This is a genomic window from Saccharopolyspora soli, assembly GCF_022678645.1.
Classification (GTDB): domain Bacteria; phylum Actinomycetota; class Actinomycetes; order Mycobacteriales; family Pseudonocardiaceae; genus Saccharopolyspora; species Saccharopolyspora soli.
On record NZ_JALBWV010000011.1, the window covers coordinates 114,635 to 170,565 of the forward strand.

The 55,931-nt window shown below is 68.8% G+C and carries 56 protein-coding genes (2 of these 56 running past the window's edge); 34 read left to right on the top strand and 22 right to left on the bottom strand.

The genetic code is table 11. The features are described 5' to 3' along the window. From MOQ72_RS10905 to MOQ72_RS10975, 15 genes are all read left to right on the top strand, one after another. Positions 1-381 carry the end of a LacI family DNA-binding transcriptional regulator gene (locus MOQ72_RS10905; protein ID WP_242182638.1) on the top strand. Its footprint begins 654 nt before the window's first position, so 381 of the gene's 1,035 nt are visible here — the last part of the coding sequence; the start codon falls outside the window, past its left edge; the stop codon is at positions 379-381. 285 nt (positions 382-666) lie between these two features. Continuing rightward, positions 667-1,428: an MHYT domain-containing protein gene (locus MOQ72_RS10910; protein WP_242182640.1), complete on the top strand. Its 762-nt coding sequence runs from the start codon at positions 667-669 to the stop codon at positions 1,426-1,428. 147 nt (positions 1,429-1,575) lie between these two features. Beyond that, on the top strand, positions 1,576-3,888 hold the full coding sequence (locus MOQ72_RS10915; protein ID WP_242182642.1) for a sensor histidine kinase: 2,313 nt from the start codon (positions 1,576-1,578) through the stop codon (positions 3,886-3,888). A 96-nt stretch (positions 3,889-3,984) separates the two neighbouring features. Continuing rightward, a complete protein-coding gene (locus MOQ72_RS10920; RefSeq protein ID WP_242182644.1) occupies positions 3,985-4,410 on the top strand; it encodes a roadblock/LC7 domain-containing protein in 426 nt (141 codons plus the stop codon). Positions 4,411-4,502: 92 nt separating this feature from the next. Continuing rightward, positions 4,503-4,877 (top strand): DUF742 domain-containing protein, encoded by a 375-nt coding sequence (locus tag MOQ72_RS10925; RefSeq protein ID WP_242182646.1) that lies wholly within the window; start codon positions 4,503-4,505, stop codon positions 4,875-4,877. Next, positions 4,858-5,463 (top strand): GTP-binding protein, encoded by a 606-nt coding sequence (locus MOQ72_RS10930; RefSeq protein ID WP_242182648.1) that lies wholly within the window; start codon positions 4,858-4,860, stop codon positions 5,461-5,463. The genes MOQ72_RS10925 and MOQ72_RS10930 overlap by 20 nt, the downstream gene beginning before the upstream one ends. 54 nt (positions 5,464-5,517) lie before the next feature. Further along, a complete protein-coding gene (locus MOQ72_RS10935) occupies positions 5,518-6,234 on the top strand; it encodes a GntR family transcriptional regulator (RefSeq protein WP_242182650.1) in 717 nt (238 codons plus the stop codon). Then, positions 6,231-7,229: an ADP-ribosylglycohydrolase family protein gene (locus MOQ72_RS10940; protein WP_242182652.1), complete on the top strand. Its 999-nt coding sequence runs from the start codon at positions 6,231-6,233 to the stop codon at positions 7,227-7,229. Before MOQ72_RS10935 ends, MOQ72_RS10940 begins: the two co-directional genes overlap by 4 nt. Before the next feature lie 25 nt (positions 7,230-7,254). Next, positions 7,255-8,697: a purine-cytosine permease family protein gene (locus MOQ72_RS10945; protein WP_242182654.1), complete on the top strand. Its 1,443-nt coding sequence runs from the start codon at positions 7,255-7,257 to the stop codon at positions 8,695-8,697. Beyond that, positions 8,694-9,617: a PfkB family carbohydrate kinase gene (locus MOQ72_RS10950; RefSeq protein ID WP_242182656.1), complete on the top strand. Its 924-nt coding sequence runs from the start codon at positions 8,694-8,696 to the stop codon at positions 9,615-9,617. Before MOQ72_RS10945 ends, MOQ72_RS10950 begins: the two co-directional genes overlap by 4 nt. A gap of 299 nt (positions 9,618-9,916) precedes the next feature. Continuing rightward, positions 9,917-11,446 carry a flavin monoamine oxidase family protein gene (locus MOQ72_RS10955; protein WP_242182658.1) on the top strand — a complete coding sequence of 510 codons (1,530 nt, stop codon included), beginning with the start codon at positions 9,917-9,919 and terminating at the stop codon, positions 11,444-11,446. A gap of 83 nt (positions 11,447-11,529) precedes the next feature. Then, positions 11,530-13,128: a sensor histidine kinase gene (locus tag MOQ72_RS10960; RefSeq protein ID WP_242182660.1), complete on the top strand. Its 1,599-nt coding sequence runs from the start codon at positions 11,530-11,532 to the stop codon at positions 13,126-13,128. 10 nt (positions 13,129-13,138) lie between these two features. After that, a complete protein-coding gene (locus MOQ72_RS10965) occupies positions 13,139-13,801 on the top strand; it encodes a response regulator (RefSeq protein WP_242182662.1) in 663 nt (220 codons plus the stop codon). Positions 13,802-13,879: 78 nt separating this feature from the next. Next, on the top strand, positions 13,880-15,106 hold the full coding sequence (locus MOQ72_RS10970) for an alpha/beta hydrolase family protein (protein WP_242182664.1): 1,227 nt from the start codon (positions 13,880-13,882) through the stop codon (positions 15,104-15,106). Positions 15,107-15,149: 43 nt separating this feature from the next. After that, the gene (locus MOQ72_RS10975; protein ID WP_242182666.1) at positions 15,150-15,797 is read left to right on the top strand and encodes a DedA family protein; all 648 of its coding nucleotides are present in this window, start codon (positions 15,150-15,152) and stop codon (positions 15,795-15,797) included. 81 nt (positions 15,798-15,878) lie between these two features. Here the strand turns inward: MOQ72_RS10975 and MOQ72_RS10980 are convergent, their stop codons facing one another. Beyond that, positions 15,879-16,826, bottom strand: a complete 948-nt coding sequence (locus MOQ72_RS10980) for a zinc-binding dehydrogenase (RefSeq protein WP_242182669.1) — start codon at positions 16,824-16,826, stop codon at positions 15,879-15,881. A gap of 196 nt (positions 16,827-17,022) precedes the next feature. Further along, positions 17,023-18,042 carry an MDR family NADP-dependent oxidoreductase gene (locus MOQ72_RS10985; RefSeq protein ID WP_242182670.1) on the bottom strand — a complete coding sequence of 340 codons (1,020 nt, stop codon included), beginning with the start codon at positions 18,040-18,042 and terminating at the stop codon, positions 17,023-17,025. A gap of 58 nt (positions 18,043-18,100) precedes the next feature. Here MOQ72_RS10985 and MOQ72_RS10990 point away from each other — a divergent pair, with 58 nt between their 5' ends. Continuing rightward, positions 18,101-18,457: a winged helix-turn-helix transcriptional regulator gene (locus MOQ72_RS10990; protein ID WP_242182672.1), complete on the top strand. Its 357-nt coding sequence runs from the start codon at positions 18,101-18,103 to the stop codon at positions 18,455-18,457. A gap of 222 nt (positions 18,458-18,679) precedes the next feature. On the opposite strand, the gene MOQ72_RS10995 is transcribed toward MOQ72_RS10990, so the two are convergent. Continuing rightward, on the bottom strand, positions 18,680-19,699 hold the full coding sequence (locus MOQ72_RS10995; protein ID WP_242182674.1) for a LacI family DNA-binding transcriptional regulator: 1,020 nt from the start codon (positions 19,697-19,699) through the stop codon (positions 18,680-18,682). 408 nt (positions 19,700-20,107) lie between these two features. Between MOQ72_RS10995 and MOQ72_RS11000 the strand changes: the two genes are divergently transcribed. Next, the gene (locus MOQ72_RS11000) at positions 20,108-21,061 is read left to right on the top strand and encodes an NAD(P)-dependent oxidoreductase (protein ID WP_242182676.1); all 954 of its coding nucleotides are present in this window, start codon (positions 20,108-20,110) and stop codon (positions 21,059-21,061) included. 55 nt (positions 21,062-21,116) lie between these two features. On the opposite strand, the gene MOQ72_RS11005 is transcribed toward MOQ72_RS11000, so the two are convergent. The 5 genes from MOQ72_RS11005 to MOQ72_RS11025 all read right to left on the bottom strand — a co-directional run bounded on the left by MOQ72_RS11005 (position 21,117) and on the right by MOQ72_RS11025 (position 26,271). Next, positions 21,117-23,207 (bottom strand): xanthine dehydrogenase family protein molybdopterin-binding subunit, encoded by a 2,091-nt coding sequence (locus tag MOQ72_RS11005; protein ID WP_242182678.1) that lies wholly within the window; start codon positions 23,205-23,207, stop codon positions 21,117-21,119. Continuing rightward, the gene (locus tag MOQ72_RS11010) at positions 23,204-23,671 is read right to left on the bottom strand and encodes a (2Fe-2S)-binding protein (protein ID WP_242182681.1); all 468 of its coding nucleotides are present in this window, start codon (positions 23,669-23,671) and stop codon (positions 23,204-23,206) included. Before MOQ72_RS11010 ends, MOQ72_RS11005 begins: the two co-directional genes overlap by 4 nt. A gap of 84 nt (positions 23,672-23,755) precedes the next feature. Then, positions 23,756-23,899: a hypothetical protein gene (locus MOQ72_RS11015; RefSeq protein ID WP_242182683.1), complete on the bottom strand. Its 144-nt coding sequence runs from the start codon at positions 23,897-23,899 to the stop codon at positions 23,756-23,758. 169 nt (positions 23,900-24,068) lie between these two features. Beyond that, the gene (locus MOQ72_RS11020; RefSeq protein WP_242182685.1) at positions 24,069-24,890 is read right to left on the bottom strand and encodes a lipase family protein; all 822 of its coding nucleotides are present in this window, start codon (positions 24,888-24,890) and stop codon (positions 24,069-24,071) included. 208 nt (positions 24,891-25,098) lie between these two features. Then, a complete protein-coding gene (locus MOQ72_RS11025) occupies positions 25,099-26,271 on the bottom strand; it encodes a M24 family metallopeptidase (RefSeq protein ID WP_242182687.1) in 1,173 nt (390 codons plus the stop codon). Positions 26,272-26,280: 9 nt separating this feature from the next. On the opposite strand from MOQ72_RS11025, the gene MOQ72_RS45145 reads away from it, so the two are divergent. The 5 genes from MOQ72_RS45145 to MOQ72_RS11050 all read left to right on the top strand — a co-directional run bounded on the left by MOQ72_RS45145 (position 26,281) and on the right by MOQ72_RS11050 (position 30,652). Then, positions 26,281-26,799: a winged helix-turn-helix domain-containing protein gene (locus MOQ72_RS45145; RefSeq protein WP_242182689.1), complete on the top strand. Its 519-nt coding sequence runs from the start codon at positions 26,281-26,283 to the stop codon at positions 26,797-26,799. A gap of 165 nt (positions 26,800-26,964) precedes the next feature. Further along, positions 26,965-27,363, top strand: coding sequence for a hypothetical protein (locus tag MOQ72_RS11035; RefSeq protein WP_242182691.1), 399 nt, complete (start codon positions 26,965-26,967; stop codon positions 27,361-27,363). 260 nt (positions 27,364-27,623) lie between these two features. Further along, positions 27,624-28,649 (top strand): GTP 3',8-cyclase MoaA, encoded by a 1,026-nt coding sequence (moaA, locus tag MOQ72_RS11040; RefSeq protein WP_242182693.1) that lies wholly within the window; start codon positions 27,624-27,626, stop codon positions 28,647-28,649. A gap of 404 nt (positions 28,650-29,053) precedes the next feature. Then, positions 29,054-29,533: an IclR family transcriptional regulator domain-containing protein gene (locus MOQ72_RS11045; protein ID WP_242182695.1), complete on the top strand. Its 480-nt coding sequence runs from the start codon at positions 29,054-29,056 to the stop codon at positions 29,531-29,533. Between the two features lie 84 nt (positions 29,534-29,617). After that, positions 29,618-30,652 (top strand): amidohydrolase family protein, encoded by a 1,035-nt coding sequence (locus MOQ72_RS11050; RefSeq protein WP_242182697.1) that lies wholly within the window; start codon positions 29,618-29,620, stop codon positions 30,650-30,652. A gap of 19 nt (positions 30,653-30,671) precedes the next feature. On the opposite strand, the gene MOQ72_RS11055 is transcribed toward MOQ72_RS11050, so the two are convergent. Continuing rightward, entirely contained in the window at positions 30,672-30,902 is a 231-nt protein-coding gene (locus MOQ72_RS11055) for a DUF397 domain-containing protein (RefSeq protein WP_242182698.1), read from the bottom strand. A gap of 139 nt (positions 30,903-31,041) precedes the next feature. On the opposite strand from MOQ72_RS11055, the gene MOQ72_RS11060 reads away from it, so the two are divergent. Next, positions 31,042-32,055, top strand: coding sequence for an adenosine deaminase (locus MOQ72_RS11060; protein ID WP_242182700.1), 1,014 nt, complete (start codon positions 31,042-31,044; stop codon positions 32,053-32,055). 6 nt (positions 32,056-32,061) lie between these two features. On the opposite strand, the gene MOQ72_RS11065 is transcribed toward MOQ72_RS11060, so the two are convergent. The 7 genes from MOQ72_RS11065 to MOQ72_RS11095 form a co-directional block, all read right to left on the bottom strand. After that, positions 32,062-32,814 carry an SDR family oxidoreductase gene (locus tag MOQ72_RS11065; protein ID WP_242182702.1) on the bottom strand — a complete coding sequence of 251 codons (753 nt, stop codon included), beginning with the start codon at positions 32,812-32,814 and terminating at the stop codon, positions 32,062-32,064. A gap of 68 nt (positions 32,815-32,882) precedes the next feature. Continuing rightward, complete coding sequence (locus MOQ72_RS11070; RefSeq protein ID WP_242182704.1) at positions 32,883-33,023, bottom strand: hypothetical protein; 141 nt, start codon at positions 33,021-33,023, stop codon at positions 32,883-32,885. Between the two features lie 120 nt (positions 33,024-33,143). Then, positions 33,144-34,094, bottom strand: a complete 951-nt coding sequence (locus MOQ72_RS11075) for a PDR/VanB family oxidoreductase (RefSeq protein ID WP_242182706.1) — start codon at positions 34,092-34,094, stop codon at positions 33,144-33,146. Positions 34,095-34,193: 99 nt separating this feature from the next. Further along, the gene (locus MOQ72_RS11080; RefSeq protein WP_242182708.1) at positions 34,194-34,421 is read right to left on the bottom strand and encodes a hypothetical protein; all 228 of its coding nucleotides are present in this window, start codon (positions 34,419-34,421) and stop codon (positions 34,194-34,196) included. Beyond that, the gene (locus tag MOQ72_RS11085) at positions 34,418-35,464 is read right to left on the bottom strand and encodes a Rieske 2Fe-2S domain-containing protein (protein ID WP_242182710.1); all 1,047 of its coding nucleotides are present in this window, start codon (positions 35,462-35,464) and stop codon (positions 34,418-34,420) included. The genes MOQ72_RS11080 and MOQ72_RS11085 overlap by 4 nt, the downstream gene beginning before the upstream one ends. Before the next feature lie 258 nt (positions 35,465-35,722). Then, complete coding sequence (locus tag MOQ72_RS11090; RefSeq protein WP_242182712.1) at positions 35,723-36,490, bottom strand: IclR family transcriptional regulator; 768 nt, start codon at positions 36,488-36,490, stop codon at positions 35,723-35,725. A 237-nt stretch (positions 36,491-36,727) separates the two neighbouring features. Continuing rightward, complete coding sequence (locus MOQ72_RS11095; protein ID WP_242182714.1) at positions 36,728-37,588, bottom strand: PaaX family transcriptional regulator; 861 nt, start codon at positions 37,586-37,588, stop codon at positions 36,728-36,730. 104 nt (positions 37,589-37,692) lie between these two features. On the opposite strand from MOQ72_RS11095, the gene MOQ72_RS11100 reads away from it, so the two are divergent. From MOQ72_RS11100 to MOQ72_RS11115, 4 genes are all read left to right on the top strand, one after another. Then, positions 37,693-38,604 (top strand): SDR family NAD(P)-dependent oxidoreductase, encoded by a 912-nt coding sequence (locus MOQ72_RS11100; RefSeq protein WP_242182716.1) that lies wholly within the window; start codon positions 37,693-37,695, stop codon positions 38,602-38,604. Positions 38,605-38,639: 35 nt separating this feature from the next. Next, positions 38,640-39,518: an amidohydrolase family protein gene (locus tag MOQ72_RS11105; RefSeq protein WP_242182718.1), complete on the top strand. Its 879-nt coding sequence runs from the start codon at positions 38,640-38,642 to the stop codon at positions 39,516-39,518. Between the two features lie 173 nt (positions 39,519-39,691). Next, positions 39,692-40,150, top strand: a complete 459-nt coding sequence (locus MOQ72_RS11110; RefSeq protein WP_242182720.1) for a MaoC family dehydratase — start codon at positions 39,692-39,694, stop codon at positions 40,148-40,150. A gap of 100 nt (positions 40,151-40,250) precedes the next feature. Then, a complete protein-coding gene (locus MOQ72_RS11115; protein ID WP_242182722.1) occupies positions 40,251-41,774 on the top strand; it encodes an acyl-CoA synthetase in 1,524 nt (507 codons plus the stop codon). Positions 41,775-41,788: 14 nt separating this feature from the next. On the opposite strand, the gene MOQ72_RS11120 is transcribed toward MOQ72_RS11115, so the two are convergent. Then, a complete protein-coding gene (locus MOQ72_RS11120; RefSeq protein ID WP_242182724.1) occupies positions 41,789-42,760 on the bottom strand; it encodes an Acg family FMN-binding oxidoreductase in 972 nt (323 codons plus the stop codon). 269 nt (positions 42,761-43,029) lie between these two features. Here MOQ72_RS11120 and MOQ72_RS11125 point away from each other — a divergent pair, with 269 nt between their 5' ends. From MOQ72_RS11125 to MOQ72_RS11140, 4 genes are all read left to right on the top strand, one after another. After that, a complete protein-coding gene (locus tag MOQ72_RS11125; RefSeq protein WP_242182765.1) occupies positions 43,030-43,224 on the top strand; it encodes an SHOCT domain-containing protein in 195 nt (64 codons plus the stop codon). A gap of 219 nt (positions 43,225-43,443) precedes the next feature. Continuing rightward, complete coding sequence (locus MOQ72_RS11130) at positions 43,444-44,574, top strand: lysylphosphatidylglycerol synthase transmembrane domain-containing protein (RefSeq protein WP_242182726.1); 1,131 nt, start codon at positions 43,444-43,446, stop codon at positions 44,572-44,574. A 155-nt stretch (positions 44,575-44,729) separates the two neighbouring features. Next, positions 44,730-44,996 (top strand): DUF3040 domain-containing protein, encoded by a 267-nt coding sequence (locus tag MOQ72_RS11135; protein ID WP_242182728.1) that lies wholly within the window; start codon positions 44,730-44,732, stop codon positions 44,994-44,996. Positions 44,997-45,165: 169 nt separating this feature from the next. After that, entirely contained in the window at positions 45,166-45,450 is a 285-nt protein-coding gene (locus MOQ72_RS11140; RefSeq protein WP_242182730.1) for a DUF1540 domain-containing protein, read from the top strand. A gap of 7 nt (positions 45,451-45,457) precedes the next feature. On the opposite strand, the gene MOQ72_RS11145 is transcribed toward MOQ72_RS11140, so the two are convergent. The 5 genes from MOQ72_RS11145 to MOQ72_RS11165 form a co-directional block, all read right to left on the bottom strand. Further along, positions 45,458-47,869 (bottom strand): glycoside hydrolase family 65 protein, encoded by a 2,412-nt coding sequence (locus MOQ72_RS11145; RefSeq protein ID WP_242182732.1) that lies wholly within the window; start codon positions 47,867-47,869, stop codon positions 45,458-45,460. Beyond that, the gene (gene otsB / locus MOQ72_RS11150) at positions 47,866-49,431 is read right to left on the bottom strand and encodes a trehalose-phosphatase (RefSeq protein WP_242182734.1); all 1,566 of its coding nucleotides are present in this window, start codon (positions 49,429-49,431) and stop codon (positions 47,866-47,868) included. Before otsB ends, MOQ72_RS11145 begins: the two co-directional genes overlap by 4 nt. 74 nt (positions 49,432-49,505) lie before the next feature. Then, positions 49,506-51,560 carry an NAD(+) synthase gene (locus MOQ72_RS11155; RefSeq protein ID WP_242182736.1) on the bottom strand — a complete coding sequence of 685 codons (2,055 nt, stop codon included), beginning with the start codon at positions 51,558-51,560 and terminating at the stop codon, positions 49,506-49,508. A 405-nt stretch (positions 51,561-51,965) separates the two neighbouring features. Next, positions 51,966-52,373 (bottom strand): Hsp20/alpha crystallin family protein, encoded by a 408-nt coding sequence (locus MOQ72_RS11160; RefSeq protein ID WP_242182738.1) that lies wholly within the window; start codon positions 52,371-52,373, stop codon positions 51,966-51,968. Between the two features lie 123 nt (positions 52,374-52,496). Then, the gene (locus MOQ72_RS11165) at positions 52,497-53,702 is read right to left on the bottom strand and encodes a site-2 protease family protein (protein ID WP_242182740.1); all 1,206 of its coding nucleotides are present in this window, start codon (positions 53,700-53,702) and stop codon (positions 52,497-52,499) included. Between the two features lie 202 nt (positions 53,703-53,904). On the opposite strand from MOQ72_RS11165, the gene MOQ72_RS11170 reads away from it, so the two are divergent. The 3 genes from MOQ72_RS11170 to MOQ72_RS11180 all read left to right on the top strand — a co-directional run. Continuing rightward, the gene (locus MOQ72_RS11170) at positions 53,905-54,510 is read left to right on the top strand and encodes an HdeD family acid-resistance protein (RefSeq protein ID WP_242182742.1); all 606 of its coding nucleotides are present in this window, start codon (positions 53,905-53,907) and stop codon (positions 54,508-54,510) included. Positions 54,511-54,523: 13 nt separating this feature from the next. Continuing rightward, on the top strand, positions 54,524-54,763 hold the full coding sequence (locus tag MOQ72_RS11175) for a LapA family protein (RefSeq protein ID WP_242182745.1): 240 nt from the start codon (positions 54,524-54,526) through the stop codon (positions 54,761-54,763). A gap of 162 nt (positions 54,764-54,925) precedes the next feature. Next, on the top strand, positions 54,926-55,931 hold the 5' portion of the coding sequence (locus tag MOQ72_RS11180; RefSeq protein ID WP_242182747.1) for a selenium-binding protein SBP56-related protein. 416 nt of this gene lie beyond the right edge of the window; the window shows 1,006 of its 1,422 coding nt (coding positions 1-1,006); its start codon is at positions 54,926-54,928; its stop codon lies off the right edge, out of view.

Below are 55,931 nucleotides of genomic sequence, written 5' to 3' on the forward strand. Positions count from 1 at the left end.
CTGTCCGTCGACGACATGCCCGTCATCGAGGCGGCTTTCACGCGGGAGGGCGGCACGGCGGCCACCCGGCGGATCCTGGACGAGCACCCTGGAGTTACCGCGGTGATCGCGCTCAACGACGACATGGCGATCGGCGTACTGGCGGCGTTGCGTGCGCGCGGCATCGCGGTACCGGAGCAGATGTCGGTGGCGGGCTTCGACGACGTGGCCGTAGCCGAGCACCTGTCGCCCGCGCTGACCACGGTGCGGCTGCCGATGACGGAGATGGGGGAGCAGGCGCTCCTGCTCGCGCTGAAGTCGCCGTCGGCGCGCCCGCGCCGCCGCGCCACGACGCACGAACTGGTGGTCCGCGAATCCACCGCCGCGCCGCGCTCCCGATGAATGTCCACAGTGTATTGATCAATTAATTAGCGGTGTGGATTTTCGATCTTCTGGTGGGTTTGAGAGCGTTTCTTAAGTGCGAATTAAATGTGTCATATGAGACGGATAGTTGACGGTGCGTGCATGGTTCGTCACCCGGCCTAACTTACTTTCGAGTACGGTTGTGGTGGATGATCTCGATGAGTAAGGTCGGTGCAACGTGAACGGCCGGTCGGGGCAACGCGGGTCGATTCTTGCCATGTGCCACCTATGCGCTTTTGGGAACTCATGAGTCAGATAGGCTCGATGACAGAATTTGGATTCGGTTGGCTGACGCCGGTGTTGTCCTACGCCATGGCCTGCGTTGGCGCCGCACTCGGCTTGCGCTGCATGGTGCGCGCACTGGCGAAGACCGGCCGCTCGCGGCGCAACTGGCTGATCAACGGCGCCGTCGCGATCGGTACCGGGATCTGGACGATGCACTTCATCGCGATGCTCGGTTTCCAGGTCACGGGCACCGACGTGCGCTACGACGTGCCGCTGACCGTGCTGAGCCTGGTGGTCGCGATCGTGGTCGTCGGCATCGGCGTCTTCGCGGTGGGTTACAGCCGCTCGAAGGTGCTGGCGGTGCTGGTCGGCGGGGTGGTCTCGGGCCTGGGCGTGGCCATCATGCACTACATCGGCATGGCCGCGATGCGGCTTTCCGGCACCGTCGGCTACGACCCCGTGATCGTCGCGTTGTCGGTGGTCATCGCGGTGGTCGCCGCCACCGCGGCGCTGTGGGCGGCATTGAACATCCGCGGCCCGGCGGCGGCCTTCGGCGCATCGCTGGTGATGGGTGTCGCGGTGAGCGCGATGCACTACACGGGAATGGCCTCGGTCCACGTCGGCCTGCATTCGATGCATTCTCCGGTCGACGGCGCGACCCCGATGCAGTTCATCTTTCCGCTCACCGTCGTGTTGGGCACGTATTTGTTCCTGACGTCGGCCTTCGTCGCGATTTCGCCGAACGCGCCGAGAAGAGCGGATGGCGCAGCTGAAAAGCAGGTGGATCCCTTCACCGGGTGACTTGCGTCCACTGCCTTTCCGCAGCGGGTCATCCGCGTTCGCGACGAGCCCGCCCAACTTTCCGACTCCCTCCAGGATGGAGGACTCATGCCTGGGTATTCCCGCACGCGTTCACGCGTTTCTCCGAGCCTGCTGAGGCCGAAATCAGTGCGAGCGAAAACGGTCGCGCTGCTCGTGGTGCCGGTCGTCTCGCTGATGGCGCTGTGGGCGCTGGCCACGGTCTCGGCGGTGCAGAGCGCGTGGACGCTGCACCAGGTCAAAGAGCTCAACGCCGAACTCACCAGACCGGTCAGCGATCTGGTCGACGACCTGCAGGCCGAGCGCGCCGCCGTCGCGCAGTACCTGGCCGCGCCACGCGGCGGCGAACAACTGGTCTCCGGCCAACGAGCGCGTACTGCCGCGGCCACTGCGGCGTTGGTCGAAGGCTCGACGGTGGCCAGAGCCAACATCGCGAACGTCGCACCAGAAGTGGACCAGCGAATCTCCGCCCTCGTCGAGGATCTCGACCGGTTGCAGCGCGACCATGCCGAGGTCGTCGCCCAGCGGATGGACTGGAACGACGCCTACAACTCGTATACGACCGCGATCGAGCGCGCCTTCGCGGTGGACGAGGCCCTGACGAACGTCCAGGACGGCGAAGCCGCTGCCGCCGCGCGGGTCGTCCTCCAACTCGGCCGGGTGGGCGAGATGATCGCGCGCCAGGACGCCGTCGTGACCTCAGCCCTGGCCGCCCAGGGGATGACACCGGATCAGCACGAGGCGTTCGCCACCGCGCTCGGTGGCCAGCACGTGTTGACCGACGGTTTGCTGCCCGACCTCGCCCCGGCGGATCAGGCCGCCTACCAGCAATTCGTCAACGACGGCTCCTATCGGTCGCTGACCTCGATGCAGAACGCGTTGCTCAGCGGGCCAGCAGCCGTCGGCGCTTTCTCCGTCGACCAGTGGCGCGGCGCGGTGCAACCTCTCGCGCAGAGCGTGGCGACCGTCCGGGCCAACGCCAGCGCGGCCACTGCGGCGCAGGCGGAATCCGCCAGCGGCGCGGTGCTGACGCAGGCGGCGCTTACGGTCGCCCTTGGACTTCTCGCCGTGCTGCTCGCTTTGGTGGTCTCCGTCCGGATCGGTCGCGGCATGGTGATCGAGCTGGTCGGCCTGCGGGACTCGGCCCTGGAACTGGCCAACCGACGGCTCCCGCAGGCCATGCGCAGGCTGCGCGCGGGCGAGAAGATCGACATCGATGCCGACGTGCCGGTGGTCGCGCCCGGCGAGGGCGAAATCGGTCAGGTCGGCAATGCGCTCAACGCCGTGCAGCACGCGGCGTTGCAGGCCGCGGCCGAGCGGGCCGAACTGCTCACCGGTGTCTCCGGGGTGTTCGTCAACCTGGCTCGGCGCAACCAGTCCCTGGTGCACCGCCAGCTCAGCTTGCTGGACGCGATGGAGCGCCGGACCGAAGATCCGACCGCGCTCGAAGACCTCTTCCGGCTCGACCACCTGGCGACCCGGATGCGTCGGCACGCCGAGGGGTTGATCATCATGTCCGGTGCCGCGCCCGGCCGGTCCTGGCGCAATCCGGTGCCGTTGATGGATCTGGTTCGCTCCGCGGTCTCGGAGGTCGAGGACTACGAGCGCGTCGAGGTGCACCGGATGTCCGAGCTGTACGTGGTCGGCTCTGCGGTTTCCGACCTCACGCACCTGTTCTCCGAACTCGTGGAGAACGCGACGTCGTTCTCCCCGCCCGGCAGCACAGTCCTGGTGCACGGCGAGCCGGTCGGCACCGGATTCGTCGTGGAGATCGAGGACCGCGGCCTGGGCATGCGCCCGGAGCGGATGGACGAGGCGAACCGGCTGATCGCCGACTCGCACCGGCTTGAGCTGTTCGAAAGCGACCGGCTGGGGCTCTTCGTGGTGAGCCGGTTGGCGAACCGGCAGCACATCAGCGTCTCGCTGCGCCGCTCGCCCTACGGCGGCACCACCGCCGTGGTGCTGCTGCCCGCATCGATTCTCACCACCATCGAACCGCGACCCGATCAGCACGATCAGCAGCCCGAAGCGATCTCCGCGCCGGAGGAGGACGTCGTCCCGGTACCGATGAAGGCGGTCGCGACCCGGTTGCCCACCAGGGTGCCGCAAGCGTCCGCGGTGCCCAGAGCAACCCGGCGGCGGCGCTCGTCCATCTGGCGCGACCCGGCCGAACCGGTCGCGATCAACGGCGAGGTCGTGTCGCACGAAACCCCCGCCGACACCGGAGGAAACGACGAGCAGAACACTGGCGGCCTGCCGCGCCGGACCCGACAGGCGAGCCTCGCACCTGGGTTGCGGGCCGAGGATTCCCGCAACCAGCGCAAGACCGACGCCGTCGGCGCCAAGATCTCGCCGGAGCAGGCGCGCAGCATGATGACCGCGGTCCAGCAGGGCTTCGCCCGCGGACGCGGTGCGCGAACCGACGATTTCCCGGACGCCTGAGTGCTTTGTCGTCGCAGCGGCGCGGCCGCTCGGCCGAAGCGTGCGATCGGCACCGCCACCCGAACCACTTCACGGACGAGTTCTCAGGGAGGACCAATGTTTGGCACCACCGAGCAGGCCGGGGAGCTGAGTTGGCTCCTGGACGAGTTGGTCCACAACGTGCCTAGGGTCAGACTCGCACTGCTGCTGTCCAACGACGGACTGGCCCTGGCGGTGTCGTCGGGGATCAGCAGCGAGGAAGGCGAACACCTCGCCGCGGTCGCCTCGGCGTTGCACAGCCTCGCCAAGGGCACCGGTCGGCATTTCGACGCTGGTTCCGTCCGGCAGACCATGATCGAGCTCGACGGCGGCTTCCTGTTCGTGGTGGCCGCGGGCGGCGGGACGTGCCTCACGGTGTTCGCCGAGACAGGCGCCGACATCGGCTTCGTCGCCTACGAGATGGCGCGGTTGATCAACCAGGTCGGCGAGCACATGTACACCGCCGAGCGCTCGGACATCGGCGACTGGCCGGGCGAACGATGACCAACCAAGCGAACGCTCGGGGCATCGGGAGCAGGGCGCCGGTGCCGCGCTGCGGAAGGGCGAACGCCGATGGGTAGGAAGGCACTGCGGTCGTGAGCGGGGCCCGCCGGAACTGGTACGACGACGAAGCGGGCCCGATGGTGCGGCTGTACGCGATGACCAGGGGACGCGCCCAACCGAATCGCGGACCCCTGGACATCATCGCGCTCGTCGTCGCCAACACGCTGCCCGAGCAGGACATGACGCTCACCCCCGAACAGGCGCGCATCCTCCAGCTGAGCCGGGACCGGCCGGTGTCGGTCGCGGAAATCGCCGCCCAGTCCGACTTGCCGCTGAGCGTCGTCCGGATCCTGCTCACCGATCTGCTCGACGCCGGTCACCTCCGGATCGACCGGCCCACGCCACCGCGCGAACTGCCCAGCGAAGACGTACTGAGGGAAGTGATCAATGGACTCCGCGCGCTCTGACGCCCGGTCGGCGGGCGCCCCGCCCATCGTCGCGCTGAAGATCCTCATCGCCGGTGGTTTCGGCGTCGGCAAGACCACGATGGTCGGTGCGGTCAGCGAAATCCAGCCGTTGCGGACCGAAGAACACCTCACCGAAGCCAGCCTCGGCGTGGATTACACCGACGGTGTGGAGCAGAAGACCACCACGACCGTGGCGATGGATTTCGGCAAGATCACGCTGCACGAACAGTTCGCGCTGTACCTGTTCGGCACGCCCGGACAGGACCGGTTCTGGTTCTTCTGGGACGACATCGCACAGGGCGCGCTCGGTGCTGTCGTGCTCGCTGACACCCGACGCCTGCAGGACTGCTTCGCGGCGGTGGACTACTTCGAGCGCCGCGAGATCCCGTTCATCGTGGCGGTCAACTGCTTCGAGGGCGCGCGGCGGTTCCGGGTCGAACAGGTGTCGGCGGCACTGGATCTCGACCCCGGCACCCCGGTCGTGCTGTGCGACGCACGCGAGCGGTCCTCCGCGAAGGAGGTGCTGATCGCGGTCGTGGAACACGCCAGCCGCACCTACGCCGGACGCCGCTCCGAGGATCACTGACGCTCGAACTCCGGGGTATTGCCAGTCCGGTCCGCACGTTCTACTGTGCTGGACATGTCTGGACAGGTTCGGTTGAAGCATCAGCTGATCGCGGCGGAACTGGCCGCCGACATCCGCGCCGGGCGATTGCGCCACGGCGAGCGGTTGCCCGGTGAGCACGCCTTGGCCACCCGCTTCGCGGTCAGCCGGAACACGGTTCGCCTCGCGCTGTCCGAACTGGGCGATCAGGGATTGATCGCGACGCATTCCGGGAAGGGCTCGTTCGTCGACTTCGACGGTCGGTCGCTGGACGACCGCGCTGGGTGGTCGCACGCGCTCGCCGCGCAGGGCGTCCGCACCGAGGTCAGCGTAGTTCGGCTGGACCTGGTCGAAGATCCGGAACTGGCCGAGCGCATCGGCCTGGACGACGTCGAGTTCGTCGCCGTCGACCGGGTGCGCAAGCTCGTCGGCGCAGCGCCGATCTCCTTCGAGCGCAGCCGCGTTCCGGCAATCGGAGAGCTGCGGAGGCTGCCCGAGATCGGACTGGGGCAGCGGTCGCTGTTCGAGGTGCTGCGCTCGGTGGGCCTGGTGGTCGAGTGCGGTGAGCAGTGGGCGGCGCTGCACCAGCTGCTCCCCGACGAAGCTCGCATGCTCGACCGCGCGCCGGGGAGTTCGGTGCTGCGAACCCGGCGGCTCGGCCGCACCTTCGCGGGCGAGTTCGTCGAGCACGTGGACAGCCTGCTCGACCCCGATCGCTTCCAGCTGCACCAGAGCTTTGGCGGTGACCGGTGAGCATCGAGCAGCGGGCGTGCGGAGCACTGCTGGGCCTGGCCATCGGTGATGCGCTGGGGATGCCCACCCAATCCATGCCGCGCGACGAGATCCTCCGCCGCTACGGCGAATTGACCGGGTTCCTGCCGGGGCCAGCGGACCAGCCGATCGCGCCGAACATGGCCGCGGGCTCGGTCACCGACGACACCGAGCAAGCGATGCTCGTGGCCGACCTGCTCCTGGAAGGTGTTGGCCACATCGACGCGCGCCGCCTCGCGGACCGGTTGCTGGCGTGGGAGCAGGACATGCGTCGTCGGGGTTCGCTCGATCTGCTCGGCCCGTCGACCAAGCGGGCGGTGGACGCCGTTGCCGCGGGCACGCCGGTCGAGGAAACCGGGCGCTTCGGCACGACCAACGGAGCGGCGATGCGGATCGCTCCGGTGGGCGTCGTGGCGCCGGTCGAAGACCTCGGCGCGCTGGTCGATCTCGTCGTCGAGGCGAGCTCGGTGACCCACAGCACGAGCGTGGCGCTGGCCGGTGCCGCTGCGGTGGCGGCGGCGGTCAGCGCAGGCATCGCGGGTGCCGGGGTGGCGGAGGCGGTTCGCCTCGCGGCGGAGGCGGCCACTCTCGCCGTCCACAAGGGACACTGGGTGGCTGCGGGTGACATCGCCACGCGGCTGACGTGGGCACACGGGTTGGTCGAGGCGAGCAACCCTTCGGCCGCCGCCGAACTGATCGAAAAGCTCGTCGGCACCAGCGTGGCGACCCAGGAATCGGTGCCAGCCGTGTTCGCCGTGTTGGCGGTCTGGCCGGACGATCCGTGGCGGGCCTGCCGGTTCGCCGCTTCGCTCGGCGGCGACTGCGACACGATCGCCGCGATGGTCGGCGCGATCGCCGGGGCGTGCCACGGCCGCGCCGCATTCCCGGAAGACGCCATCGGAACTGTCCACGACGTCAACAAGTTGCCCTTCGAACAGACCGCCATCGAACTGCTGAAGCTGCGCCCCACGGGCTAGCTGTCGACACGGAAGGCAGACCGCCATGTCAACCACCTCATCGAGCACCGGGCAGACGAACGCCCTCGGCACCGTGGAGACCCGCGGCATCGAACCGGTGCCGGACGAGGAGCGGCGCGGCAAACCCAGCGAGCTGTTCTGGGTGTGGTTCGCGGCCAACATCTCGATCCTCGGGCTGCCGCTCGGCGCGACGCTGGTCGCCTTCCGCGGGCTGAACCTGTGGCAGGCGCTGCTGGTCGCGGTGATCGGCGCGTTCGGGTCGTTCGCGGTCGTCGGTCTGGTCAGCGTGGCGGGCAAGTGGGGCGGTGCGCCCAGCATGACCCTGTCGCGCGCGGTGTTCGGTCCGTGGGGGAACTGGGGACCAACTTTCATCTCGTGGCTGTCCAGGGTCGGTTGGGAGACGATCAACACCACGACCGCCGCCTACGCGTTGCTCGCGCTGCTGGCGATCGCGTTCGGGGTCGAGGCGAACGCGGTCGTCACCGTGTTGTGCATCTTGGCGTTCGTCGCGTTGACGCTGCTGGTCTCGGGCCTCGGCCACGCCACGATCCTCTGGATCCAGCGCTGGGCGACCTATCTGTTCGGCGCGCTGAACATCCTGGTCGGGGCGTTCCTGGTGGCCAGGGTGGACTGGGCGGCCGTGTTGAGCGCGCCTGCGGCGCCGACCGCCAGCGTGATCGTCGGAATCGGCACGATCGCCGCCGGGACGGGCATCGGTTGGGCCAACGCCGGTGCGGACATGGCCCGGTACCAACCGCGCGGGGTGCGCGGCGGCCGCCTGGTGCTGGCGGCCTCGACCGGGGCCGGTATCCCGCTGGTGCTGCTCATCGGACTCGGTGCGGTGCTGTCGGCGGAGGATCCGTCGCTCGCGTCGGCGGCCGACCCGGTCTCGGCGATCCAGGCCCTGCTACCGGCGTGGATGGCGGTTCCGTACCTGCTCGCGGCGTTCGGCGGGCTGCTGCTGTCCAACCACCTGTCGGTGTATTCGGCCGGTCTCACGATGATCACGCTCGGCCTGCGCACCAGCCGGGTCCTCGCGGTGTCGCTGGACGTCGTGCTGATCCTCGCGGGCGGCATCTACCTGATGCTCATCGCGAAGAACTTCTACGGCCCGTTCATCACCTTCATCTCGCTGCTGGCCGCACCGATCACGGCGTGGGTGGCGGTCTTCGTCGTCGACATGGTCTTCCGCCGGTCCTACGACCACCAAGCGCTGTTGGACACCACGCCGTCGAGCCGGTACTGGTACCGGGGTGGCGTCCGCTGGTCGGCGACGCTGTCCTGGCTGGCCGGGTTCGCGGCCGGACTGCTGTTCACCACCGCGTCCACATCGGACAGCGACGTGTGGTTCGCCGGTCCGCTGTCGGACACCTGGCTCGGCCAGACGGGCCTCGGCTGGGTGGCGGCGTTCGCGGTCGCCGGGATCCTCTACCTCGCACTCAACGCGCGGAAGGCGACGACCCGATGAATCGCTTGGTGCACCTCGGCAACGTGCTGGTCGACCTGGTGATGACTGTGCCGCAACTGCCGCCGCGCGGCGGCGATGTGCTGGCGACGTCCAGCCGGATGATGGCGGGCGGCGGGTTCAACGTGATGGTCGCGGCGGCTCGCCAGGGCATGCACGTCGCCCACGGTGGCCTGCACGGCACGGGTCCGCTGGGCGACCTGGTCCGCAAGCAACTCGACGGCGCCGGGATCGAGTTGCTGCAGGCGGTGCGCACCGATCAGGACACCGGGTACGACGTCGCCCTGGTGGATGCGGAGGGGGAGCGCACGTTCGTCACGAGCTTCGGAGTGGAAGCGACGCTGGGCCGCTCCGATCTCGCCCGAATCACGATTAAGCCTGGAGATTTCGTCTACGTCTCTGGTTACAGCCTGGTGCAACGTTCCAGCGGACCCGCGCTGGCGGAGTGGATGCGGCAACTCGACGCCGGAGTACCGGTCGTCGTCGACCCTGGACCACTGGTCACCGACATCGCCCCCGATGTCCTCGCGGCGACGCTGCGGAGGGCCCACTGGTGGAGCTGCAACCTGCGCGAGGCGACGTTGCTCACCGGACGTGAGGATCCCGCTGAAGCAGCGGTCGAGCTGGTGGGGCGCGGATGCTCCGGCGTCGTGGTGCGCACCGGCCCGGACGGCTGCGTGCTCGCCACCGATGTGCGAAATCCAGTGGAGGTACTCGGCTTCCGGGTGTCCGCGGTGGATACCAACGGTGCTGGCGACGCCCACGTCGGTGCGTTCATCGCCTGCCTGGCCCGCGGGCTCGAACCGGCGGAAGCGGCCCGCTACGCGAACGTGGCCGCCGCGCTGGCGGTGACGAAACCCGGCCCGGCCACCGCACCAACGGCGACCGAGATCGATGACTTCCTCACCCGTCGGGCGGAGTGAAGGGCATTTCGAGTCCAGCGTTGAAGTCTCGCAGGTCCAGATGACATCGTGGTATCCGGGCTGTGAATGGACGCTTCCGGCAGCACGGGTGTCCGCCATGGTATGTCCACAATGGATAGTCGATGGTCCGTCTGAATTACCCGCATTACCAACCGGTACGACACAGCACTGTCACTCGCCCGATCATGGCTGGCATTCAGGCTTCTCCCCGACGATCGACGAGTGGGAGACGCATGACAGCGAACGTGACACGGCGAACCCTGTTAAAATCAATCGGCGTCGCGGGCGGAGCGGGGGTGATGTTCGAGGCGATGCGCGCGCTCGGACTGGTCGCCGCACCGCAGGCGTTGGCCGTGCCCGATTTCCGGTCGCCTTCGGTGGGGGACCTCAACGCGGCCCAGCGCGGCAAGCACGTGGTGATCCTCGGTGCTGGCATCGCGGGCCTGGCCACCGCCTACGAATTCGGCAAGGCGGGCTACCGGTGCACGGTCCTCGAAGCCAAGGACCGGGTCGGTGGACGGAACTGGACCGTGCGCGGCGGCACGAGCGAAACCGACCTCGACGGCCACGCCCAAACCGCGCGGTTCGCCAACGGCCACTACCTCAACGCCGGGCCCGCCCGGTTGCCCCAGTCGCACATCACCTTGGACTACTGCCGCGAGCTGGGGATCCCGATCGAGCCGTTCATCAACCAGAACGCCAATGCGCTGATCTACAACGAGCAGACCGGTGCACCGGTGCAGCAGTACCGGACCGCGAAGGCCGACGTGTACGGCTACGTCTCCGAACTGCTGGCCAAGGCGCTGGACCAGGGTGCACTGGACCAGGAGCTTTCCGCGGCGGACAAGGATCGGCTGCTGACGTTCCTGTCCGGCTTCGGCGCGATCGGTGACAAGGCGGACGGATTCGCCTACCGGGGCACCGATCGGCGTGGCTACCGCGTCGAGCCCGGCGCGGCCGATCAGGCGGGTGAGGTCCTGGGCCCGCCGCCGTCGCTGCGCGAGGTGCTCGCCAGCCAGGTCGGTCGGTACTTCTCGTTCGAGTTCGGCTACGACCAGGCGATGGCGATGTTCCAGCCGGTCGGCGGCATGGATGCCGTCCCGATGGCGTTGCACCGCGCGATCGGGGCGGACAAGATCCGGCTCGGCGCGGAGGTCACCAGGATCACCGACCTGCCGGGGCGCGTCGAAGTCGGCTACCGGGACAAGCGCGGCACCGAACAGCTCGTCACCGCGGACTTCTGCGTCGCGACGCTGCCACCGCACATCATGGCCCGAATTCCCACGAATCTGGATCCACGGGTGGCTGCGGCGTTGCGGTTCCCGACCGTGAACCCGGTGGGCAAGATCGGCCTGGAATACCGCCGCCGCTGGTGGGAGGAAGACGCGCGGATCTACGGCGGCATCACCGAAACCGACATGGACCTGGCGCACATCTGGTACCCGTCGTACGGGTTCCAGGGGCAGCGCGGAGTCGTGGTCGGTTATTACAACACCGGCAAGAACGCCACCACCTACGGTTCGCTCGCTCCGGCCCAGCGCATCGACCGCGCTGTCGCGCAGGGTGCGAAGATCCACGGCGCGACCTACCGCGACGAACTCGTCAGCGCGTTCTCGGTTGCATGGCACCGGACTCCGTTCATCGAGGGCGGCTGGGTCGATTGGCCCTCGCGCACCAGCGGCGAGTACGCGCTGCTCAACCAGCCCGCCGGGCGGGTCTACTTCGCCGGTGACTGGCTGAGCTACTTCATCGCCTGGCAAGCGGGCGCGTTCGACTCCGCCCGATATGCCGTCACCAACATCCACAACCGCGTCAGAGCAGGAGGCTGACGCACTTCCGCATTCGTCCACTGTGGATGCGCTTGGTCCGCGGCGCAGCGCATTAACATGGGCGGATGCTCGGGAGACCGCCGATGGGTGACCGGTCGCTGTCCGCGCTGAGGAAGCGATGGCCAGCGGCCGTGCTGTGGGCGGGGTTGATGGTTCCGCTGGTGCTGGAAGCGATGACTGTCGGCGACGCGGTGCTGCGCTGGGGCGAGCTGATCGCCGGCGGTCTGGTGCTCGGCGCGGCCGTCGTGCTCTTCGACCGCTTCCAGGTAGCGACGCTGGGTCTGTTCGTCGCTGCTGCGATGGTGCTCGCGCTGGTGCTGGAGCCGACCGCCACGCATCCGGGCCGGGTGTGGCCGTTCGTCGCCGCGGCGGTGTTCGGCTACCTCGTCGGGCGTCGGGTGGATCAGGCGCGCTCCGTGCTGTTCTCGCTGGCAATCGTTGTGTTGACAGGGTTACCGGTCAGCGTGCTGGCGGACAGTTCGGTGCGCGGGGGCTTCGGGTTGTTGTTCGGCCTCTACGACTGGTTCGTGTTGGTGCTGGTCCTGCTGGTGGTGGTCGTGTTGCCGTGGCTGGTCGGCCGGTACCGGCGACTGCGGGCGGAACTCGCCGCCGCCGGGTGGGAACGCGCCGCATTGCTGGAACGCCAGCAGCGGCTTGAGGTCGATCAGGCGCGGCTGCGGGAACGCGCCCGGATCGCGCAGGACATGCACGATTCGCTCGGCCACGAGTGGGGCCTCATCGCCCTGCGCGCGGCATCCTTCGAAGTGGCCGCGCACCTCCCGGAACGGCAGCGCGTCCTGGCGGGGGAGTTGCGCGCCAGCGTGGCCGATGCCACCGAGCGGCTGCGGGAGATCATCGGGATGCTGCGGCCGGATGGCGACGCGGCCCCCGATGAGCGGGTCGACATCGCGGCGTTGGTCGAGCGGGCCCTCGACGCGGGTTTGGACGTCAGCTGGGAATCGGCGGAGCCACCGGAGGAACTGCCACCAGCCGTGGAGCGGGCGGCGCATCGCGTGGTCCAGGAAGGGCTGACCAACGCGGCCAAACACGCACCCGGTGCGGCGGTCACCGTCCGGCTTGAGCACCACGCGGACCGCACGGTCGTCACGGTCGCCAACGGACTGCCGACCCGGAAGCCGGACGAGGCCGCAGGCGGCTATGGGCTCGTGGGCTTGGCCGAACGTGTCCGGCTGCTGGGCGGAACGCTCGACGCCGGTCCACAGGACAGCGGATTCGCGCTGGTCGCAACGCTTCCGCACGACGCACGCCCGAACGACCTGCCCGCGGGTACCGAGTTGGTCCGGCAGCGAACCCGAGGCGAGGTGCGGCGCCGCCTGATCGAGGTGATCCGGATGCCGGTGCTGGTGGGTGTCGTCGTCGCAGTGCTTGGAATGGCGCTCTACGCCCTGGTCGGTGCGAACAACACCCTCGACTCGGCGGTGTACGAGCGGATTCCGGTCGGCGCGGCGCGCTCGGACGTCGAGCCGCAGCTGCCCCCGTTCCAGATCCTCGGTGATCCCGAACGTATGCTCCCGGCGCCACCGGAGGGCGCGGAATGCCGACACTACTGGTCGAGTGAACAGCGCGACGACCAGCTCTTCTTCCGGCTCTGCTTCGTGGCGGACCGACTGGTGGTCAAGGAGCCCGTCCCGCGCAGCGCGATCTCGGCGGGCTCGGAGTGAGGAGAACGGCGTGATCCGGGTACTGCTGGCCGATGACGAGCCGCTGACCAGAGCGGGTATTCGGACAGTGCTCGGCGCGGACCCGGAATTCGACGTGGTGGCCGAGGCGGTCGACGGGCGCGAGGCGGTGGAGCTGGTTCAGGCGCACCGCCCGGACGTCGTGCTGCTGGACATCGTGATGCCCAGGCTGGACGGGCTGTCGGCGGCGGCCGAGATCAGCGCGACCGTGCCGGGCACGGGCGTGATCATGCTGACGACGTTCTCCGAGGACGAACACATCGCGCGCGCGTTCAGCGGTGGTGCCAGCGGTTTTCTGCTCAAATCAGGCGATCCGCGCGAGCTGTTCGCCGGTATCCGGGCGGTGGCGGGTGGTGCCGCGTACCTGTCGCCGAAGATCGCGCAGTGGGCCATCAACCAGCTGGGCTCCGGCGGTGATCGGATGTCCGGTGCGGCGCGCGCCCGCCGTCTGGTCGAGTGCCTCACCGCACGCGAGCGGGAGGTGTTGGCGTTGGTCGGCAACGGACTGCCGAACGCGGAGATCGCCCGTCGGCTGCACGTGGTGGAGGGGACGGTGAAGGTGTTCGTCAGCACGATCCTGCGCCGCCTGGAGGTGCCGAACCGGGTGCAGGCCGCGATCATCGCCCACGAGGCGGGCCTGGTCGAACGCGGCTGAACGACTATAACTTTCGACAAGTCCGGTTGGCAGCGTTCGACAGATGTCCGGCGCCGCCGCGGTCACGATCCTGATCGCATGGCAACGAAGAACTGGCGCAAGGCGCTCGTCCCGACGTTGTGCGCGGGTGCGCTGCTCGCCGCGACCGGACTGGTGAGCGCGACTGCCGCGCTCCCGGCCCAGCAACCCGTCGAACTCGCGCTGCCCGAGCCGACCGGCCCCTACCCGGTGGGCACGGTCGACCTGCACCTCGTCGACCACGGCCGCACCGATCCCTGGGCGGAGCAGCCGAACCAGCCGCGCGAACTGATGACCTCGCTGTGGTACCCGGCCCTACCCGTGCCGCACCGGCCCACGACCTCGCACTTCACGCCGGGTGTCGCGGAGTACTACGACCAGAACTCCAGCTCGCTCGGGGTGGAACCGGGCACGGCCGACTTCGCCGGAACCCGCACGCATGCCAAGGCCGATGCCGCCCCGATCCTCGGAAAACGACCGGTGGTGCTGTATTCACCGGGTGGCGGAAACTCGCGCGCACTCGGTACCGCGCTCGTCGAAGACCTCGTCAGCCGGGGTTTCGTCGTGGTCGCCGTCGATCACACCTTCGCCGGTCCGGTGGAGTTCCCCGACCGGATGGAACTCCCGGCAAGCGGCGTGGACATGGCGCAGATGATGCGGGAACGGGTGCGGGACACCGGATTCGTGCTCGACCAGCTCGGTGTGATCGCCTCGGGCGGCAACCCAGACGTGGCGCGACGGCCGCTGCCGCCTGGGATCGGGGCCGCTCTCGATCTGTCGCGGGTGGGCATGTTCGGCCATTCGATGGGCGGTTTCACCACGGCCGAGACCATGCTCACCGACGAGCGGATCGACGCGGGGGCCAACCTCGACGGCAGCATGGACCCCAACTCGGGCGAGGCGGCGGCACGCGGTGTCGACCGTCCGTTCCTCCTGATGGGCGGCGGGACCAGCGGTGCCGACGAGCATCCCCACAACCACCAGCACTCCCCGGACTGGGCCTCGTTCTGGGCGAACTCCACCGGCTGGAAGCGGGACGTCTACCTGCCTGCCGCCGAGCACATGAGCTTCACCGACTCCCAGGTGCTGTTGCCGCAGATCAACCGGGAGCAGCCGGTGCCACCGGAGAAGCTGGCGGGCGCTATCGGAACTGTGGATCCGCAGCGGAGCATCGCGGCGCAGCGCGACTACCTCGGGGCGTTCTTCGGGCTGCAACTGCGCGGGCAGTGGACGGAACTCTTCGACGGCGATTCCCCATCGCATCCTGACGTGCGGTTGATCCCGTGACCGCGTGGTTCGAGGATCCACATAGGACGGACGGGGTTCCGCGATGCTGACCGAACTGCTCGACTGGTTGCAGAGCTTGCCCCCAGCGGGGCTGGTGGTCGGCGCTGGGATCCTGGTGTTCGGCGAGTGCACACTTGGCCTCGGGTTCATCACCCCGGGCGAGACCGGCCTGTTCATCCTGGGCACCACCGCAACCAGTCCGCCCAAGTTCCTGATCATGTGGCTGGTCACCACCGCGTGTGCCGTCGCGGGCGACTCGGTCGGCTACGCGATCGGCCGGAGGTATGGGCCGAGGCTGCGCCAGACGAAGGTCGTGCGACAGCACGGCGCGGCGAGCTGGGACCGGGCAACCGAGTTCCTGCGCCGACGCGGGCCGGTAGCTGTCCTCGTCGCGATCTTCCTGCCGGTGCTGCGGACGCTCGTGCCCGCCGCCGCGGGAGCCTCCGGCGTGCCGTACCGGACGTTCTTGCCAGCGGTGCTGGTGGGTGCCACCGGGTGGTGCGCACTGCACATCGGGATCGGTGCCGCGACCGGCGAGGTCGCACGGCTCGCGGAGGACATCGTCGGCAAGGGCAGCTCGGCCGTGGCCGTTGCGCTCGTGGTGATCGGCGCGGTGGTGGCGTACGTGAAGCGCAAGCGAGCGACCACCGCAACCGAGCCAAGTGAACCGGAGGTCAAAGCGCCCAGTTAGGCGCACGGCTCGGTATTTTCCCGCGCGCCGGGGCAAAGCCGTGTGACAGTGGGTGGCGCCGCACGGCTGAGCGGGAATGGGTCAGGGCACGAGTAGCGCCTTTCCGAGGATGCCGCGGGCTTCGAGCGCGGCGTGCGCTTCAGCGGCCTTCTCCAGTGGGAATATTTGGCCGATGACCGGCCGGATCCGGCCCGCCGCGGCCTCGCGCAGGACGCGTTGTGCCCGATCCAGTCTGTTCGGCTGGAATTCGGTGAGCTGCTCCATGCCGTGCATCGTCACGCCGCGCCGCCGCGCGTCCTCCTGGTCGATCACCGATGTGCCACCGGCGAATCCGTAGTTGGAGAACCGGCCGCCGCGTGCCGTGGTCTCGAACGCGGCCCGCCCCAGCTCACCGCCGACACCGTCGAAAACCACCTGCACGTCGTGCAGCTGATCCGTCCAAGCGGGCGCGCTGTAGTCGACCACCACATCAGCGCCCAGGTCCTTGGCCAGTTCGAGTTTCCGGGAGCCCCGAGCAGCCCCGATGACGTGCGCTCCGGCATTGCGGGCCAGTTGCACCAGCAGGCTGCCGAGCCCGCCCGCGGCCGGTTGCACGAGCACCGACTCACCCTGCCGCAGGTCCACCGCTTCGAAGAGCGCCAGAGCGGTGCTGCCGTCGTGCAGAAGCGCCATCGCCTCGCGAGAACCGAGCGCGTCCGGTATCGGGATCAGCCTCGCCACCTCGGCCACGACCTGTTCGGCGTAGCCGCCGCTGTCGACGTCGGCCAGCACGCGACGGCCGATCCACTGCCCGTCAACGCCTGCCCCGACCGACTCGACCTGCCCAGCCACACCGAGGCCCGGCACATACGGCGGTCGCACGGGGAAAACATCCCCGCCGCGGCCGCTGCGGATCATCGTGTCGACCGACAGCACGCCTGCGGCAGCCACAGCGACGACGACTTCTCCGGGCGCCGCTTCCTTGTCCGGCAAGGTGGTCACCGCAAGCACCTCGGGGCCACCGAACGCCGTCGCCTGCACTGCCCGCATCCCGAACCTCCCACTCCGATGGTCGTTGCGAGCAGGTTCGAACCTCGACTTAACTGGAGATCAACGGCTTGTGCCGCACATCACGACACCCCGAGCGATCCCGGAGGTTGGTCGTGCGGTCGAACTCCCACCGGTTGCGAGACATCGATCCGGAACTGGTGCTCGACGCGCGCTGTCGAGGACCAGTGGTCCGTCCTCATGGGACGGTGACGACCATTTTGCCGATGTTCTCGCCGCGGTACAGACCGCTGATGGCGCCTGGCAGGGCTTCGAGGCCGTGCCGTTCGGTTTCCAGTGGGATCAGCTGCCCGGTTTCGACCCAGTCGACGAGGTGGTCCAGCGCGGCGGGCAGGGCGTCGTGGAACTGCACCGGCGTGTAGCCCTGCAGCGTGAGTCCGTTGGCGAACAACGGTTTGATGTTCACCGTCCACGCGGTGTCGTCGTCGTAGGTGGAGATCAGGCCGCACACGACCACGCGTGCCGGGCGGCGCATCAGGCCCATGACGGTCTGGCTGACCCTGCCTCCGACGGAGTCGAAGTACAGGTCCGGGCCGTCGGGTGCCAGGGCTCGGAGTTGCTCGGCGAGGTCGGGCGCGCGGTAGTCGACCGCGGCGTCGAAGCCGAGGTCTTCGGTGAGGATCTTGCGCTTCTGCTCGGAGCCCGCCAGGCCGATGACCCGGGCGCCGCGGATCCTGGCGATCTGTCCGGCCAGCGAGCCGACGTTGCCCGCGGCTGCCGACACCGCGACGGTCTCCCCGGCGGTGACCTGCCCTGCCTCGATGATGCCGGTGTGGGCGGTCAGGCCGCCGAGCAGTCCGTACACGCCCAGCGCGTGGGACGGTTTGCGGACGCGCGGGTCGAGTTTGGTCAGTCCGATCCAGTCCGTCCGGGGCGGCCACACGGACAGGTCGGCCCACTCGACGAGGCCGACCACCCGGTCGCCCGGCTGGTGGTCGGGGTGGCGGGATTCGACCACTTCGGACACCGCGATGCCGGTCACCGCCTCGCCGAGCGGGACCTGCGGCGCGAAGTAGTTGTCCTGGCCGGTCAGCTGTCCGCGCAACGTGGCGTCGACGGAGAACGCGATCGGGCGCAACAGCATCTCGCCGTCGGTCAGGTCGGGCAGTTCCTTCGTCCTGATGGTGAAGTGCTCGGGTTCGACCCGGCCGGTGGGCAGGTACCGGTTGAGGGAAACGATCCTGGTCGTGCGGGTCATGGCAGCCTCTCGACGGTCGGTCTTGTGCCGCGCTCGACGCTAGATCTACGCTCCCGATGTGGGTAGTACCGACAAAAAAGTAAGTGTTCCGAGCGGGCGGCCGGGATGCTCGATCGACCAGGTCGAGCGGGCGTTGGGCATCCTGGAGGGCCGTTGGAAGCTGCTGATCATCCACCACCTGCTGGTGCGTCAACCCCGCCGCTTTTCCGATCTGGAGCGCGCGATCCCGCGGGTGACGCAGAAGATGCTGATCCAGCAGCTGCGCGCGCTGGAGGCTGACGGGGTGGTCCGCCGCATCGTCTACCCGGAACTGCCGCCGCACGTCGAGTACGAGCTCACCGAGGCCGGGGTGGCGCTGACCCCGGCACTCAACGCCCTCCACGACTGGGCGGCCGATTCCTGCCCCGGCCCGTGATCCACGCAGAGCCAGCAACGCCGCAGCCCGGCGCGGCCTCGACGCGGTTGCCCGCACCGGGTTGCGCGACGTTGCTCACCGACGGATCACCGGTGTAGCCGTCCGGTACCCGGAGTGTCGAACCCTTCGGAAGACCGCCGAATCCGTCGACCAGGACGACCCGGCTACAACGCGGGTGGATGGTGGTCATCGTGCTGGGCGGAGCGGATTTCGAGCGCGCGGTCAGGTTCGCGGTGCGGCGGTTGAGCCGCGGATCACCAGGGACGGGGGTAGCAGGACCACTCGCGTGGGCTGCTCGGGCTCGTTGATCGACTCCAGCAGCATGCGGGCCGCCTCCAGCCCGATCTGGTGGAGCGGCACAGCGACCGTGGTCAGCGGCGGTTGCAGCTTGTCCAGGAACGGCATTCCGTTGAAGCCGACCACGCTGACGTCGTCCGGGCAGGAGATGCCGCGTTCGGCGAACACGTCGTAGCAGCCGAGCGCGATCAGGTCGTTTCCCGCCACCACCGCGGTGAACTCGACGCCCGAGTCGAGCACCGCGCGCAGTGCGCTGGCACCTTGGGGCTCGGTCCAGTAGTCGCACGGGACGATTCGCGCGGGGTCGTCGTCCAGCCCGTGCTCGCGAACAGCGATTTGGAACGCCCGCGCCCGGCCCACCCCGGTGGAGGTGGTCTGCGGGCCCGCGAGGTGGACGATGCGACGGTGCCCGAGGGCGACGAGGTGCTTGACCGCCAAGCCGATTCCCTTGACGTCGTCCGGTGCGACCGAGGGCACGTCGATGTCGTCCGTTCGCCGGTTGACCAGCACCATCTTGACGCTCTGCCGGTGCAGTTCGGCCAGCAGCGGGTGGTCGAGCTGGGCCGTGGCGATGATCAGCCCTTCGGCCTGCCGGGACCGCAGCGAATCGATCCGCGACTGCTCGCGGTCCGGATCGTTGTCGGTGTTCACGATGAGCGCGTTGTAGCCCGCCGGGCCGAGCACGTCCTCGATACCGCGCACGATGGGAGGGAACAGCGGGTTCGTGAGGTCGGGGATGACCAGGCCGACGGTCCGGGACTTCGCGGTCTTCAGGCTCCGGGCGATCGGATTCGGCTGATAGCCCAGCGACTCGGCGGCGCGCAGCACCCGCCGCGCCGTCTTGGCGTTCACCAGGCGCCGGGTGTCCGGGTTCAGCGCGCGGGAAGCCGTCGCGGCGTGCACCCCGGCCGCCTCGGCCACATCTCGGAGCGTTGGTGCCTGCATTGGCGAAATCCTATTGCCCTCGCGGTGCTGAAGGCCGTCAACGCGCCTCCCGACGCGCTGCGCCGAACCCGAGCCGCCCGAGTCCCGTGCTGCGGTCGACCGCCGACGACGCGGACGCCTGAGATCGCGCTGACCGCAATGTCGACTTTACCGGATGCTGCACTCGTTTGCACTTTTCGCCGCGCACAGGTACTGCGAAGGCGACTGGGGTGGGCAAAAGGGCTCGGTACCGGATGGACTGTCGACCGGGAGCCAGTGCGCTTAGCGGAGTCGGCAATTTCACGAGAAATCGTCATCCCATAGCGGTCGAATCCGGGCTGTGCGGCGTTGGGACGGATCCGTGCGCGGTTCGGAATTCGATGGCATCCTGCGCACAGAGACTACAAACGATTGCAAGAGGTGTTTCAAATGAGCAATCCGAAGCCTCCGGGACACGGCCCCTCGGTCGGCTGGGTCGGCACCGGGCGGATGGGCGGCGCGATGGCCGAGCGCCTCGCCACGGCCGGGGTGCGGTTGACGGTCTGGAACCGGACGAAAGCCAAGGCCGAGCCGCTGGCGAAGCACGGCTGCGCGATCGCCGACACGATCTCCCAACTGCGCGGCTGCGATGTGGTGTTCACCATGGTGTCCACCGCGGACGACCTGGAACAGGTGCTGCTCGGCGCGGGCGGGCTGCTCGCGGACGCCGACAACGTGCCCAGAGTGCTGGTGGACTGCTCGACCGTCTCCATCGAGTCGTCGGCTGCCATGCGCGAGGTATGCGCGCAACGGGGTGTCGCCTTCCTGGCCGCGCCGGTCAGCGGCAACGGCAAGGTCGTGCGGGCTGGCGAACTCAGCCTCGTGGTGTCCGGGCCGGAGGAGATCTACGACGCCGTCGCGCCACTGCTGGGGTTCCTCGGCAAGTCGGTGACCTACGTCGGCGACGGCGACCTGGCCAGGCTGGTGAAGATCTGCCACAACCTGTTCCTGGGCGTGGTCACGCAATCGCTCGCCGAGATCACGGTGCTGGCCGAGAAGGGCGGGGTGTCCAGGGCCGCGTTCCTGGACTTCTTGAACAACAGCGTGATGGGCTCGGTCTACACCCGGTACAAGTCGCCCGCCTTCGTGAACCTGGACTACACGCCGACCTTCACGCCGACGCTGCTGCGCAAGGACTTCGATCTGGGGCTCGCCGCCGCCCGGCAACTGGACGTGCCGATGCCGCTGGCCGCCGCGACAGCGCAACTCGTGCAGGCCAGCGTGAGCAGCGGGCGGGTGGACGAGGACTTCGCGATCCTGCTTGACCTGCAGGCGAACAATGCCGCGCTGGCCCTGAAATCCGAGGACGTAGTTGTCGACGACGGACTTGGTGAAGGGAGCTGACCCTGTTCCCAGCACCGGAACTCGTCGTCGCGAACCGCTGTTGAGCTGCGGGCGCTCAGGCGTCCGCCGACTCGATGGCTGCCACCACGGCGTCCCTGGTGATGGGCAGGTCGCGGACCCGGACGCCGATCGCGTCCGCCACCGCATTGGCGATGGCGCCCGCCGTCGGGCCTTGCGCGGCCTCGCCCGCGCCCACGATGGGCGCATCCGGCCTCGGCACGAGCTCGACCTCGATCCGCGGGACCTCGCTGAAGCGCAGGATCGGGTAGCTTTCCCAGTCGTCGCTGGTGATCCGTCGCTTGTCGAAGCGGACCTGCTCCTTCAGCGTCCAACTGGTCGCCTGGGTCGCGCCACCCTCGATCTGGTTGCGCACCCCGCCCGGATTCACGGCGAATCCGACGTCCACGGCGATGGTCAGGTTGCGCACCCGGATGTCGTGCTCCGCCTCGACCTCGGCGACCACGGCGCAGTACGCGCCGCTGCCCTTGTAGCGGGCGAAACCGATTCCGCGACCGATCTCCGCCGGAGCGGGGTCGTGCCATCCGGCTGCGGCTGCGGCGGTCTCCAACACCTGCCTGGCCCGGTCGTCGGTGAGGTGCGCCAGCCGGTATTCCAGCGGATCGCGACCGGCCTCGGCGGCGAGTTCGTCCATGAAGGACTCGATGGCGAAGACGTTCACGAACGCGCCGAGGGAGCGCAGCGCGGAGGACCGGATCGGAGTTTCGAGCAGCCGGTGCGCGGTGATCCGCCGGTTCCCGAGCTGGTATCCGGGAATCGCGTTGCGTGCCGTGCCCGCGGCCGGTAGGGGCGGATCAGTGGCGGCCGGGGCGGGCGTCCCACCTGCCAGGTACGCCCCGGCGAGCAGACCGGGGACACCGGCGTAGCCGGGGCGGGAGATGTGGCCCTGGCTGAAGACGTCGTAGTCCCAGGACTGGATCTGCCCGGTGTCGTCGACGGTCGCCGCGACGTCGACCGCCATCGCCGAGCCGAACGGCGACCAGGCCAGTTCGTCCTGACGGCTCCACAGGACTTGCACCGGGCGGGTGGGCACGGCGCGGGCGAGGAGCACGGCGTCGAAGGCGGCGTCATCGGCCGCGTTGTGGCCGTAGCAGCCCGCGTTGTCGACGTGCTGGACGCAAACCGCTTCGACATCGAGTTCGAGGGTGTCCGCGATCGCCTTCCGCAGCTGGTAGATCCCCTGGCTGTGGCTCCAAACCGACACCGTGCCGTCGGAAGTCCAGCGCGCGACACCGCAACTCGGCGCGATCGAGGCGTGTGCGAGAAACGGCCTGCTGTACTGCGCGCTCAGCCGCTTTCCCGTTGCCGCTGCGGTGTTTTCCTCGATGACCGGGGTCGTCTCGTGCGGCCCGCGCTTGAGGAAGGCGACCAGGTCGTTCTCCTCGGGCAGTTCGGCGGACTCCGCCCAGTTGGCTGCCTGCCGCAATTGCTCGGCGGCGCGCACCACCTCGGCCTCGTCGTCGCCGACCACGCCGAGGAAGGAGCCGTCCCGAACCACCTGCACGTCGGGTGCGACAACGGTGTCGTCCACCTCCAGCAGGCGCGCGCCGGGGGACGGCGGGCGCACCACCCGCCCGAACAGCAGGCCCGGCAGCCGCAGATCGCTGATGAACCGGTCCCGACCGGCGATCTTGTCCGGCAGGTCGAGTCGGTCCACGTCGGTGCCAGCGATGCGCAGGTCGCCGACGGCCTTCGGGGGAATGTCGGTCCGCGCTTCGACGTCGAGGTCAACGCTGCCGGACAACTCGCCGTACGTCGTTCGCCGGGTGCCGTCCGTGGTCTGGATGCGACCATCGGCGACCTCGAGTTCGGCGACGTCCACCTGCCAGCGGCGGGCGGCCTCGGCCAGCAACAGCGCGCGCACGTTGGCGCATACCAGCCGCAGGGTGGGGCCGGACGTGGACATCGAGAGGCTGCCCGCGGTCAGGCCCTCGTCGGGACTTCTTCCGGTCCGCGCGGGCAACATCCGGATCCGTGCCATGCTGAGGTCGAGTTCGTCGGCGGCCAGCTGCCCGAGTGCGGTGAGCACGCCTTGCCCGATTTCGACCTTGCCGACGCGCACCTCCGCGATGCCGTCCGCGGTGATCGTGACCCAGCGGGACAGGACGAGTTCGGACTCAGCGGTCATCGCGCCACGCTCCCGGCTTTCAGCACCGCTTGGACGATGCGTCGGTGCGCACCGCAGCGGCAGAGGTTGCGGTCCAACGCCTCGGTCACGGTCTGCTCGTCCGGGTTCGGCGTGGATTCCAGCAGCGCCGCGGCCCGGACCGCGATTCCCGAGATGCAGAACGCGCATTGGGCGGCCTGCTCGTCGAGCAGCGCCTGCTGCACCGGGTGCAGCTGATCACCTTCCGCGAGGCCTTCGACGGTCACCACGGAGGCGCCTTCGGCGGACCACAGCGGGGTGTCGCAGGACGGCACCACCTGGCCGTCGAGCTGGACGAAGCAGGCGCCGCACATGCCGAGACCACAGCCGAACCGCGAACCCACCAGACCCAGCTGGTTACGCAGGACGGTGAGCAGGGGCGTCTCGGGATCGGCGGTCACCCGCACGGGACGTCCGTTGACGATCAGGGCGAATTGCCTGGGCATGGCTTTCCCCTCGAAGTGCCTGGTCTTGGACCCGGTTGGGGATGGTGCTGCGGCAGGACGAGTCGCGGCCCGCCGACCCCGACATCATTGCAGCGCACCACACCAGAACTGTCCTCCCAGCGCGCCATCCGCAGCCTGCGCAGAAGAAAGCCACTGCATTCGTTTGCGGCAACGACCGCCGGTAATTTCACTCCACGACAGCATCTCGACGGGCGTGCTCCAGCTCACGAAAGTCACCCGAACTGCAATCGATTGCCGCGATTCGATACAACGAGACCGAGATGGTCACCATCGCAAGCACGGCCCCCGCGTCGCACAGCGGAGGGCGTTTTCACGCGAAAACGCCACCTGCCCCGCGTGGCAAGTGGCGATTTCGCGCGAAAACGGCAGGCGCCGGTCAGGAGAGGTTCTTCTCGATCAGTTCCAGGTAGCGGTCGATCTGGTGGTCGCGGATGCCGTCGGCGGCTGGGGCGAACACGTCGCTGGTGAAGCCGGTGAACTTGTCCGCGAGTCCGCTCACCACCGAGACCTTCTCGTGCATGGCGCCGCTGTTGTCGAAGTAACGGACGTCGTGCACGTGGTGGAAGACCGGTTCGGGCGGCAGCTGCGGGACGATGTCGTTGTTGTTGACGAAGCGGAACACCCGCGAGGCGAGCGCCTTGCTGTACGGGTCGGCCAGCAGCCGGTCGCAGGTGCGCGGCTGACCGAACGTGTAGACCCCGTCCGGCAGCAGCGCGGGGTCCTCGAAGAAGATCCGCGCGGAGGCGAGCATGGCCAGCGCGCCGCCGAGGCTGTGGCCGGTGAACCAAAGTGTCTGGTCGTTGTCCCGGAGTCGCTCCACCGCGTCGCGCACCTGCGGGAAGACCGAGTCCAGCGCCCGGCTGAAGCCGAAGTGCACGAATCCGTTGCCCGCCGGACCTGGGGCCGCGAGCGTGTTCGTGTCGGTGAGCCAGTCCTTGATCTTCTTCGGCTCGGTGCCGCGGAACGCGACGATGATCATCCGCTCGCTGCCCGCGGCGAACCCCTGGGTGTCGGAGATCGGGAACGACGCGTCCAGTTCGCCGTGGAAGTACTCGCACCGGTCGAAACCCCACTCCATGGTGGTTTCGCGGATCGTCGGTTCCTCGGCGTAGGCGAGCTTCGCCGCCTTGGCGAGCCAGTAGGCGTGCTGCAGTTGGTAGTCGGTCACCGTGTGGTCGAGTTCGGACAGCGTCGCCATCGTTGGCCTCCGTGAAGAAGTTTCAAGGTCTGCTCCGGCGCGTCCGCGAAGTTGTCATGGGCGCGTTTTCGCAACTATGGCAACGAAAGTTGGGGTGCGCAGGCTCCTGGTCACCTGAAGGGATGGCCGCTTTGATCCTGTTCAGCGACAGATTTCGAACGACCACTGATCACGCCGAGGCGGCCTCGGGACGTCCACGATCCCTTCGTCAGCGGATGGTGGTGAGTTCGCGCGGGGTGGTGGTGAGCAGTTCGGCACCGGCCTCGGTGACCAGTGCGGTGTCGGAGATGACGTGCCCGACCGGTCGCGTCACCCACGACATCAGGTGGAAGGTCATGCCGGGCTGGATCGCCACGTCGCCGCGCGGCCGGATGCCGAGCACTTCGCCGCCACCGACCCAGCTGGGCGGGAAGCCGATCCCCACGAGGTAGCCGCAGTGGTGCCGCGGCGATTCGTCCGGCGACGCACCGTCGGAAACGGCGCGTTGCCACGCCGCGTACACCTGACCGGTGCGCGCGCCCGGTTCCAGCGCGTCGCGGGCGGCGACGAGCCCGGCCAGCGCTGCTTCGGCCGCTTCGTTGGCCCCGGCTGGCGCTTCGCCGATGTAGACGGTGCGGCTCTGCGGCGCGTGGTAGCGGTGCACGCTGGCCGACAGTTCGACGAACACGCCCTGTCCCGCCGAGAAGGTGTCGTCGTTCCAGGAGACGTGCTCCTGGTCCAGGACGGTCGTGGGCCGGATGAGCGGCGGGAACCCCGGTGGCTGGCCACCAGCGGCGATCATGGTCCGGTACACCTCGGCGGCCACTTCCCGCGCGGCAACACCCGGTCGCAGCATGCCGATCCCGGTGGAGATCGCGAGATCGGAGATCACCGCGCAGCGTCGTACGCAGTCGATCTCCACCGCCGACTTGACCGCCCGCTGGGCGGCCAGCAACGCCGACGCGGAGGTCCACCGCATCCGGGGCAACCGCGTGCGGATCGCATCGGCGATCGCGGGTGGGAAGAACATCGACTCCTCGTCCAGCGCTACGGCCGCATCGCCGTCGGCGACGTTTCCGAGCACGGTGGCGACAGCCGCGGCCGGTGACTCCCCATCGCCGAAGGTCACGTGGTGGCACCACGGGGTCTGCGCGCGGATCGTCGGTCGCTCCATGTCGCGGGTGACCAGCGTCAGCGGTCCGGATTCGGGCAGCATGAGGAGCGTGAACCCGAAGTAGCCGAGGTGGTCCAGCCCGGTGAGGTAGTAGATGTTCTCCGGGCTGGTCAGCGCGACGGCGGTGAGGCCCTCGGCGCGCATGCGCTGCCGGAGCGCGCGAATCCGCTGGGAGTACGCGCATCCGTCGGCCGAGGACTCTGCCGGGGAAGGTGCGTATGCAGTCACAAGCGCAGCGTGCCGTTCCCGCAAGATGAGCACAATTCCTGCTGGCGGCAATACTCCCGCGAGACGGCCGGAGACCTCGCCCCGATGAAGCCCCGAGCCCGATTCCGACCGAAACCGTTCGACCCGGAGGAGTTGATCGCCAGGATCCGCGCTGTGCTGCGGCGCACCGCCGGATCCGCGCAGCCGCGGACGATGCGGGTGGCGGACCTGGAACTGGACGTCGACGGTCACCAGGCGCTGCGATCCGGCGAGCCGGTGCGGTTGTCGCCGACGGAGTTCCGGCTGCTTCGGTACCTGATGCTCAACGCCGGTCGAGTGGTCTCCAAGCGCCAGATCCTCGAACAGGTGTGGCAGTACGACTTCGGCGGTGACCCGAGCATCGTCGACACCTACATCAGCTATCTGCGCCGCGAGCTCGACACCACCGAGCCCAAGCTCATCCACACGGTGCACGGGGTCGGTGCCGATTTCGCGCGAAATCGTTTCGTGCACCACGGCAGCGAAGATCAGGATCTGAGAGTTCTCTGAGTGTCTGGCGACGATTGTGGCTGCTGGGCGAGCTGGATCCGGAGTGTTCGGCGGGCGTCCTCAGAGGTCTCCCAGAACCTCTCCGAGATCGCTCATCCGGCACGGCCAGCCTGGGGCTTCGACCGGTCGACCAGACCGGCTCCGCGAAGCGGAGAAAGGGAACTCATGCGCATCAGCAACGCTCGACGGGCAGGCATCGTCGCCGGACTCGCCCTGGTCCCCGCAGTCGCCTTCGGCGCCGTCGCGAACGCCGACCCAGCCGCTCCGTCCCCGGCACCGTCGGCCGCCCGCCAGCACGTGGCCGAACACGGGGTGGCGGCCACCCGGAGCGGTGTGATCAGCAGCGTCGTGACCAGGGAGATCCGGGGCCACCAGGTGACCATCATCGAGCTCGCCGACCAGGACCGTGCGGTGAAGTGGGTCGTCTCACCCCGGAAAACAGTCATCGAGGACGGCGAGCCGGTTCCGGCCAGCGGGCTAACCAAGGGCGACAACGTGACCGTCACCGGCAAGGTGCTGCCCAAGCGCGGGGTCGGTTCGGCGCGCGAGGTCGTCATCCACTGAGCACTCGGCCAGGGCCGGTCAGCTCACCGAGGAGCTGACCGGCCCTGGCCGCACAGGAAATCCGAACAGTCCCACGTGGATGCTGAAAACGCAGATGAATGTCCATAAAGGACATGAGAATCGTGTGCTGCATGGTGCGGCGACGTCCCGAACCAGCTCGGTGCGTTGCGGCAGCTCAGGGGCGCGGATGTGGTGGTTGCCACCCGGCCGCACCGGTAGCACCATCGACGGTAGGGCGTCGCGACGCGCCGGAGGTGGCGATGCGGGACTCGGAGCGTGCCGGACCGGACAGGTTCGGCCGATGGATGCGGGATCTGCGGATCTCGGTGACGGATCGGTGCAATTTCCGCTGCCGCTACTGCATGCCCCGGGAGGTCTTCGGCGCCGATCATGCGTTCCTGGACCGCGCTGAGCTGCTGACCTTCGAGGAGATCACCAGGCTGGTGCGCGCCTTCTCCCGCCAGGGCGTCCGGAAGATCCGGTTGACCGGCGGCGAACCCCTGCTGCGCCGCCAGTTGGAGAAGCTGGTCGCGATGCTGACCGGGGTCGACGGGATCGATGACGTCGCCCTGACCACCAACGCCTCGCTGCTGGCGGCCAAGGCGCAGCCGCTGCGCGACGCGGGCCTGTCGCGCGTGACGGTCAGCCTGGACTCGCTGGACCAGGACCGGTTCGCGCGGATCAGCGACACCCGCGTGCCGCTGGCGGAGGTGCTGCGCGGCATCGCCGCTGCCGACCAGGTGGGCCTGACCCCGATCAAGGTCAACACCGTGGTCAAGCGCGGCATGAACGACGGTGCGGATATCCTCGAACTGGCCGAGTTCGGCCGCGAGCACGGCTACGTCGTGCGGTTCATCGAGTACATGGACGTCGGTACCACCAACGGATGGCGGATGTCCGACGTCGTCCCCGCCCGCGAAATCGTCGAACGCCTGCACGCCGCGTGGCCGGTGGCCCCGGTGGACCCCGATTACCCCGGCGAAGTCGCCCAGCGCTACCGGTACCTGGACGGCCGTGGTGAGGTCGGCATCATCGCCTCGGTGACCGAACCGTTCTGCCGCACGTGCACGCGGGCCCGCCTGTCGGCGCAGGGCGAGCTGTTTACCTGCCTGTTCGCCGCCCGTGGACACGACCTGCGGGCGCTGGTGCGCGGCGAGGTCGACGACGCCGAGCTGGAGCGCCGCATCGAGGCGATCTGGGGCCGCCGCACCGACCGGTATTCGGAACTGCGCACTGCCGAAACCACCAACCGACCCAAGGTCGAGATGTCCTACATCGGCGGCTGACGACGAGCGACGGACGGTGCCATGGCCCAGGCCGAGATCCGAACACCGTTGACGCTCATCGGAGTCCACTTCGACCTTCCGCCTGCCGAGCACTGGAGCCGCCGGTGGTCTGCCTGGTGGCGAGCGATCTCGTTGGCGTCGGTCCGGGAATTCGGCCTTCCCCGGTGGACCGCCTTGCTGAATCCGGCCATCATCCTCGCCTTTCCCAACTCCGCGGCCTCGGAGGAGCCTGGCGGGCCGCGTGGAACTGCGGAGAGCTTAGAAAACGGCTCGCGGGCCACCAGTACCGGGTGTTCGACAATGTCGAACGCCTATCCGGGCAGCCACCCATCTGCTGAGTTCGCCCTGATCAGCGGGGGTCCTCGATTGTCCAACGGGCTCGTCACGGACTAGATTCGGTGAGCATGCCGGGTCCTGTTCAGTCGATTGAGCGGGCGGCCGCGATGCTCCGCCTGCTCGCTCGCACGGCGGGCTGTCTCGGGGTCGGTGAGGTCGCGGATTCCCTTACGTTCCTGCCATTGCACGCCACCGCGTTGGGCAAGGTGCTGCTGGCATCCGATCCCGCTCTCGCGGCTTCCGCAGTCGCCAACGGACTGGACTCGCGGACCCGTCGCACGATCACCACGCCGGGCGTGCTGGCCGAGGCGCTCCGCCGGGTCCGCGACGTCGGCTGGGCCTCGGAATTCGAGGAGTTCGTGCCGGGGACGGCGAGCGTGGCCGCGCCGATCCGCGGTTGCGGTGGCCTGGTCGTCGGCGCTGTGGGTGTGTCCGGTGCGCCGGAGCGGATCTGCGGTTCCGGGCAACGGCCGAAGCCCGCGCTGGTCAGCCAGGTGCGGGAGACGGCGGGCGCGATTTCCCGCGATCTCGGAACGCGCGGATTCTGACAACTGGATCTCGAAGCGGCAGACAACGCGAGTTCAAGGGGGTTTCTGGAAGAACCATCGCGTCGATGGCTCAGGAGGAACACGATGGCCATGGAAATCGACCGGGACACCGGTGCTCGCGTGCGCAAGATCGCCCTTGAGGAGCACTTCGGGCACGCGGCCGCAGTGCCGCACGACGCCGCCGGAGGGATCGACTTCGACGCCTTCGAAGGCTCGGAGGGGGTGCCCACCGACTTGATGGCCCGCATCTGGCCATCCTTGCAGGACATCGGGGAATCACGGCTCAACCAGATGGACCTGGGCGGCGTGGAGTTCGCGATCCTCTCCCTGACGCAACCCGGCGTGCAGGGGATCAGAAAGCGCGCGCAGGCCGTGAGCGTGGCGCGTGAGATCAACGACTTCCTGGCCGACACGATCGTGCGGAAGCCGAACCGGTTCGGCGGCTTCGCCAGCGTCGCGCTGCAAGACCCGGAACACGCGGCCGAGGAGTTGGACAGGTGCGTCAACCGGCTCGGCTTCAAAGGGGTGATGGTCAACGGATTCACCAACATCAGCGACGAAATCGCTTACCTGGACGAGCCGATGTTCACCCCGTTCTGGGATGCCGTTGCCGCGCTTGACGTTCCGGTGTACCTGCATCCGCGGCCACCCCACGAACGCCGGGCGTACCACGGACATCCCGAGATGGTCGGCGCGGTGTGGGGCTTCGGCGCGGAGACCGCTTTGCACGCGTTGCGATTGGTGTTCAGCGGCCTGTTCGACCGCTACCCGACTGCGACGGTCGTGCTCGGACACCTGGGGGAGATGCTGCCGTACGCGGCTTGGCGCATCCAGCACATCTACGAGAACCTGTACGAGCGACAGGGCACGAAGTTTTTCCAACGCCGGATCCAGGACTACCTGGCCGAGAACTTCTACCTGACGACGAGCGGCAATTTCAGCGACACGGCGCTGTCGTGCGCACGCCAAGTGGTGGGCACGGATCGCATCCTGTTCTCGATCGACTATCCCTACGAGGCGACGGCGCCCGCGGTGGAGTGGATCGAGAAGACACCGCTGACCGACACCGAGCGCCGGAAGATAGCCCACGACAACGCCGTTCGCCTGTTCAAGCTGTGACGGACACCCCGTGCCGTGTTCAGGCTGCGGGCCGAGCGGTGCGCGGTAAGTCGAACTCGCCATCGCGCACCCCGGAGACGAAGGCGTCCCACTCAGCGCGTGGCACGCCGATGATCGGCCCGTTCCCGCGGTCCTTGGAATCCCGGATGCGGACCGCTCCGTCGGCGAATTGGATCTCGACGCAGTTCTGCGATGGGCTGCTGTAGGAGCTCTTGAACCAGCCGGATGCAGTCGGGGAAGCGCTGTTCATGATGTCTCCATCTCCTTGCGAATCTGATGGATCATCTCAAGCGAGTCGTCGAGATCCAGCGCGCGGTCCACGGGCGCTGGTGTGGTGGTGGACGGCGTGGCCCGTCGATCTTGGGGTTGGATAGGGGGAGGATGGGCCTGTGACCGGGATCGAGGAATTCATCGCTGGTGTTCCGAAGTGCGAGCTGCACCTGCACATCGAGGGCACCTTGGAACCCGAGTTGAAGTTCGAGCTCGCCGCTCGCAACGGACTCACGCTGCCCTACGCGGACGCCGCCGCGATGCGCGCCGCTTACGAGTTCCACGACCTGCCTTCTTTCCTGCGGGTGTACTACGAGGGCATGGCCGTGCTGCTGACCGAGCAGGACTTCTACGACCTGGCCTGGGCTTACCTGTCGAAGGCGCAGGCGCAGCACGTGCGGTACGCGGAGCTGTTCTTCGATCCGCAGGCGCACACCTCGCGCGGCGTCTCCTTCGACACGGTGATCCGCGGGCTGCGCCGTGCCGTGCTGGACGCGCGTCGGCTGCTCGACGTGCGGGCCCAGCTGATCATGTGCTTCCTGCGGGACTTCTCCGCCGAGTACGCGATGGCGACGCTGCTGGAATCCTTGCCGTACAAGGAATGGATCGTCGGAGTCGGGTTGGATTCCGACGAGCACGGTAACCCGCCGGTGAAGTTCGCCGCGGTCTTCGAACGGGCCCGTGCCGAGGGCTACCTCCTGACCATGCACTGCGACGTGGACCAGGAGAACTCGACCGAGCACATCCGCCAGTGCCTTGAGGTGATCGACGTGGACCGGATCGACCACGGCGTCAACTCCCTGGACGATCCGGCGTTGCACACCGAGATCGCGCGGCGCGGGCTCGGCCTGACGGTGTGCCCGATCTCCAACGGCTACGTGCGCGGCGACCTCGGCCACGAAGCGATCCGACGAATGCTCGACCTGGGCATGCGGGTGACCGTGAACTCCGACGACCCGGCGTACTTCAACGGCTACGTCACGGAGAACCTGCTCGCGCTGAGCGAGGCGATCACCATCTCGCCGCAGGACGTGCTTCAGTTGGAGCGCAACGCGTTCGAGGTCGCCTGGTTGCCGAACTCGCTCAAGGACGCGTACCTCGCCGAATTGGCGGCTTACGAACAAGCCCGGTGATCGGACTCACCAAACGGTGTAACCGCCGTCGACGACGAGGTCCGTGCCGGTGCAGAAGCTGGCCGCGTCCGAGGCGAGGAAGACGACAGCCGGGGCGATCTCGCGCGGTTGCGCGACGCGTCCCATCGGGGTGCTGTCCAGCCACGTCCGGCGCCATTCTTCGTTGCCCATCCCGAGCTGGGTCATTTCGGTGCCGACGTAACCGGGGGAGATGGAGTTCACCCGAACCCCGCGCGCGGACCACTCACCGGCCAGCGACTTGGTCAGGTGGATGACGCCCGCTTTCGCCGCGTTGTAAGCGGACTGGGGTTGCGGGCGGTTGGCGATGTGGCCGCTCATGCTGCCGGTGTTGATGATGCTGCCCGAACCCTGCTGGAGCATCTGCCTGCCCGCCGCGCGGCAGCAGTAGAACACGCCGTCCAGGTTCACCGCGAGCACCCGGCGCCAGTCCTCGTCGCTGAGATCCTCGCTGGGGTGGTTGTGCGCGATTCCGGCGTTGTTGACGGCGATGTCGAGTGTTCCGGCGGTGGCCGCGACCTGCCCGAACGCGGCGTCGACACTCGCCGAGTCGGTGACGTCGGCGGCGACGAACTCCACCCCGAGTCGCTGTGCGGTGGCCGCGCCGACGTCGGGGTTGATGTCGCAGATGAACACCCTGGCGTGGGCGTCGCGCAGGGCGGTCGCGATGGCCTCGCCGATGCCCCGCGCACCGCCGGTGACTACCGCGGTCTTGCCTTCGAGGGTGAAGAGGTCGCTCATGTTCTCCCCTGGTCGGTGGTTGGCTCCGGGACCGGCACGCCGCCGCCGTCCCGTTGAATTCTCGGCTGTCAGCGGTGTTCGCGCTCGAACCGGGGTTCCAGGCTCGCACAGGCGTCGAGGAATTCGCCGTGACGGCGGGTGCCTTCGGCATGTCGGGCCGAGTCCGGGGAGAACTGGGTCGGCGCCGACTCGTCGCCCTGGACTGCCACCCGACCGCTGCGGCGGGATGGGGTCGTGGGGGGGGGGGGGGGGGGGGGGGGGGGGGGGGGGGGGGGGGCCCCGCGCGGGGGGGGGGGGGGTTTCCCCCCCCCCCCCCACCACCGGCGGGTTCAGAGGTCCAGGACCAGGCGGTTGGAGCAGGACCGGGAGACGCAGATCATCATCGTGTCGCCCGCTTCCTGCTCCTCGGGGGTGAGGATGGAGTCCCGGTGGTCCGGGGTGCCGGAGAGGACCGTGGTCTCGCAGGTGCCGCAGGTGCCTTCCTGGCAGGACGACAGGACGGCGACACCGGAGTCCTCGATGACCTCCAGGATCGAGCGGTCCGCGGGGACGGTGAGGATCCGGCCGGTTTGCGCGAGCTCGATTTCGAACGATTCGTTGACCCCCTCCACGGGCTTGGGGGCGAACCGCTCGACGTGCAGCGTTCCGGCGGGCCATCGGGTGCAGTGCTCCTCGACGGCCGCCAGCAGCGGTTCGGGACCGCAGCAGTAGATCGCCGTGTCGCCGTCCTCGTCGGGCTCGGCGAGGAGGGCGGGCAGGTCCAGCAAGCCCAGTTCGTCCTGCGGGCGGATTTCGACCCGATCCGGGTGCTCGGCTTCGAGCTGGTCGCGGAAGGCCATCGACGCGCGGGTCCGGCCGCCGTACACCAATCGCCATTCGTCACCGGCGGTGGCCGCCTCGGCGATCATCGGGATCAGCGGCGTGATCCCGATGCCGCCAGCGATGAACAGGTAGCGCTTGGCCTTCTCGAACTGGAAGTGGTTGCGGGGACCGCGGACCCGCACCCGGCTCCCTTCGGCGAGCTGGTCGTGCACGTACTGGGAGCCGCCCCGGCCAGCCTCCTCGCGCAGCACGGCGACCTGCAGCGTCGAGCGGTCAGCGGGATCGCCGCACAGCGAGTACTGCCGCACCAGGTCGGTGTCGAAGAGGAGGTCCAGGTGGGCGCCCGGCGTCCAGGTGGGCAACGGCTGGCCCTCGGGGTGGCGGAAGGTCAACCGCACGACGCCGTCCGCGATGGTCTCCTTGCGGGCCAGCAGCAGGTCGAGTTCGGACTCGGTCATCGCATGTTCCGTTTCGTCTCGGATGCGGTCGTGAGTGCGCAAGCGGTCTGGAGCCCACTCACGCACTCACGACCACAGGACGCCTTCGAGGACGGGCGCTCAGGCGGTGGCGCCGACCGGTTCTCGGACCCTTGGTGGCGTCGGATCGGCGGGTTGGTGGCCGTCGGGGTGCGACAGCAGCCATTCCCACAGCTCCACCGGGTCCTCGAACTCGCGTTCGGCGGAGCAGTGGCACACCGCGCGCAGTCGGTCGGTGCCGAGGATCCAGTGGATCCGGTAGACGCGGTCGCCGGTCAGCATCGGCCGGGCGGCGGGGATGTCGCTCATGACGCCACGGTTTCCCCGGCGACCATGCGCTTGAGCATGCGGCGCGCCGCCAGGCCACCGGTGTCGATGTTGATGGACAGCTCCTGGTAGCCCTCCGGCTCGGTGGCGATCACCTGCTCCAGCACGTCGAGCGCGGTGACGTCCTGGAGCACGACGGTGCGGTTGTTCTCCGCCAGGAAGCCCGAGACCTCCTGGTCGTCGAGCGCGAAATCGCGTGCCACCGCCCAGAAATCGTGCGTGCTGTGCTCGGTCTCCGGGGTGATCGCGTAGACCACCTCGACGTGGAAGGCGTCCGGGTCGCTGCCGTCGGGATTGGGGGCGCTGCCGACCGGGGCGATCCGGCTGTGCAGCTTGTACAGGCACGGCGGGGTGTACTCGATGTCCTGCCAGCGTGCGATCCGCCCGGTCAGGCCGGTGGACTTGGCGTAGAAGGGCGGGCACTCGGCGTCGTCCATGTGTCGGCTGACGTAGACGATCCCGGCGTCGTCGTCGACTTCGGTGGTGATCGGGGTGGCGGCGACCTCCGGGGTGCCGATGTAGCCGCCGTGCAAGTACGTCTCGTGCGAGAGGTCGAGCAGGTTGTCCACGAGCAGGCTGTAGCGCGCCGCGAGCGGTTCCATGCCGCTGACCGTCGTGTAGGCGGGGGAGTCGAGGTACGGCGCGCGCGGGATGGTGGTCGCGTCGGCCCGGTCGGCGTCGCCGATCCAGACCCAGACGAACGAGTCCTGCTCGACGACCGGGTACGGCTTCAGCCGCGCGGTGCGGGGGATCCGGGTCTGGCCGGGGACGGCCACGCAGCCGCCGTCGGCGCCGTAGGTGAAGCCGTGGTACCCGCAGATGACCTGGTCGTCGACCAGCCGGGTCGGCGCTTGGGACAGCGGGAACCGGCGGTGCACGCAGCGGTCGGACATCGCGGTGACCTGGCCGCTCTTGGTGCGCCAGAAAAGGATCGACTCGCCGCAGATGGTGCGGGAGAACAGCTCTTGGCCGATCTCGCGGCCATAAGCTGCGACGTACCACTGGTTGCGTGGAATGGTGGTCATCATTGACTCCGTGGCGGTGTTCGGGTGGCGGCGGATGTCCACGGCCGTCGTCGGGCGAAGCAGCCAGACTTCCTGGTAGTGCTGGACATCGTGTGGCTGCGACCGGCGTGCGACCAACGAGCTTTCCAAAAGATGGAAGAACTCGCGGTGCCCGCTACCAACCGGTCTCCGGGCCTGCCGTCGAAGCGGTCGCGGTCGGAATCGCCCGCCGTGAGCTGTCTGGGCGATTTCGCGCGAAACCGGTGCACATCTGCACGGTCAGGACGGGCCAGCCAGGGCTCGGGAGATCGCGCGGGAGCTGGTCAGCAACAGCGGGACCAGCGAGTGCGGGGTGGCGCTGCCGTGGCGCACCACCAGGGAGACCGCGGCGATCACCTGGCCGTGCTGGTCGTGCACCGGCGCGGCGACGGACAGCGCGTCCGAGGTGACCTGGCGGTCGCTGATGGAGAAACCGTTGTTGCGGATGTCGGCGAGCATCCGGCGGAGGGCCTGCGGGTCGGTGACGGTGCATTCGGTGAAGCGCTGGACGGGACCGCTGAGCACGTCGTCCTGCACCTCGGTCGGGGCGTGCGCGAGCAGCACGAGCCCCACGCCGGTGGCGGTGAGGGCGAATCGGCCGCCGACGCGGGTGAGCACGGGAACCGCACCGGAGCCCGCGATTCGTTCGATGTAGACGACTTCGGTGCCCTCGCGCACGGCCAGTTGCACGTTCTCGCGGGTGACCTGCGAGAGGTCCTCCAGGAACGGCAGAGCCCGTTCCCGCAACCCCTGGCTGCGCGGCGCCAACGCCCCGAGCTCCCACAGGCGAAGCCCGATCCGGTAGTAGCCGTCCTCGCCGCGCTCCAGTCCACCCCAGGCGACCAGTTCCCCGAGCATCCGGTGCACGGTCGAAAGGGGCAGTCCGGAGTGCCGCGCGAGCCCGCTCAACGTCATAGCGGGACGCTGCACGGTGAAGGCGTCCAGTAGTTGGAGCGCACGCCCCAGAACAGGCCCCGTGCGCCCAGGTGCCCGCCCGGCCCGGCTCATGACGGCCACCGAACCGCTAGCCGAGTGCGGACCAGTCTCGTGCAGGTTTTCGAAGTCACGGATCGACCTTTGCCAACAGGCCAGTCGTTCGCAACCGTAACGAGTGTTCCAGGCGGATCGCGGGCCTCCGGCGACCGGACTGATCGACCCGATGCGGCTCGCATCGTTCAGCTGATTCTGAACGAAATGTACTAGCGGGCGCAGCGAGCCATGTTGGCGCCGAGGACGCCTGGTGGCTCACTCGGGTGCTCGGGCGTTCGCGGGGACGTTGATCTCGTCGATCACCTCCGCCGCTATGCGGGCCGCTTTGGGGCGGTAGCGGCGTTCCAGTCTGCGGAACAGTCGCTCGGCTCCGATCGCTGGCCAGTCGGCCGCCAGGTGTTCCGCCGGGAGGTGGGGGTCCTGGCGCACCAACTGGAGCCAGTCGGTGTGCAGGATGAGTTGGCGCGCCAGGTCGTCCGGGGCTGACGGGAGCGGCCGGGAAGTGTCCCAGCGGTCCCGGAAGGCGCGGTACCGCGCGGCGATGGCGTCCGTGTCGAAGGCGCGGCGGACCAGGTCGGCGGATTCGGTCGGTTTCGCCTGTTGGGCGGTGAACACCGTGACGTTCTCGGCCAGCCCGAGTTCATCGATGATCGAGGCGGCGTCCTTGATTCCCGGCGCGATCCACAGGCCGTTCTGCAGCATGCCGAAGCCCGCCCAGATCAGCTGGGAACGCAGGTCGTGTCGATCGCTTCGCCTGCTGTCCGGCAGCGAGAAGCTGACCAGGGTCCAGTTGCCGTCCCAGTCCCGGTTGACCGCGCCGGTGTCCTGGATCCGCCGCTCGCCGTCCCGCAGCACGCCGGTGGCGTGCGCGGTCAGTCCGAAGTAGACACGGCGGCCCCTGCGCTGCCGGGTCAGCAGGCCTCGATTGGCCATCCGGGCGAGCGTCGAGCGGACCGCTTCCTCGGACACCCCAACCCGATCGAAGACGTCGATGATGCTGCCGGAGTAGACCGCCGTACCCCGGCCCAGCACGTAGATGCCCAGGAAGCTGAGCATGAGCGATTGCGGTCGGGCCGAGTAGGTCAGCACGTCGTCATCGGTGGGTCTGCCGGTCACGGCAGCAAGCGTAGCCCTCCTGAAGTTGGGCACAATATTGACGACAGTCACAAGAACGCCGTATGTTTGCCGGGCGTCGGCTCGCTGCGGGAAGGGACGATTTCATGGATCTAGCCGGGAAAGTCGCGGTCGTCACCGGCAGTGGCCGCGGGCTCGGGCGGGCGTACGCGGAAGCCCTCGCGGCCTCCGGCGCGGCTGTCGTCGTCAACGACGTGGATGCCGAAGCGGCCGAGCAGGTCGTCAAGGCGATCACCGCCGCTGGCGGGCGGGCGGTGCAGGTGGTCGCCCCGGTCGGCAGCGCCGAGGTCGCGGACCGCCTGGTGTCCACCGCCGTGGCGGAGTTCGGGCGCCTCGACGTGCTGGTGACCAACGCGGGCATCCTGCGGGACCGGGTGCTGTGGAAGATGTCGGACGAGGAATTCGACGCGGTGCTCGACGTGCACCTGCGCGGGACGTTCACCTGCGCCCGCGCGGCGGCCGCGCGGATGCGCGAGCAGGGCACCGGAGGTCGTTTGATCCTGATCTCCTCGCCCGCCGGGCAGCGCGGCAACTTCGGCCAGACCAACTACGCCGCCGCCAAGGCCGGGATCGTCGCGATGGCGCGCACCTGGGCGATGGAGCTCGCCAAGGCTGAAATCGCGGTGAACGCGGTGGTCCCGATCGCCGCGACCGAGATGACCAAGACCATCCCCGCGTTCGGGCCGATCATCGAGGAGGCCGAGCGCACCGGCCAGCCGTTCCCGGAGTGGCTGCGCAAGGACGAGGGGCTGGGAACCGTAGCGGATGTCGCGCCGCTGATCGTCTTCCTCGCCTCCGACGCGGCCAAGGGCGTGACGGGCCAGGCCATCGGGATCGGCGGGGACAAGCTCGCGCTGTGGTCGCATCCGCAGGAGAAGACCGCGGCCTACGCCGACGGCGGGTGGACCGCGGAGGCCATCGCCGCGTCGTGGCACAGCGGTGTCGGCGCCGAGCCGGAGACCTACGGCGTTCCCGCGCCGAAGATCCCGGAATCCTGAAGCAGCAGACCACGAGCTGGAAGACGGGCTTTGGCATGACGCACATCGATGTTGCTGAACTGGTCGCGATCGACGTCCACACGCATGCCGAGATCTCCAAGGACGGCCACGGGTCGTTGAGCCCCGAGCTGTTCGGCGCTTCGGAGAAGTACTTCAAGGCGCAGGGCCACCGGCAGCCGACGATCCCGGAAATGGCCGACTACTACCGCGAGCGGCGGATGGCGGCGGTGGTGTTCACAGTGGACGCCGAACACGCCACCGGGCATCCGCGCATCGCCAACGAAGAGGTCGCCGAGAGCTGCGCCGAGCACTCCGACGTGCTCATCCCGTTCGCCAGCATCGACCCGTGGAAGGGCAGGGCAGGGGTGCGCGAAGCGCGTCGGCTGGTCGCCGAACACGGTGTCCGCGGGTTCAAGTTCCACCCGAGCATCCAAGGCTTCTCGCCGAACGACCCGATGGCCTACCCGCTGTACGAGGTGATCGAGGAGCTTGGTGGGATCGCGCTGTTCCACACCGGGCAGACCGGCATCGGCGCCGGTGTGCCAGGCGGTGGCGGGATCCGGCTGAAGCACTCCAACCCGATGCTGGTCGACGACGTCGCAGTGGATTTCCCAGAGCTGCGGATCATCCTGGCGCACCCGTCGTTCCCGTGGCAGGACGAGGCGCTGGCGGTGGCCAACCACAAGCCGCACGTGTACATCGACCTGTCCGGCTGGTCGCCGAAGTACTTCCCGCCGCAACTGGTGCGCTACGCCAATTCGCTGTTGCAGGACAAGGTGCTGTTCGGCTCCGACTACCCGGTCATCACCCCGGACCGCTGGCTCGCCGATTTCGAAAAGCTCGACATCAAGCCGGAAGTCCGCCCCAAGATCCTCAAGGACAACGCAGCGAAGCTACTCGCCCTCACCAGCTAGGAGCATGCCATGACATCCCCGGTGTCAACCTCAGTCCTCCCGAACCGCACCTCAGGGGACCGTGACGCGAACCAGCCACCAGAAACCCCGAAACGGGAGATTGGACTGGACGCAACCACCACTGCAAATCGCGGAGAGGCGGCACCGGAGGCGGAACTGGAGGCGGACCAGTCGTGACCACCACCGTGCACGGGTTGGACGAGATCAAGCAGCTCGCCGGTCGGGATCTCGGCGTCGGCAACTGGCTGGAGATCACCCAGGAACGGGTCAACACCTTCGCCGACGCGACCGACGACCACCAGTGGATCCACCTCGACGTCGACCGGGCCCGCAGCGGCCCGTTCGGCGGCACCATCGCCCACGGATACCTCACGTTGTCGCTGCTCATCCCGCTGTACACCGAACTGCTCGACATCCGGGGCGTGGGCATGAGCGTCAACTACGGCCTGGAGAAGGTGCGGTTCCCGAGTCCGGTGCCGGTCGGCGGCAAGATCCGACTGGCCGGGAAGGTCGCCTCGGTCGAGGAGGTCTCCGGCAACGGGGTGCAGATGGTCCTGGACTTCACCGTCGAGATCGACGGATCCGCCAAACCGGCCTGCGTCGCGCGAGCGGTCTACCGGCACTACGCGTGAAGCGTCCTGTTGTCGGTTGTGGTGGGAGAGACCGCGCGAGGAGGATCTGGCCGCGACGAGAGCACTGGACTGCCTTGGCGGACGAGGAGGGTACGGGCTGATGCGGAACAACGGCCTGGGCGGCTGGCCTGCTCGGCGAGCGCTCATGACACCGGGGCGCACCGCGTTCGTGTTCGGTGAAGAGTCGGTCACCTACGCCGATTTCGCCCGTCGAACCACCCTGCTGGCGTCCCAACTGCGCCGGGCGGGTGTCGAGCCGGGCGCCCGGATCGCTTATCTGGGCACGAATCATCCCGCGTTCGTCGAGACCACGTTCGCCACCCACATGATCGGCGGCATCTTCGTCCCGTTGAACTTCCGGCTGGCCGTGCCCGAGATCGAGTACATGCTCGCCGACTCGGGTGCCACCGTGCTCGTATACGCGCCGGAATGCGCCGCGGTGGTGCGCGCGCTCGGCGAACTCACCGAACTGCGCGAGGTCGTGGCGCTTGCGGAGCCCGCGCCTGGCGAGCAGGACTACGAACATTGGCTCACCGCTGGCGACGACGCACCGATCGACGTCGCGGTGCACCTCGATGACACCGCGCTCATCCTCTACACCTCGGGCACCACGGGGCGCCCGAAAGGCGCGATGCTGACCCACGGCAACCTCGTGTGGAACACCTACAACCTCCTCGTCGGCGTTGATCTGACCAGCGACGAAGTCACCCTGATCAGCGCCCCGCTGTTCCACGTCGCCGCGCTCAACCAGACGTTGCTGCCCACCTTCGTCAAAGGCGGCTGTTCGGTGCTGACGTCCACTTGGGACGTTGATGCCTGCTACGACCTGGTCGAGGAGTTCGGCATCACCTTGATGTTCGGCGTGACCACGATGTTCGCCGAATTCGCCCAGTCGCCGCGCTGGGCCGACGCGGACCTCTCCTCGCTGCGAACGGTGATGAGCGGGGGCGCGGCCATCCCCGAACCGCTCATCCGCACGTACCAGGAGCGCGGGCTGGTGTTCTGCCAGGGGTACGGGATGACCGAGACCTCGCCCGGCGCGACCTTCCTGGAAGCCGCGGAAAGCACCCGCAAGGTCGGATCAGCCGGGGTGCCGGTGTTCTTCGCCGACGTGCGGGTGGTGCGGCCGGACCTCACCGACGTCGACCCCGGCGAGCCGGGCGAGGTGCTCATCAAGGGGCCCAACGTCAGTCCGGGGTACTGGCGGAATCCGGCCGCCACGGCGGCGTCGGTCGCCGACGGCGGCTGGTTCCGATCCGGCGACATCGCGAAACTCGACGAGGAAGGCCACCTGCACATCGTCGACCGGGTCAAGGACATGTTCATCTCCGGCGGGGAGAACGTCTTTCCGGCCGAGGTGGAGAGCGCCATCTTCGCGCATCCAGCGGTCGCCGAAGTGGCCGTCATCGGGGTCCCGGACCAGCGCTGGGGCGAGGTGGGTCGGGCGTTCGTGGTGTGTCGGCCGGGCGCTGCGCTGACGCACGACGAGCTGTGCGAATTCCTCCGCGACAGGCTGGCGAAGTACAAGATCCCGGTGCACCTGGAGGTGGTCGACCGACTGCCGCGCACCGGTTCGGGCAAGGTCCTCAAGGCCCGCTTGCGCGAAGGCTGGTCGAAGAACTAGACGCGCTCGTTCCGTCACGGCGCGGGCCGTCGTGGGGTGGCCGGTACCGGTGATCCGTAGCCGATGCGCAGCACGGTTTGCGGCCACAGGCCGCCGCCGATGAGGGTGCGCAGTTCTTTGCGGGTCGCCGGAACCTCGACGGCTTGGGGCAGGAACGAGACCGCCAGTCCGACGGCGGTGGCGGTCAGCAGCACGCGTTGCATGGCCAGCCCGGCTTGCAGGTGTGCGTGCCGCGAATCCTGGAACGATCCGAGCACGCAGATCAGCGGCTCGGGTTCGAAGTCCTTGCCCGTCGTTCGGGGTGCCCCCTTGCCGTTGCTGAAGTCGCGCAGCACGTACTCGTCCTGCGGTTCCGGCAACGGCCCGCTGTTGCGGGCGGGCACTCCGTCGTAGACGTCCTGGTCGCGGCCGGTCCAGTGCTGCCACTCGGTGACGAAATCCGGGTCGGCGCGCTGCCTGTCGTGCGCCCGCCGCAGCAGCACGAGCAGTTTGGGCAGCTGCGTCCGGTCGAGGATGGCGAGCCAGCCCCGTTCGGCTTCGGCCGCGTGCCGCAACTGGGCCTGCACGTGTGCGGGAACCGCGAGCGGCAGGAACGGGCGGCGGTTGGTGCGGCGCTGCGGGATCGCGGCTGCCAACACGCGGTCGATCGGAGTGGCGGGGCGTCGACCGGAAGGCCGCACGGTCGCGAGCAGGTCGGGCTTGCCGTGATCGGGGAACATCCGCACGTCCGGGTACACCCCGGCCACCCGGATCGCCAGCCGCAGGTTCAGCAGGGCGGCTCCGCACGCGAGGGTGAGTTCCCGGTGCTCGGGGTCGGCGACCGGGACAGCGTGCGAGCGGTCCGCCTGCAACTCGATGACGCCAGCGGTGCAGGAGAACTGCCAGGGCTGGCTGTTGTGCAACGACGGCGCGGCGACGGCCGCGAGCAGAACCTGCCGGACCTGATCGGCCGTCAGGCTCCCGACGGGCATGATGGAGGTGTTCAACGCGCCCTCCTTCGTCGCCGGTGACTCCACGAACCAAGGCTGTCGGGCCGACGACCCGCGATATAGAGCCGATGGTCACCTGCCCCTGGCACGGCCATCCATAAAGGACAATTCGGTGACCATCTGCCCTGGTCGCGAATCTGGTGGGGCGCGACGGTTCGACTGGTGGTCGTGGTGCCGCACCGAGGCCGCCGGAAAAGAGGGACGCGATGCACCATTGGGGCGGTTACGGCTTTGGCGTCTGGGGACTGACGATGATGACGGTGAGCATGGTGCTGTTCTGGGCACTGGTCATCGCGGCGATCATCGCGTTGGTCCGCTACCTCCAGCGGACCGGACGGGTCGAGCGGGGCACCGTCTCCGCCGAGGAACTGCTGGCGGAACGCTTCGCTCGCGGCGAGATCGATGAAGAGGAATACCGCCGCAGGCTGGAGACGTTGTCGGAACGCAGACGTAGGACATGACTGACGGGTTGCCGCGGGTGCGATGCGTCACAGTGTGCTGGGCGCGGTCCCGGCGGTAGCTGGCTGGGGACGTTTGACCCTGACACGGCACCCGAGCCGCCACGCACCCTCGACGAGTTCGCAGCCGACGACGAGCGCGTTCGCCGGTGGGTGGTGGCTGGCCTCGACCGGCTGCGGGCGAGCTGACGGTCACCAGGCAGCGGCACCGGGGGAAGGACGATGCGAGGACGAGTGCGCACCATCGTGCAGTGGGTGGTGGTGCTGGGCGGCGCGGGCGTCATGGTGTGGCAGTTGCCCGCGCTCGCTCGTGAGACCACCGACCTCGGTGCCGAACTCGCGCAACTCCGGTGGGGCTGGGTTGGCGCGGCGGTCCTGCTGGGCATCGGCGCGCTGGTGGCGTACGGCGAACTGCACCGGCGTTTGCTGGCCGCAGGCGGTGCGCGGCTGCCGGTGCGGACGATCCAAGCGATCAACTTCGCCCAGAACGCGTTGTCGACCACGCTGCCCGCGGTGGGCAACGCGGTCGGGTTCGTCTACGCGACCTACCAACTCCGCAAGCGCAAAGTCGACGTCGCGCTGGCCGCGTGGTCGCTGGTGCTGGCCGGGACAGTCGCGACTATCACGCTGATCGTGCTGGGCGTGCTCGGCTTGGGGTGGGCCGGGAAGGTGCCGGTGCTCGTCGCGGTGGGGCTCGCGGCAGGTGTCGTGCTCGGCTCGTGGGCGTGCTGGATCCTGGTGAACCGCCCATCGGTCCTGCACCGCGGCCTGCGTGGCCTGACATGGCTGACGCGGCGGCTTCCCGGCTTCTGCCGAACCTGCCGCCGAACCTGGGCGACCGACCCGGACGCCACCGCGCGCCGCATCTCGGAACGGATCCGGCTGCTGCGCCCCGACCGGGGCCAATGGGCGGCCATCACCGCGCTCGCCGCGCTGAGCTGGCTGCTGGACTACCTGAGCCTGACCACGAGCGTCACCGCGCTCGGATCCCCGGTGCCGTGGTCCACGCTGGTGGTGGGCTTCCTGGTGGTCCAGGGCAGCATCGCGTTGCAGGTCTTCCCTGGTGGGGCCGGTCTTGCCGAAGCCGGACTGCTCGGCGTGCTGACCGCCTCCGGGGTCCCGATCGCCCCAGCCCTGGCCAGCGTCCTGGTCTACCGGCTGATCAACTGGCTCGGCCTGGCGGCGCTGGGCTGGTTGGTCTACGCCGTGCAGATCCACCTCGCGCCAGTCCACGAGCACCAGCACGCACCGGAACTCGCCGCGACGGGGCCGGGAGCGGCGAAGCGTCCGGCAGGTCACCGGTGGCTCGGCCTGGCGGGCGGCAAGCGCAAGGCCGCGCCCGACAATCCCTAGTGGACAGTTCGGACCGGGTACCAGCCGATGGTCGACACGCGCACCTGGCCCCCGCCATGCCGATGGGGGCCGATGGGCTCTATTTGTCCGCGTCGCGCCTAGCAACGCTTGCCCCAACGGCTTTGTTGGCGCGTGGCTGACTTCGGGAGGTTCCAATGCTCCGACGCTACGAACGGCGCCTCCTGGAAGAGATCGAGCGGAGGCTCAGCGCCGAAGACCCGGATTTCGCGGAGAAGATGACCCACGTGCGCCCGCTGGTGCGATTCGTCGCGTGGCTGTCGATCCGCAAGGCGCTCGGGGTCGTGGCTGCTGTGCTCGCGGTGTTTTGCCTGCTCCTCGGCGCGGGGGCGGGCTTCCTCGTGGCATCGCTGCTCGCCGCGGTGCTGTTGGTGTTCGCGGATTGGAAGATCCAGGCCGAATGACGAAATCCGCGACCAGTAAGCCCGTGGCTGTCGTGGCGCAGGAGAACACTGTTACGCGTCTACCGGTATCAGAACCTCATTTGGTGACGGTTGCCGCTGCGGCCTGTCGCGCTCGCTGGTCGGCGGGACAGTAGAGGTCTGACGGCGACACGATTCTGGGGTGGTGGCGATGAAGATGCCGATGGTGAACAAGTGCACTGCCGTGGAGTGCTCCTACAACCGGGACCAGACCTGCCACGCGCTGGCCATCACCATCGGCGATCCGGCCCACGCGCAGTGCGACACCTTCTGCAGAGCCCCGATGTCCGGCGGCGACCCCAAGGCGGTCGGCCAGGTCGGCGCGTGCAAGATGTCCGACTGCCGGTACAACGTCGACCTGGAGTGCCAGGCACCCGGCATCACCGTGGGCCGCGAACAGGACATCGTGGACTGCCTGACGTACCAACCCGTCTGATTCCTGGTCACAGCACCACGCCCAGGCCCGAGTTGCGCGATTCCAGCGAGAACTGCGCGATTTCGCCTGGTCCGAGGTGGACGGTTCGGGGTCCGCAGGCGCAGGTCACGCCGAGGTGGGGACGCCCCGGTGCGGTCCGGACCGCGGCGGTGCGGCCGGTGACCTCGACGGTGATGGGCTGGCCCCGGTAGCGGATGGACAGCTCCAGCGGGCCGAGCTCGGCGGGCCACAGCGGATTCAACCGCAGCACTCCATCGCGGACCTCGATACCGGCGAAGCAGCGCTGCAACAGATCGACGCTGCCCGCCATCGCGGCGAGGTGGATGCCTTCGCTGGTGGTGCCGCGCTGGACGTCGTGGATGTCGCTGGCCAGCAGGCGGTCGAAGAACTCCAGCGCTTGGCGTCGGCGTGCGCGGGCGAGGACCCAGGCGTGCACGATGGCGCTGAGGGTGGATCCGTGGCTGGTGCGCTGGAGGTAGTACTCGATGTTGTCGTGGATGGTGGGCATCGGGTAGCCGAGCCTGCGGAGGACCTCTTCGAGTTCTTCGGCGGACAGCAGGTAGCACAGCATCAGCACGTCGGCTTGCTTGGACACCCGGTACCGGTTCGGGTCGTCGTCTTCGGCTTCGAGGATCCGGTCGAGGCGTTGGATGTCGCCGTAGCGCTGCCGGTAGGCGTCCCAGTCGAATTCGGCGAGCTGCTCGTAGCCCTCGAACTGGCTGATGATGCCGTCGCCGTGGAACGGCACGAACATCCGGTGCGCGATGCGCTTCCAGCGGTCGGTCTCTCGGTGGCCGATGCCCAGCTCGGTGCGGAGCTCGTCGCACCGGTCGTCGGGGAGTTCGCGCAGGATTTGCACCGCGGTGTGGCACAGCCAGGCAGTCATGACGTTGGTGTAGGCGTTGTTGTCGATTCCGGGCTGGTCCCGTCCGGGGTAAGCGGTGTGGTACTCGTCCGGGCCCACGATGCCGCGGATGACGTAGCGGTCGCGACCGCGGTCGTGGTCGGTCAGCGACGCGAAGAACCGGGCGATCTCCAGGATCAGCTCCGCGCCGAAGTCGCTGAGGAACTCGTCGTCCCCGGTGGCCTGGTGGTAGTGCCAGACGTTGTACGCGATGGCGATGCCGATGTGCCGCTGCAAGTGGGTGTGGTCGGGCAGCCACCGCCCGGAGCGGGGATTGAGGTGCAGCAGCTGGCTCTCCTCCCGACCGTTGCTGCCGCTTTGCCACGGGAACATCGCACCGGCGAAACCCGCATCGCGGGCAGCTTTCCGCGCTTGCCGGAGTCGGCGGTAGCGGTAGAGCAGCAGCGCTCGGGACAGCTGTGGCATGCGCAGGTTGAGGGTGGGCAGCACGAACAGCTCGTCCCAGAAGACGTGACCTCGGTACGCCTCGCCGTGCAGCCCGCGGGCCGGAATCCCGCCGTCGTTGTCGATGGTGTTCGGCGAAACCGTCTGCAACAGGTGGAAAAGATGCAGGCGAACCGCCTGCTGGGCGGCCTCGCTCATGGATAGTCCACAGTGGAACACCCGGTGCAGTCGGGCCCAGGCCAGCCGGTGGGACCGGCACAGGTCGTCGAATCCTGCGGCATCCCGCACCTGGTCGATGGCCTCGGTGACCGGTTCGGTGCTGGCGCGGTCCCGCGAGGTGTGCAGCGCGACGATCTTCTCCACCCGCACTTCGGCGTTCCGGTCGAGGTCGAGCGTGAGATCGTGCGCGATCATCTCCGCGCGCCGCAGAAGTGCTCGATCGGGGTCGCCGCCCGCGCACACCCGCACGCGCTGGGCCTCGGCCACCCGGATGTGCGACTGGGACGTTTCCGCGTGCAGCACCACGATGTTCGGGGAGACCTCGGCGCTGTGGTGGTCGACGAGGTGCTGGCCGTTCAGGTCGCGATAGCGGGCGACCCCGCTGTTGGACACCCGGCCGTCGATGCCGCAGCGCAGCGTCATCGTCCCCGACCAATCCTCCGCGACCAGCGTCGTCTCCAACCCGGCGAGGTGCGGCAGGGCCAGGTGCACGAACCTGCGCTGCACCACCCTGGTGGTCCGCGCCTGTCCGTCCCGGAAGCGCAGCCGACGCACCAGGATGCCGCGTTCGAGGTCCAGTTCCTGCTCGTGGCCGAGCACCTCGACCTGCGCCAGGTCGAACCACGGACCCCCGCCGATGCGGAAGGTGAGCAGCAGCCAGTTGGGCATGTTGACCAACGACTCGTCGACCACCTCGCGGTCGCGGACCGTCGTGCCGAGCCGGTTGTAGCAGCCAGCGACGTACGTGCCGGGGTAGTGGACGCCGTCGGCGCACGATTCCGGGGCCGCGCCGCGCGACGCGAAGTACCCGTTGCCCAACGTGCACAACGCTTCCCGACGGCCTTCGTCGGTCGGGTCGAAGCCGCGGAAGACCAGCCGCCACGGGTTCATCCGGACGTCACCAGGTATGGCATGCGGGCGAGCAGCGTGCGCAATGCGCGCGGACCGTCGACCGAGTAGTGGGCCCAGGTCAGGCGGTCGCCGTGTTCGGCGCTGCGCACCACGATGCCGATTCCGTCCTCGCGGATCTCGTGCAGGGCGTCCTCGTCGGTGTAATCGTCCCCGGCGAAGATCGGGGTGACATCGGCGTCGGTGTACCCCAACTGGGCCAGCAGCCAGCGCAGCGCCCGACCCTTGTCCCAGTCGATGTTCGGCAACAACTCCACCACGCGGCGGCCGTGCGTGGTGCGCAGGGTGGGCAGTGCGTCACCGATGCGGTGCACAGCGGCGATGACCTGGTCGACAGCATCCGGCCGGACGTTGCGGTAGTGCACCGCGAGCGCGAACCGCTTGCGATCGACCATCGCCCCGGCGACGGTTTCCAGTTCCGCCGACAGGAGCCGTTCGGCCTCGTCGAGATCGGGCAGCGCCGACTCGCCGTCCTGTTGCACGATCGGCTCGCCGACCGGCCCGGCCAGCTCGAATCCGTGGCTCCCCGCGTACCACAGGCCCGCCACCCGGACCCGGCGGCGCACGTCGTGCAGATCCCGGCCGCTGAGGATCGCCACCGGGCACTGCTGGGCGAGCGTCTGCAGGACCTGGCGGCTCTTGACGGGCATCGTGACCTTGGTCGGCTCGCTCTTGATCGGCGCGAGGGTGCCGTCGAAGTCCAGCAGCAGCACCACTCGGTGGTCCCGCAGGCGATCGGCGATCTCGTCCCAGTGGTCGAGGCCGTCGGGCACCTCGGACAGGTGGCGCTCCTCGGACGCCGCGACGGAAACGTCGGCCAGCGTGGACACGGCCACGTCGGCTCCGGCGTCCAGCAGTCGGCTCGGCGGGCCGCGTCGGACGACGCCGACGATGAGCGCGAAACCGCCAGCCTTGGCCGCGGCCACCCCGGCCGGGGCGTCGTCGACGACGACGCAAGCCGAGGACGGGACACCGAGCCGCCGGGCCGCTTCGAGCAGGATCGCGGGGTCGGGTTTGCCGGGCAGCCCGAGCTCTTCGGCGGTCACCCCGTCCACGCGAACGGCGAACAAGTCGGCGACCCCGGCCTGTTCGAGCACGAGCGCGCAGTTGCGGCTGGCCGATACGACGGCGGTGCGGACGCCGCGGCGGTGCAACGACTCGATCAGGGCGACCGCGTCGTCGAACGCCTCGGCCCCGTGCGCGGCCAGGGCCTCCCGGAAGTAGCGGTCCTTGAGCCTGCCCAGCCCGTGGCCGGTTTCCTGCCCCGGATCGTCGTCCGCGAGCCCCCTGGGCAGCACGATGCCGCGCGAGCGGAGGAAGTCGAGCACCCCGTTGACCCGCGGCTTGCCATCGACGTGGCGGGCGTAGTCGGACGTGGTGAACGGGCGGTGATCTTCGCCCGCTGCCGCTGGCCGGTCCGCCAGGTACCGGTCGAACAGCTGTTTCCAAGCGGCGGCGTGCACGGACGTGGTGTCGGTGAGCACCCCGTCCATGTCGAACAGCACCGCGCGGTGGCGGCGGGGATCGATGTTGGTGGCAGCCATGCTCACTCCAGCCCCGATTGCGACGTGCTCGTGGGATACCCGCCAGCTCCGCAAACCACTTCTGGAAACGGTCTCTAGTCCGGGACGTTGCGTTCGAGTTCTTCGAGCCAGGCGCGGGCCGTGGCGTCGCTCGGCGCTCGCCAGTCGCTTCGGGGCGAGAGCGCGCCACCCGAGCCGACCTTGGGACCGTTGGGCAGTGCGGAGCGCTTGAACTGGCTGGTCTGGACGAAGCGGTGCAGGAACACCGCCAACCACCGCTTGATGGTGGCCAGGTCGTACTCGTTGCGCTTCTCCGGCGGGATGAGGCCGGGCCAGCTGCCCCGCGTCCGGTCTGCCCACGCCTGCTGCGCGAGGTAGGCGATGCGGCTCGGCCGGTAGCCGAACCGCAGCAGGTAGTAGAGGTGGAAGTCCTGCAGTTCGAAGGGGCCGACGACGGCTTCCGAATGTTGCGCGGGCTCGCCGCTGTCGGCCTCGCCGGGAGGTACGAGTTCCGGTGAGATGGCGGTGTCCAAGATGGACTGCAGCACCTTCGCCGCGGCACCGGTCAGCTCACCGGTGTCCACGGTCCACCGGATCAGGTACTGGACGAGCGTCTTGGGCACCGAGGCGTTGACGTTGTAGTGCGACATGTGGTCGCCGACCCCGTAGGTGCTCCAGCCCAGTGCGATCTCGCTGAGATCACCGGTGCCCACCACCAGCGCACCGCGCTGGTTGGCCAACCGGAACAGGTGGGAGGTGCGCTCACCGGCCTGCACGTTCTCGTAGGCGACGTCGTAGACAGGTTCACCGCAGGCCGCCGGGTGGTCGAGATCGCGCAGCATCTGCATCGCCGACGGTCGGATGTCGATCTCGCCCGCAGTCACCTCCAGCGCCGCCATCAGCAGGTGGGAGTTGCGCCGGGTGAGTTCGCTGGTGGCGAAACCGGGCAGCGAGAAGGCGAGCACGTTGCCGCGCGGCAGGCCGAGCCGGTCCATGCTCTTCGCGGCCACGATGAGCGCCTGGGTGGAGTCGAGCCCGCCGGAAACCCCGATGACCACCTTCGTGGTCCCGGTCGCGGCAAGTCGGCGGGTCAGACCCTGCACCTGGATCTGGTACACCTCGGCGCACCGCTCGCCGAGCGTGCGCGGATCGGCTGGCACGTAAGGAAAGCGCGGGACCTCGCGGCGCAGCGCGACAGTCGTGTCGGGCATCGGCAGGTCGACGCGGACCCGGCGCAGGCCGAGCAGTCGTTCCCGGTGGTCGTGCGCGCAGTCGGCGAAGCTCGTCGTGCGCATCCGGTCCTGGGCCAGGCGTTGCAGGTCCACATCGGCGGTGACCAGCTGCTCGCGAGCACTGAACCGGTCGCCCTCGGCGAGCTTCTCGCCGTTCTCGTAGATCAGCGCCTGTCCGTCCCAGGCGAGGTCGGTGGTGGATTCGCCCGGCCCGGCCGCGGCGTAGAGGTAGGCGGCGACGCACCGCGCCGAGTGCGCCGCGCACAGCTGGCGCCGGTAGTCCGCCTTGGCGATGGTGATGTTGCTGGCCGAAAGGTTGACCAGCACGCTCGCGTCGGCAAGAGCGGCCCAGGTGCTCGGCGGCACCGGAACCCACAGGTCCTCGCACACCTCGACGTGGAAGGTGAAACCGTCGAAGGCCGGGACGTCGAACAGCAGGTCATCGCCGAACGGGACATCGCTGCCGAGCAAGGTCAGCTGCCGCGCGGTCGCGTCCCGAGCCGCGGCGAAGTAACGCCTCTCGTAGAACTCCCGGTAGGTGGGCAGGTAGCTCTTGGGCACGACGCCGAGCACTTCGCCCCGGTGGATGACCACGGCGCAGTTGAACAGCCGCGCACCGCAGCGCAGCGGGGCGCCTACGACGAGCACGCTGCCCAGCTCGGCGCTCCCGCGCACCACCCGCCGCAGACCGGCGAGCACCGCGTCCTGGAGGGCGTCCTGGTGGAAGAGGTCATCGGCGGTGTACGAGGAGAGGCCGAGTTCCGGGAACAGCGTCAGCACCGCGTGGTCCGCGGCAGCCCGGCGGGCCAACGCCAGCGTGCGATCGGCGTTGAGCTCCGGGTCGACGCCGCCGACCAGCGGTATGGCCACCGCCATCCGCGCGAAGCCGTGCCGGTACAGGGATTCGAAATCAGCCATGGCCGACCACGCCGACGAAGCGGTCCCGAGGCATCGCAGCTCCTCATTGGAGGCGGATTCCGACGAGCCTCATCATCAGCCGCGCCTCGGGCCCGCGCAGCGCCACGGCATCTCAGGTCGCGCCGGAGGATGCCCGGCTGGCGAACGGGGTCGTGAGTGCGCAACCGGGCTGGAGCCCGGCTAGCCACTCACGACCCCGTCGGCGCCGCTGGACGCGAGTCGCGCGGGATTCCGCTCCGGCAGGGCGGGCTCGGCCTTTGTCGGCTCAGAACATGCGCGGATTCGGCGTGGCCGCAGCTGATCGTCAGGCAAGCGGCGGTAGCCGCTTCCAACCACACTCGCAGCTGGCACCGCCGCGGGTTCTCAGCCGCCCGCACCGCCACGCAAACCAATCCGAGCACCTTCTTACTTCCCCTTGCGGGCCACCGGGATTTCCTTGCTGATCTCGGCCTCGCGTCGCGGTACTCGGATGGTGAGGATGCCCGCTTCGTACTCGGCCTTGATGTCCTCGGTGTTGCAGCTGGCCGGTAGCAGCATGGTGCGGCTGAACGAGCCGTAGAAGAACTCGCTGTGCCGGTCGGTGCGCTCTTCGTGCTTGCGCTCGGCGTTGATCTTGAGTTGGTTGCCCTCCACGCTGATGTGGATGTCCTTGTCGGGATCCACGCCGGGCAGCTCGCTGCGGATCACGAAGTCGTTCTTGTCGGTGAAGGTCTCCACCCGCATCGTGTGCCGTTCGCCGAAGGGCCACTCCGATTCGAACATCTGGAAGATGTCGGGCAGTCCGAAGCCCGGCCGCGGCAGCATGCTGGTCATGATTTCCTCCCAGGACGAAGCACTTCGGTGTGTTCACCGTCCGGGTCGCGGACGAGCGATCCCCGGACGCATCGCGGGTACCCGTAGGGCGCTGAGCCCGAAACCGGCGCCGCCCGCGCACCGTCACCGCGGCCGTTGCTGGCCCGGATACCACCAGTGCGGCGGAGGTTCCGCCCCGTCCCGGCCGGGGTCGGACGACGCGGAAAGGTCAGCGGGGAGGCCGTGTTCGGCGACCGTGCGGCTGATGTCCGATGGCGAGATGATCCCGACGAGGTGGTTGGCGGCGAAGACGAGCAGCCGTCCGTCGGTTGCCGCGTGCAGCCGGGGCAACACCGACGCCAACGGCTCGTCGGGGTCAGCAGTCGGAATGCGGTCCGCTGGCGTCGCGATCTCGCGCAGCGCAGTCGTCGCTCGCCGCTGCTGTGCGACGGCGCGCATGCCGCGGAGGGTGATCAGGCCCTCGACCGCTCCGGCGCGGTCCAGGATCGGGAAGCTCGCGTGGTGCCGGTGCAGCGCGACTTCCGGCAGGAACTGCTCGACGGTCAACTGCCCGTCGGCTGTCTCGACCGGGTGGGACATCACGTCGCGCACCCGAATGCCAGCCAGCGTCGCGCTTGTCCGGGCCTGCCGTTCCTCGGCGGCGGCGACGCTGACGATGAACAGCCCCAACAAGATCCACCACAGCCCCTCGGTGGACTGCCGGATCAACTGCACGAACCCGGCGAGCACCAGCAGGTAGCCGAGCCCGAGTCCGGCGCGTGCCGACCACACCGCCGCCTGGTACCGGTCGCCCCGCCAACGCCACAGCGCCGCGCGCAACACCCGGCCGCCGTCCAACGGCGCCGCGGGAAGCAGGTTGAACACCGCCAGCACCACGTTCAGCATCGCCAGGTAGACCAGCACCGCCACCACCAGCCCGCGAAGGCCCGCCAGATACGCGATCCAGGCGAGCGCTCCGAACAGCACGGCGAGCACGGCACTGGCCGCTGGTCCGACCACGGCGATGCGCAGGTCGGCTCCGGGGCTGCGCGCCTCGTCGCGCAGCCGCGCGACGCCGCCCAACAGCCACAGGGTGATGCCCTCGACGGCCACCCCGTTCCGGCGCGCCACTACGGCGTGTGCGAGTTCGTGCCCCAGCAGCGAACCCAGCAGGAGGACTGCGGCGGCCAGCCCGGCGAGCACGTAGCTGACCGGGGAATGTCCGGGGAACACCGCCGGAAGCTGGTAGCCCGCCAAGCCGACGGCGACCACGACGACGATGCCCACCACGCTCCAGTGCATCCCGACCCGCACCCCGGCGATGCGGCCCAGCGGGACCGTTCCGTTCATGGCCGCGCTCCCAACCCGCAAGGTGGTCCAGCCCGAACTCCAGTGTGCCCGACCCCGCCACGTTCGGGTGGGAGTCATCCCTCATCAGGGTGGCTGGCGGGCACAGAGGTCGTTCGACTCTGGGGGAGACGTCGTGGCGGCTCGCACGCTGAGGATGTCGGGCCGCCATTGGCTTATTTCGACGTGTCCATGCGAGGCGATCATGTCCACTGCACCGGAACAGGCCACCGCGGCTTCCGCCGAACCGCTCGCCAAGCTCGGGCGGTCTTGGGGATGGCTGCTGGCGTTCGGAATCCTGACCCTGCTCGCCGGTGTCCTGGCGCTGGTTTGGCCGGGGCCAGCCGTCCTGACGTTGGCGATCATCTTCGGCGCCCAACTGTTCGTGGCCGGGATCTTCTGGTTCGTCCGGGCCGTGAGCTCGCACCAGGAAGGCGGCTTGGTGCAGGTGCTGCTGGCCGTGCTGGCCATCGTCGCCGGTGTCGTGGTGCTGCGGTCGCCGGTGGCGACCGTGCTGCTCTTCCCGCTGGTGCTGGGCCTGTTCTGGATGGTCAGCGGGCTCATCGAAACGTTCCACTCCATCGTCCGCGCGCAGGTTCCGGCGCGCGGCTGGGCGATCGTGTCCGGGGTGCTCAGCGTGCTCGCCGGAATCGCGCTGCTGGTCTACCCGGGGCTCGGCCTGGTGGTCCTGACCTACGTCCTCGGCATCTGGCTGGTGGTCTACGGGGCGATCGCGGCGATCCGGGCCATCCAGATGCGCCCGCGTGCTGCCGCGGTCACCGCCGCACACGCGGGTCCGGCACCGGCCTAACTGGAGCGAAGTCATGGGCGTTCCGAAGCACGAGCCGTCACCTGTCACGCCGCGCCGCCACCGGGTGTCGCCACGGGCTGTCACCGGGTTGGTCCTGGCGGTTCTGGCCGTGGTGCTCGCGGTCGAAAACCGGCAGCTGGTCGACATCAGGGTGTTCGTCCCGATGGTGACGATGCCACTGTGGACAGCGTTGGCCGTGCTGCTGATCGTCGGCGTTGTCATCGGATTCCTGGTCGCGCGGCCTCGAAAGTGAGCACGCCGCCGCACCTCGACGTCCAAGCCGGCGGCGGCTTTCACCGTGCGGCTGCCGACCAGTTGAGGCGGGGCGCGTCAGGTCTCACCATGTGAACGGTCTCGACGCTCCGCGTCGGATCGGAGACGCTGAGTGACGATGCCGTCTGGTCGAGGAGACAGGATGAGTTCTCCAGTCGAGCACGCGCCCGACCCCACCTTCTACCGCAGTCCGAGCGACGCCGTCGCCGCGCCCGCGGAACGGCTGGCCTACGTCGTCGCCTTCGACCGCACCGCCGAGCACCCGGACGCGCTGGCCGTTGTGGACACGGATCCGGAGTCCGCGAGCTTCGCCGAGGTGGTCGGCTGGGCCGACCTGCCGACCCGCGGCGACGAACTGCACCACTTCGGCTGGAACGCGTGCAGCAGCGCCTTCGCGCACGCCGGTCACCACACCGCTGGCCTGCAGCGCCGCTACCTGCTGCTGCCCGGCTTGCGGTCGTCGAACGTGCACGTCTACGACACCCACCCCGACCCCCGCCAGCCACAGTTGCTGAGGACCATCACGGCTGCCGAACTCGCGGCGAAGGCGGGCTATTCCCGGCCGCACACGCTGCACTGCGGGCCGGACGGGATCTACCTGTCCTGCCTCGGTGCGGCCGACGGCGACGACGGTCCAGGCGGCATCGCGGTGCTCGACCACGACACGTTCGACGTCGTGCGCGCGTGGGAAACCGACCGCGGACCCCAGCACCTGGCCTACGACGCGTGGTGGCACCTCAACCAGAACACCTTGATCACCAGCGAGTGGGGCACTCCGTCGATGGTGGAGAACGGGATCAACCCGGAACTGCTGCTGGGCAACGAATACGGCCACGCACTGCACTTCTGGGACCTGGCGCGGGGCCGCCACCTCCAGCGCGTGGACCTCGGCGCGCAGCACCAGATGGTGCTCGAACTCCGCCCCTCGCACGATCCCGACGCCACCTGGGGTTTCGTCGGCGTCGTCGTCAGCACCGAGGACCTGTCGGCGTCGGTCTGGCGTTGGCACCGGGAACGCGGGAGCTGGCAGGCGGACAAGGTGATCACGATTCCGGCGGAACCGGCGCCCGTGGACCAGTTGCCACCCGCACTGCAACCGTTCGGCGCGGTGCCGCCCCTGGTGACCGACATCAACCTGTCCGTGGACG

What these genes read in the sequence shown, in the direction of transcription:
- MOQ72_RS10910 (WP_242182640.1), top strand. Translation starts at nt 667, where the DNA reads ATGACAGAATTTGGATTCGGTTGGCTGACGCCGGTGTTGTCCTACGCC.
- MOQ72_RS10920 (WP_242182644.1), top strand. Translation starts at nt 3,985, where the DNA reads ATGTTTGGCACCACCGAGCAGGCCGGGGAGCTGAGTTGGCTCCTGGAC.
- MOQ72_RS10930 (WP_242182648.1), top strand. Translation starts at nt 4,858, where the DNA reads ATGGACTCCGCGCGCTCTGACGCCCGGTCGGCGGGCGCCCCGCCCATC.
- MOQ72_RS10935 (WP_242182650.1), top strand. Translation starts at nt 5,518, where the DNA reads ATGTCTGGACAGGTTCGGTTGAAGCATCAGCTGATCGCGGCGGAACTG.
- MOQ72_RS10945 (WP_242182654.1), top strand. Translation starts at nt 7,255, where the DNA reads ATGTCAACCACCTCATCGAGCACCGGGCAGACGAACGCCCTCGGCACC.
- MOQ72_RS10950 (WP_242182656.1), top strand. Translation starts at nt 8,694, where the DNA reads ATGAATCGCTTGGTGCACCTCGGCAACGTGCTGGTCGACCTGGTGATG.
- MOQ72_RS10955 (WP_242182658.1), top strand. Translation starts at nt 9,917, where the DNA reads ATGTTCGAGGCGATGCGCGCGCTCGGACTGGTCGCCGCACCGCAGGCG.
- MOQ72_RS10960 (WP_242182660.1), top strand. Translation starts at nt 11,530, where the DNA reads ATGGGTGACCGGTCGCTGTCCGCGCTGAGGAAGCGATGGCCAGCGGCC.
- MOQ72_RS10970 (WP_242182664.1), top strand. Translation starts at nt 13,880, where the DNA reads ATGGCAACGAAGAACTGGCGCAAGGCGCTCGTCCCGACGTTGTGCGCG.
- MOQ72_RS10975 (WP_242182666.1), top strand. Translation starts at nt 15,150, where the DNA reads ATGCTGACCGAACTGCTCGACTGGTTGCAGAGCTTGCCCCCAGCGGGG.
- MOQ72_RS10980 (WP_242182669.1), bottom strand. Translation starts at nt 16,826, where the DNA reads ATGCGGGCAGTGCAGGCGACGGCGTTCGGTGGCCCCGAGGTGCTTGCG.
- MOQ72_RS10985 (WP_242182670.1), bottom strand. Translation starts at nt 18,042, where the DNA reads ATGACCCGCACGACCAGGATCGTTTCCCTCAACCGGTACCTGCCCACC.
- MOQ72_RS10995 (WP_242182674.1), bottom strand. Translation starts at nt 19,699, where the DNA reads ATGCAGGCACCAACGCTCCGAGATGTGGCCGAGGCGGCCGGGGTGCAC.
- MOQ72_RS11000 (WP_242182676.1), top strand. Translation starts at nt 20,108, where the DNA reads ATGAGCAATCCGAAGCCTCCGGGACACGGCCCCTCGGTCGGCTGGGTC.
- MOQ72_RS11005 (WP_242182678.1), bottom strand. Translation starts at nt 23,207, where the DNA reads ATGACCGCTGAGTCCGAACTCGTCCTGTCCCGCTGGGTCACGATCACC.
- MOQ72_RS11010 (WP_242182681.1), bottom strand. Translation starts at nt 23,671, where the DNA reads ATGCCCAGGCAATTCGCCCTGATCGTCAACGGACGTCCCGTGCGGGTG.
- MOQ72_RS11020 (WP_242182685.1), bottom strand. Translation starts at nt 24,890, where the DNA reads ATGGCGACGCTGTCCGAACTCGACCACACGGTGACCGACTACCAACTG.
- MOQ72_RS11035 (WP_242182691.1), top strand. Translation starts at nt 26,965, where the DNA reads ATGCGCATCAGCAACGCTCGACGGGCAGGCATCGTCGCCGGACTCGCC.
- moaA (WP_242182693.1), top strand. Translation starts at nt 27,624, where the DNA reads ATGCGGGACTCGGAGCGTGCCGGACCGGACAGGTTCGGCCGATGGATG.
- MOQ72_RS11045 (WP_242182695.1), top strand. Translation starts at nt 29,054, where the DNA reads ATGCCGGGTCCTGTTCAGTCGATTGAGCGGGCGGCCGCGATGCTCCGC.
- MOQ72_RS11050 (WP_242182697.1), top strand. Translation starts at nt 29,618, where the DNA reads ATGGCCATGGAAATCGACCGGGACACCGGTGCTCGCGTGCGCAAGATC.
- MOQ72_RS11055 (WP_242182698.1), bottom strand. Translation starts at nt 30,902, where the DNA reads ATGAACAGCGCTTCCCCGACTGCATCCGGCTGGTTCAAGAGCTCCTAC.
- MOQ72_RS11065 (WP_242182702.1), bottom strand. Translation starts at nt 32,814, where the DNA reads ATGAGCGACCTCTTCACCCTCGAAGGCAAGACCGCGGTAGTCACCGGC.
- MOQ72_RS11075 (WP_242182706.1), bottom strand. Translation starts at nt 34,094, where the DNA reads ATGACCGAGTCCGAACTCGACCTGCTGCTGGCCCGCAAGGAGACCATC.
- MOQ72_RS11080 (WP_242182708.1), bottom strand. Translation starts at nt 34,421, where the DNA reads ATGAGCGACATCCCCGCCGCCCGGCCGATGCTGACCGGCGACCGCGTC.
- MOQ72_RS11085 (WP_242182710.1), bottom strand. Translation starts at nt 35,464, where the DNA reads ATGACCACCATTCCACGCAACCAGTGGTACGTCGCAGCTTATGGCCGC.
- MOQ72_RS11090 (WP_242182712.1), bottom strand. Translation starts at nt 36,490, where the DNA reads ATGAGCCGGGCCGGGCGGGCACCTGGGCGCACGGGGCCTGTTCTGGGG.
- MOQ72_RS11100 (WP_242182716.1), top strand. Translation starts at nt 37,693, where the DNA reads ATGGATCTAGCCGGGAAAGTCGCGGTCGTCACCGGCAGTGGCCGCGGG.
- MOQ72_RS11105 (WP_242182718.1), top strand. Translation starts at nt 38,640, where the DNA reads ATGACGCACATCGATGTTGCTGAACTGGTCGCGATCGACGTCCACACG.
- MOQ72_RS11115 (WP_242182722.1), top strand. Translation starts at nt 40,251, where the DNA reads ATGCGGAACAACGGCCTGGGCGGCTGGCCTGCTCGGCGAGCGCTCATG.
- MOQ72_RS11125 (WP_242182765.1), top strand. Translation starts at nt 43,030, where the DNA reads ATGGTGCTGTTCTGGGCACTGGTCATCGCGGCGATCATCGCGTTGGTC.
- MOQ72_RS11130 (WP_242182726.1), top strand. Translation starts at nt 43,444, where the DNA reads ATGCGAGGACGAGTGCGCACCATCGTGCAGTGGGTGGTGGTGCTGGGC.
- MOQ72_RS11135 (WP_242182728.1), top strand. Translation starts at nt 44,730, where the DNA reads ATGCTCCGACGCTACGAACGGCGCCTCCTGGAAGAGATCGAGCGGAGG.
- MOQ72_RS11140 (WP_242182730.1), top strand. Translation starts at nt 45,166, where the DNA reads ATGAAGATGCCGATGGTGAACAAGTGCACTGCCGTGGAGTGCTCCTAC.
- MOQ72_RS11145 (WP_242182732.1), bottom strand. Translation starts at nt 47,869, where the DNA reads ATGAACCCGTGGCGGCTGGTCTTCCGCGGCTTCGACCCGACCGACGAA.
- otsB (WP_242182734.1), bottom strand. Translation starts at nt 49,431, where the DNA reads ATGGCTGCCACCAACATCGATCCCCGCCGCCACCGCGCGGTGCTGTTC.
- MOQ72_RS11155 (WP_242182736.1), bottom strand. Translation starts at nt 51,560, where the DNA reads ATGGCTGATTTCGAATCCCTGTACCGGCACGGCTTCGCGCGGATGGCG.
- MOQ72_RS11160 (WP_242182738.1), bottom strand. Translation starts at nt 52,373, where the DNA reads ATGACCAGCATGCTGCCGCGGCCGGGCTTCGGACTGCCCGACATCTTC.
- MOQ72_RS11165 (WP_242182740.1), bottom strand. Translation starts at nt 53,702, where the DNA reads ATGAACGGAACGGTCCCGCTGGGCCGCATCGCCGGGGTGCGGGTCGGG.
- MOQ72_RS11170 (WP_242182742.1), top strand. Translation starts at nt 53,905, where the DNA reads ATGTCCACTGCACCGGAACAGGCCACCGCGGCTTCCGCCGAACCGCTC.
- MOQ72_RS11175 (WP_242182745.1), top strand. Translation starts at nt 54,524, where the DNA reads ATGGGCGTTCCGAAGCACGAGCCGTCACCTGTCACGCCGCGCCGCCAC.